Source organism: Microbacterium sp. Leaf151, from assembly GCF_001424225.1.
Classification (GTDB): domain Bacteria; phylum Actinomycetota; class Actinomycetes; order Actinomycetales; family Microbacteriaceae; genus Microbacterium.
On the sequence record NZ_LMOR01000002.1, the window covers coordinates 627917 to 684220 of the forward strand.

The 56304-nt window shown below is 70.4% G+C and carries 54 protein-coding genes and 1 tRNA gene (2 of these 55 only partly in view); 26 read left to right on the forward strand and 29 right to left on the reverse strand.

Features of this window, described 5'->3' with window-relative positions; all coding sequences use genetic code 11:
• Positions 1-435, reverse strand: the 5' portion of a protein-coding gene (locus ASF76_RS07015) for an HAD family hydrolase (RefSeq protein ID WP_055955010.1). The gene continues 264 nt to the left of window position 1, outside the view; the window shows 435 of its 699 coding nt (coding positions 1-435); it begins with the start codon at positions 433-435; its stop codon lies beyond the left edge, outside the window.
• A gap of 224 nt (positions 436-659) precedes the next feature.
• Here ASF76_RS07015 and ASF76_RS07020 point away from each other — a divergent pair, with 224 nt between their 5' ends.
• Positions 660-1532 (forward strand): PAC2 family protein, encoded by an 873-nt coding sequence (locus ASF76_RS07020; RefSeq protein WP_055955013.1) that lies wholly within the window; start codon positions 660-662, stop codon positions 1530-1532.
• A gap of 100 nt (positions 1533-1632) precedes the next feature.
• On the opposite strand, the gene ASF76_RS07025 is transcribed toward ASF76_RS07020, so the two are convergent.
• Entirely contained in the window at positions 1633-2481 is an 849-nt protein-coding gene (locus ASF76_RS07025) for an undecaprenyl-diphosphate phosphatase (RefSeq protein ID WP_055955016.1), read from the reverse strand.
• An 8-nt stretch (positions 2482-2489) separates the two neighbouring features.
• Positions 2490-3791, reverse strand: a complete 1302-nt coding sequence (locus ASF76_RS07030; protein WP_055955019.1) for a M20/M25/M40 family metallo-hydrolase — start codon at positions 3789-3791, stop codon at positions 2490-2492.
• A 203-nt stretch (positions 3792-3994) separates the two neighbouring features.
• Here ASF76_RS07030 and ASF76_RS07035 point away from each other — a divergent pair.
• Positions 3995-4080: transfer RNA gene (locus tag ASF76_RS07035), tRNA-Leu, on the forward strand.
• Between the two features lie 183 nt (positions 4081-4263).
• The gene (locus tag ASF76_RS07040) at positions 4264-5310 is read left to right on the forward strand and encodes an isopenicillin N synthase family dioxygenase (protein ID WP_055955023.1); all 1047 of its coding nucleotides are present in this window, start codon (positions 4264-4266) and stop codon (positions 5308-5310) included.
• Between the two features lie 141 nt (positions 5311-5451).
• Here ASF76_RS07040 and ASF76_RS07045 read toward each other — a convergent pair whose 3' ends face one another.
• Both ASF76_RS07045 and ASF76_RS07050 read right to left on the reverse strand, forming a co-directional pair.
• The gene (locus ASF76_RS07045) at positions 5452-6531 is read right to left on the reverse strand and encodes a VIT1/CCC1 transporter family protein (RefSeq protein WP_055955026.1); all 1080 of its coding nucleotides are present in this window, start codon (positions 6529-6531) and stop codon (positions 5452-5454) included.
• 237 nt (positions 6532-6768) lie between these two features.
• Positions 6769-8628, reverse strand: coding sequence for a DEAD/DEAH box helicase (locus ASF76_RS07050; RefSeq protein WP_235561249.1), 1860 nt, complete (start codon positions 8626-8628; stop codon positions 6769-6771).
• A 612-nt stretch (positions 8629-9240) separates the two neighbouring features.
• Between ASF76_RS07050 and ASF76_RS07060 the strand changes: the two genes are divergently transcribed.
• Together ASF76_RS07060 and ASF76_RS07065 are read left to right on the forward strand one after the other, a co-directional pair.
• Positions 9241-10101, forward strand: a complete 861-nt coding sequence (locus ASF76_RS07060) for an SGNH/GDSL hydrolase family protein (RefSeq protein ID WP_055955034.1) — start codon at positions 9241-9243, stop codon at positions 10099-10101.
• Positions 10098-10859: a hypothetical protein gene (locus tag ASF76_RS07065; RefSeq protein ID WP_055955037.1), complete on the forward strand. Its 762-nt coding sequence runs from the start codon at positions 10098-10100 to the stop codon at positions 10857-10859. The genes ASF76_RS07060 and ASF76_RS07065 overlap by 4 nt, the downstream gene beginning before the upstream one ends.
• 112 nt (positions 10860-10971) lie before the next feature.
• On the opposite strand, the gene ASF76_RS07070 is transcribed toward ASF76_RS07065, so the two are convergent.
• On the reverse strand, positions 10972-11778 hold the full coding sequence (locus tag ASF76_RS07070) for a TrmH family RNA methyltransferase (RefSeq protein WP_055955041.1): 807 nt from the start codon (positions 11776-11778) through the stop codon (positions 10972-10974).
• 111 nt (positions 11779-11889) lie between these two features.
• Between ASF76_RS07070 and ASF76_RS07075 the strand changes: the two genes are divergently transcribed.
• On the forward strand, positions 11890-12738 hold the full coding sequence (locus tag ASF76_RS07075; RefSeq protein ID WP_055955044.1) for a Sir2 family NAD-dependent protein deacetylase: 849 nt from the start codon (positions 11890-11892) through the stop codon (positions 12736-12738).
• Positions 12739-12841: 103 nt separating this feature from the next.
• Complete coding sequence (locus tag ASF76_RS07080) at positions 12842-13429, forward strand: histidine phosphatase family protein (RefSeq protein WP_055955047.1); 588 nt, start codon at positions 12842-12844, stop codon at positions 13427-13429.
• 92 nt (positions 13430-13521) lie between these two features.
• Here ASF76_RS07080 and ASF76_RS07085 read toward each other — a convergent pair whose 3' ends face one another.
• From ASF76_RS07085 to ASF76_RS07105, 5 genes are read right to left on the reverse strand one after another with little or no spacing between them, the layout of a single operon-like run.
• Positions 13522-14352, reverse strand: a complete 831-nt coding sequence (locus ASF76_RS07085; RefSeq protein ID WP_055955049.1) for an HpcH/HpaI aldolase/citrate lyase family protein — start codon at positions 14350-14352, stop codon at positions 13522-13524.
• Positions 14349-14816, reverse strand: coding sequence for a MaoC family dehydratase (locus ASF76_RS07090; RefSeq protein ID WP_055955052.1), 468 nt, complete (start codon positions 14814-14816; stop codon positions 14349-14351). Before ASF76_RS07090 ends, ASF76_RS07085 begins: the two co-directional genes overlap by 4 nt.
• Positions 14813-15988, reverse strand: coding sequence for an acyl-CoA dehydrogenase family protein (locus tag ASF76_RS07095; RefSeq protein ID WP_082484901.1), 1176 nt, complete (start codon positions 15986-15988; stop codon positions 14813-14815). The genes ASF76_RS07090 and ASF76_RS07095 overlap by 4 nt, the downstream gene beginning before the upstream one ends.
• Positions 15985-18060, reverse strand: coding sequence for an acetyl/propionyl/methylcrotonyl-CoA carboxylase subunit alpha (locus ASF76_RS07100; RefSeq protein WP_082484902.1), 2076 nt, complete (start codon positions 18058-18060; stop codon positions 15985-15987). Before ASF76_RS07100 ends, ASF76_RS07095 begins: the two co-directional genes overlap by 4 nt.
• Before the next feature lie 5 nt (positions 18061-18065).
• Entirely contained in the window at positions 18066-19694 is a 1629-nt protein-coding gene (locus ASF76_RS07105) for a carboxyl transferase domain-containing protein (protein ID WP_082484903.1), read from the reverse strand.
• Positions 19695-19851: 157 nt separating this feature from the next.
• On the opposite strand from ASF76_RS07105, the gene ASF76_RS17435 reads away from it, so the two are divergent.
• Positions 19852-20652 (forward strand): TetR/AcrR family transcriptional regulator, encoded by an 801-nt coding sequence (locus ASF76_RS17435; protein WP_055955443.1) that lies wholly within the window; start codon positions 19852-19854, stop codon positions 20650-20652.
• Positions 20653-20919: 267 nt separating this feature from the next.
• Here ASF76_RS17435 and ASF76_RS07115 read toward each other — a convergent pair whose 3' ends face one another.
• The 3 genes from ASF76_RS07115 to pdhA are packed head-to-tail and all read right to left on the reverse strand — an operon-like array spanning position 20920 to position 24547.
• Positions 20920-22377, reverse strand: coding sequence for a dihydrolipoamide acetyltransferase family protein (locus ASF76_RS07115; RefSeq protein ID WP_055955054.1), 1458 nt, complete (start codon positions 22375-22377; stop codon positions 20920-20922).
• The gene (locus tag ASF76_RS07120; RefSeq protein WP_055955057.1) at positions 22374-23402 is read right to left on the reverse strand and encodes an alpha-ketoacid dehydrogenase subunit beta; all 1029 of its coding nucleotides are present in this window, start codon (positions 23400-23402) and stop codon (positions 22374-22376) included. Before ASF76_RS07120 ends, ASF76_RS07115 begins: the two co-directional genes overlap by 4 nt.
• A complete protein-coding gene (pdhA, locus tag ASF76_RS07125; RefSeq protein ID WP_055955059.1) occupies positions 23399-24547 on the reverse strand; it encodes a pyruvate dehydrogenase (acetyl-transferring) E1 component subunit alpha in 1149 nt (382 codons plus the stop codon). The genes ASF76_RS07120 and pdhA overlap by 4 nt, the downstream gene beginning before the upstream one ends.
• Positions 24548-24723: 176 nt before the next feature.
• Here pdhA and ASF76_RS07130 point away from each other — a divergent pair, with 176 nt between their 5' ends.
• Complete coding sequence (locus ASF76_RS07130; protein ID WP_055955062.1) at positions 24724-25197, forward strand: Lrp/AsnC family transcriptional regulator; 474 nt, start codon at positions 24724-24726, stop codon at positions 25195-25197.
• Between the two features lie 14 nt (positions 25198-25211).
• On the opposite strand, the gene ASF76_RS07135 is transcribed toward ASF76_RS07130, so the two are convergent.
• Positions 25212-26204, reverse strand: a complete 993-nt coding sequence (locus tag ASF76_RS07135) for an EamA family transporter (protein WP_055955065.1) — start codon at positions 26202-26204, stop codon at positions 25212-25214.
• A 72-nt stretch (positions 26205-26276) separates the two neighbouring features.
• Here ASF76_RS07135 and ASF76_RS07140 point away from each other — a divergent pair, with 72 nt between their 5' ends.
• A complete protein-coding gene (locus ASF76_RS07140) occupies positions 26277-26837 on the forward strand; it encodes a CGNR zinc finger domain-containing protein (RefSeq protein ID WP_055955069.1) in 561 nt (186 codons plus the stop codon).
• 123 nt (positions 26838-26960) lie between these two features.
• Here the strand turns inward: ASF76_RS07140 and ASF76_RS07145 are convergent, their stop codons facing one another.
• Positions 26961-27833, reverse strand: coding sequence for an alpha/beta fold hydrolase (locus ASF76_RS07145; protein WP_055955073.1), 873 nt, complete (start codon positions 27831-27833; stop codon positions 26961-26963).
• Positions 27834-28079: 246 nt separating this feature from the next.
• Here ASF76_RS07145 and ASF76_RS07150 point away from each other — a divergent pair, with 246 nt between their 5' ends.
• The 3 genes from ASF76_RS07150 to ASF76_RS07160 all read left to right on the forward strand — a co-directional run bounded on the left by ASF76_RS07150 (position 28080) and on the right by ASF76_RS07160 (position 33060).
• On the forward strand, positions 28080-28814 hold the full coding sequence (locus ASF76_RS07150) for an exonuclease domain-containing protein (protein WP_055955445.1): 735 nt from the start codon (positions 28080-28082) through the stop codon (positions 28812-28814).
• 175 nt (positions 28815-28989) lie between these two features.
• Positions 28990-31368: a M1 family aminopeptidase gene (locus ASF76_RS07155; protein ID WP_055955076.1), complete on the forward strand. Its 2379-nt coding sequence runs from the start codon at positions 28990-28992 to the stop codon at positions 31366-31368.
• Positions 31369-31500: 132 nt separating this feature from the next.
• Entirely contained in the window at positions 31501-33060 is a 1560-nt protein-coding gene (locus ASF76_RS07160) for an HNH endonuclease signature motif containing protein (RefSeq protein WP_055955079.1), read from the forward strand.
• Positions 33061-33237: 177 nt separating this feature from the next.
• Here ASF76_RS07160 and ASF76_RS07165 read toward each other — a convergent pair whose 3' ends face one another.
• The 4 genes from ASF76_RS07165 to glgA form a co-directional block, all read right to left on the reverse strand.
• A complete protein-coding gene (locus tag ASF76_RS07165; RefSeq protein WP_235561250.1) occupies positions 33238-33627 on the reverse strand; it encodes an MmcQ/YjbR family DNA-binding protein in 390 nt (129 codons plus the stop codon).
• Between the two features lie 246 nt (positions 33628-33873).
• Positions 33874-34125 (reverse strand): type B 50S ribosomal protein L31, encoded by a 252-nt coding sequence (locus tag ASF76_RS07170; protein WP_055955082.1) that lies wholly within the window; start codon positions 34123-34125, stop codon positions 33874-33876.
• Between the two features lie 205 nt (positions 34126-34330).
• On the reverse strand, positions 34331-35113 hold the full coding sequence (locus ASF76_RS07175; protein ID WP_055955085.1) for an ABC transporter ATP-binding protein: 783 nt from the start codon (positions 35111-35113) through the stop codon (positions 34331-34333).
• A 110-nt stretch (positions 35114-35223) separates the two neighbouring features.
• Positions 35224-36414, reverse strand: coding sequence for a glycogen synthase (gene glgA / locus ASF76_RS07180; protein WP_055955091.1), 1191 nt, complete (start codon positions 36412-36414; stop codon positions 35224-35226).
• A gap of 76 nt (positions 36415-36490) precedes the next feature.
• Here glgA and glgC point away from each other — a divergent pair, with 76 nt between their 5' ends.
• A complete protein-coding gene (glgC, locus tag ASF76_RS07185) occupies positions 36491-37735 on the forward strand; it encodes a glucose-1-phosphate adenylyltransferase (protein ID WP_055955094.1) in 1245 nt (414 codons plus the stop codon).
• Positions 37736-37992: 257 nt separating this feature from the next.
• Here the strand turns inward: glgC and ASF76_RS07190 are convergent, their stop codons facing one another.
• Positions 37993-38466, reverse strand: coding sequence for an S-ribosylhomocysteine lyase (locus ASF76_RS07190; protein ID WP_055955097.1), 474 nt, complete (start codon positions 38464-38466; stop codon positions 37993-37995).
• Between the two features lie 192 nt (positions 38467-38658).
• Between ASF76_RS07190 and serB the strand changes: the two genes are divergently transcribed.
• Together serB and ASF76_RS07200 are read left to right on the forward strand one after the other, a co-directional pair.
• Positions 38659-39300 carry a phosphoserine phosphatase SerB gene (serB, locus tag ASF76_RS07195; RefSeq protein WP_055955099.1) on the forward strand — a complete coding sequence of 214 codons (642 nt, stop codon included), beginning with the start codon at positions 38659-38661 and terminating at the stop codon, positions 39298-39300.
• A 154-nt stretch (positions 39301-39454) separates the two neighbouring features.
• Entirely contained in the window at positions 39455-40132 is a 678-nt protein-coding gene (locus ASF76_RS07200; protein WP_055955102.1) for an alpha/beta fold hydrolase, read from the forward strand.
• A 97-nt stretch (positions 40133-40229) separates the two neighbouring features.
• On the opposite strand, the gene fabG is transcribed toward ASF76_RS07200, so the two are convergent.
• Positions 40230-40940 carry a 3-oxoacyl-ACP reductase FabG gene (gene fabG, locus ASF76_RS07205; protein ID WP_055955105.1) on the reverse strand — a complete coding sequence of 237 codons (711 nt, stop codon included), beginning with the start codon at positions 40938-40940 and terminating at the stop codon, positions 40230-40232.
• A gap of 155 nt (positions 40941-41095) precedes the next feature.
• Here fabG and ASF76_RS07210 point away from each other — a divergent pair, with 155 nt between their 5' ends.
• The 4 genes from ASF76_RS07210 (at position 41096) to ASF76_RS07225 (ending at position 43671) form a co-directional block, all read left to right on the forward strand.
• Positions 41096-41716 (forward strand): DUF4190 domain-containing protein, encoded by a 621-nt coding sequence (locus ASF76_RS07210; protein ID WP_055955108.1) that lies wholly within the window; start codon positions 41096-41098, stop codon positions 41714-41716.
• Positions 41717-41852: 136 nt separating this feature from the next.
• The gene (locus ASF76_RS07215) at positions 41853-42224 is read left to right on the forward strand and encodes a DUF3099 domain-containing protein (protein ID WP_156459161.1); all 372 of its coding nucleotides are present in this window, start codon (positions 41853-41855) and stop codon (positions 42222-42224) included.
• A 212-nt stretch (positions 42225-42436) separates the two neighbouring features.
• Positions 42437-42625: a hypothetical protein gene (locus ASF76_RS07220; protein WP_055955451.1), complete on the forward strand. Its 189-nt coding sequence runs from the start codon at positions 42437-42439 to the stop codon at positions 42623-42625.
• A 200-nt stretch (positions 42626-42825) separates the two neighbouring features.
• Positions 42826-43671, forward strand: a complete 846-nt coding sequence (locus ASF76_RS07225) for an SURF1 family cytochrome oxidase biogenesis protein (protein ID WP_055955454.1) — start codon at positions 42826-42828, stop codon at positions 43669-43671.
• 168 nt (positions 43672-43839) lie between these two features.
• Here ASF76_RS07225 and ASF76_RS07230 read toward each other — a convergent pair whose 3' ends face one another.
• A complete protein-coding gene (locus tag ASF76_RS07230) occupies positions 43840-45438 on the reverse strand; it encodes an ABC-F family ATP-binding cassette domain-containing protein (RefSeq protein WP_055955111.1) in 1599 nt (532 codons plus the stop codon).
• Positions 45439-45706: 268 nt separating this feature from the next.
• On the opposite strand from ASF76_RS07230, the gene ASF76_RS07235 reads away from it, so the two are divergent.
• The 6 genes from ASF76_RS07235 to ASF76_RS07260 all read left to right on the forward strand — a co-directional run bounded on the left by ASF76_RS07235 (position 45707) and on the right by ASF76_RS07260 (position 50972).
• Positions 45707-46729 carry an iron-siderophore ABC transporter substrate-binding protein gene (locus ASF76_RS07235; RefSeq protein WP_055955114.1) on the forward strand — a complete coding sequence of 341 codons (1023 nt, stop codon included), beginning with the start codon at positions 45707-45709 and terminating at the stop codon, positions 46727-46729.
• Positions 46730-46757: 28 nt separating this feature from the next.
• Complete coding sequence (locus ASF76_RS07240; protein WP_055955116.1) at positions 46758-47804, forward strand: FecCD family ABC transporter permease; 1047 nt, start codon at positions 46758-46760, stop codon at positions 47802-47804.
• Positions 47801-48877, forward strand: a complete 1077-nt coding sequence (locus tag ASF76_RS07245) for a FecCD family ABC transporter permease (protein WP_082484905.1) — start codon at positions 47801-47803, stop codon at positions 48875-48877. The genes ASF76_RS07240 and ASF76_RS07245 overlap by 4 nt, the downstream gene beginning before the upstream one ends.
• 37 nt (positions 48878-48914) lie before the next feature.
• Positions 48915-49769, forward strand: coding sequence for an ABC transporter ATP-binding protein (locus ASF76_RS07250; protein ID WP_055955120.1), 855 nt, complete (start codon positions 48915-48917; stop codon positions 49767-49769).
• Positions 49753-50661, forward strand: a complete 909-nt coding sequence (locus ASF76_RS07255) for a siderophore-interacting protein (RefSeq protein WP_055955122.1) — start codon at positions 49753-49755, stop codon at positions 50659-50661. The genes ASF76_RS07250 and ASF76_RS07255 overlap by 17 nt, the downstream gene beginning before the upstream one ends.
• A gap of 101 nt (positions 50662-50762) precedes the next feature.
• On the forward strand, positions 50763-50972 hold the full coding sequence (locus ASF76_RS07260) for a TOBE domain-containing protein (protein ID WP_055955125.1): 210 nt from the start codon (positions 50763-50765) through the stop codon (positions 50970-50972).
• Positions 50973-51047: 75 nt separating this feature from the next.
• On the opposite strand, the gene ASF76_RS07265 is transcribed toward ASF76_RS07260, so the two are convergent.
• From ASF76_RS07265 to sufB, 6 genes are all read right to left on the reverse strand, one after another.
• Positions 51048-52211 carry a MalY/PatB family protein gene (locus ASF76_RS07265; protein WP_055955128.1) on the reverse strand — a complete coding sequence of 388 codons (1164 nt, stop codon included), beginning with the start codon at positions 52209-52211 and terminating at the stop codon, positions 51048-51050.
• A 131-nt stretch (positions 52212-52342) separates the two neighbouring features.
• The gene (locus ASF76_RS07270) at positions 52343-52672 is read right to left on the reverse strand and encodes a metal-sulfur cluster assembly factor (protein ID WP_055837689.1); all 330 of its coding nucleotides are present in this window, start codon (positions 52670-52672) and stop codon (positions 52343-52345) included.
• 9 nt (positions 52673-52681) lie between these two features.
• A complete protein-coding gene (gene sufC / locus ASF76_RS07275; RefSeq protein WP_055955132.1) occupies positions 52682-53452 on the reverse strand; it encodes a Fe-S cluster assembly ATPase SufC in 771 nt (256 codons plus the stop codon).
• A gap of 37 nt (positions 53453-53489) precedes the next feature.
• Positions 53490-53819, reverse strand: a complete 330-nt coding sequence (locus ASF76_RS07280) for a non-heme iron oxygenase ferredoxin subunit (protein WP_055955137.1) — start codon at positions 53817-53819, stop codon at positions 53490-53492.
• Entirely contained in the window at positions 53816-55009 is a 1194-nt protein-coding gene (sufD, locus tag ASF76_RS07285; protein WP_055955140.1) for a Fe-S cluster assembly protein SufD, read from the reverse strand. The genes ASF76_RS07280 and sufD overlap by 4 nt, the downstream gene beginning before the upstream one ends.
• Positions 55010-56304 carry the 3' portion of a Fe-S cluster assembly protein SufB gene (gene sufB, locus ASF76_RS07290; protein WP_055955461.1) on the reverse strand. The gene runs 124 nt beyond the window's last position, so 1295 of the gene's 1419 nt are visible here — the last part of the coding sequence; its start codon lies beyond the right edge, outside the window — the gene reads right to left on this strand; its stop codon occupies positions 55010-55012.

Sequence of the window (56304 nt, forward strand, 5' to 3'; positions counted from 1 at the left end):
GGGTTTGGGACGCTCGACGTCGTCTCCGGCGACGACGACGTCGAAGGCGGGGAAATCGATCAGGTCGACGACCGAGAGGGCCATGCGCCGCATCGACATCGTCACGAGCGCCGTCTTGATGCCGCTGGCCTTGAGGTCGGCGAGCAGTTCGCGGGCCCCCGGGCGGAAGGGCACACCGGTGACGGCGAGCTGGCGCAGCACCTCATCGGTCAGGTAGGCGATGATCTCGTCGGTCCCCCACGGCACGCCGGCGTTCTGGAGCAGGCGGGCGGAATCCTCGAGGGCCAGGCCCACCATCCCCAGCGCCTGCTCGTGCGACCACGTGCCGCCGAAGCGCTCGACCAGCGGGGTCTCGGCGGCCATCCAGTACGGCTCGGTGTCGACGAGCGTGCCGTCCATGTCCCACAGGACCGCCGCGAGGGCCGGAGAAGTCATCGTTCCATCGTATCCAGGGCGCGCACCGTCGCCGTCCCCGCGGGTCCGCGCGGCGTCCCGCCCGTGCACAGCGGCGGATGCCGGCCTCGGCGCGCCGTTCACGCACCGGCATCCTCGGTGTGTCGCCGGAACGATCCGCCGTTGCGCACGGCGGCGGCGTCCGACCGCGCCGTCGTGCGTGCGCCTATCCTGGAACCCAGCCCCGACGGGGCAGAGGAGGTTGCGTGGACGCACTGGGTCGCCGGATCATCGTCGCCGCGTTCGACGGGTGGAACGACGCCGGGGAGGCCGCCTCGGCGGCAGCGTCGATGCTGCGGGCCGACGTCGAGTACGACGTCGTGCACTCCGTCGACCCCGAGTTGTACTTCGACTACCAGTACACCCGTCCGCAGATCGGACTGGATGCCGAGGGCCGACGCACCCTCACGTGGCCGGAGGCGAAGCTGCTGCGCCCGACACAGCGCTCCGACGACGCCGAGATCTGGCTGCTCGTCGGTGTCGAACCCGCGCGCGCCTGGCAGGCTTTCGCCGCCGAGTTCATCGACGTCGCCCTGCGCGAGGACATCACGGGCTTCGTCGCCCTGGGCTCGATGATGTCGGACGTCCCCCACACCCGACCCATCTCGGTCTTCGCCGGCAGCGACAACGAAGGCGTCCGCCAGTCGCTCGGGCTCGAGCGGAGCCTCTACGAGGGGCCCGTCGGCATCCTGAGCGCCATCGGCCACGCGTCGGAGCAGGTCGGCATCCCGACGGCGAGCCTGTGGGCGAGCGTGCCGCACTACGTCGCGGGCCACACCCCATCACCCAAGGCCACGCTCGCACTGCTCGAGCGCCTCGAATCGATCACGGGCATCACCGTGCCGCGCGGAGACCTCGAAGCCGAATCGCGGCAGTGGGAGGCGTCGATCGACGCGGCGGCCGCCGACGACGACGAGATGAGCGACTACATCCGTCAGCTCGAGCAGACGCGCGACACGTGGGACTCCCCCGAGGCGTCCGGCGACGCCATCGCGCAGGAGTTCGAGCGGTACCTCCGCCGCGGCGGCGGTGGCGACGGTCCCGCCAAGCCCGGCCGCGACGATCCGCCCCGACGCTGACACGCGGCTCCGAACCGGCCGTCGAGCCCGTTCGCGAAGCCGCCGATACACGACGAAGGCGCCGCCCCGATCGGAGCGGCGCCTTCGTGGCATCCGGAACTCAGCTCGCGATGATCGCCGACTCGGCCGGCACCACCCCGAGCGCGAGGAGCACGATGATCACGATGCCGAGGATCACGCGGTAGATCACGAACGGCAGGAAGCTGCCGCGCTTGAGGTACTGCATGAGGAATGCGATCACGAGGTAGCCGACGACGAAGGCGATGACCGTGGCGATCGCCGTCTCACCCAGGTTGTAGGGCCCGGTGCCCTCGTCGAAACTCCGGTACAGCTCGAAGAAGCCGCTGGCGAAGACCGCCGGAACCGCGAGCAGGAACGAGTATTCGGCCACGGCGGTGCGCTTGTAGCCGAGGGCGCGTCCGAGTGTCGTCGTCGCACCGGAGCGCGAGACGCCGGGCACGAGCGCGAGCGCCTGCGCGAAGCCGTAGGCGATGCCGTGCGGGTAGGTGAGGTCGTCGAGTTCGCGACGGCGCTTGCCGTAGTGGTCGGCGAGACCGAGCAGGATGCCGAAGACGATGAGCACGGCGGCGGTGATCCAGAGGCTGCGGAAGTTGTCACGGATGAGGCTCTGCAGCAGCACGCCCAGCAGGCCGATGGGGATGGTGCCGATGATCACGAGCCACCCCATGCGGGCGTCGGGGTCGTTGCGCGGAACCTTTCCGGTGAGCGAGCCGAACCAGCGCGAGATGACACGGGCGATCTTCTTGCGGAAGTAGATCAGCACCGCCAGCTCGGTGCCGATCTGCGTGATCGCGGTGAAGGTCGCGCCGGGATCGGTCTGCGACGGGAGGAACTCCCCCACGATGCGCAGGTGCGCGCTCGAGGAGATGGGGAGGAATTCGGTGAGGCCCTGAACGAGCCCGAGGATGATGACCTCGAAGATATGCATGCGGTCCTTCAGTACGTCCGGAGGAGGTCGGCGAGAACACGTCGACCGAACTCGAGCGCGTCGACGGGGACGCGCTCGTCGACACCGTGGAACATTCCGGTGAAGTCGAGATCGGCGGGAAGTCGCAACGGCGCGAATCCGTAACCGGAGATTCCGAGGGTGGAGAGGGCTTTGTTGTCGGTGCCGCCGCCCATGAGGTACGGCACGACGGGGACACCCGGGTCGTGGCGGTCGAGCTGCGCGATCATCGCGTCGACCAGGTCGCCGGCGAAGGGCACCTCGAGACCGATGTCCTGATGGACGATCTCGATCTCGACGCCGTCGCCGACGATGCGGCGGATGTCCGCCAGCGCGGCGGCCTCGGTTCCCGGCAGCACGCGTACGTCGACCAACGCCTCGGCGCGGTCGGGGATGACGTTGTGCTTGTAGCCGGCGGTCAGTCCGGTCGGGTTCGTCGTGGTGCGCAAGGTGGAGCGGATGAAGCTGGATGCCGCGCCGGTGCGCAACGCGAGCGCGTCGGGATCGCCCGCGTCATCGCCCGTGATTTCGGCGAGTCCCGCCAGGAGCGCGGCGGTCGTGTCGGTCAGGCGGATGGGCCATTCGGTCTTCCCGAGGGCGGTCACCGCCTCGGCGAGACGGGTGACGGCATTGTCGGGGTGCAGACCGCTGCCGTGGCCGGCGCGTCCCCGGGCGATGAGCTTGATCCAGATCAGGGCTTTCTCGCCCACCTGCAGCAGGTACGCACGGCGGTCGCCGACGGCGATGGAGTAGCCACCGACCTCGCTGATGGCCTCGGTGGCGCCGGAGAACCATTCGGGCCGGTCCGAGACGACGCGCGCCGATCCCTCGACGCCGCCGTTCTCCTCGTCGGCGAAGAACGTGACGATCACATCGCGTTCGGGTTGCTCCCCCGCGCGCAGCAGGTCGGCGACGGAGGTGAGGATCATGGCATCCATGTCCTTCATGTCGACGGCGCCCCGACCCCACAGGATGCCGTCGCGGATCTCGCCGGCGAACGGGTCGACGCTCCAGTCTTCGGCGACGGCGGGCACGACGTCGAGGTGCCCGTGCAGGATCAGTGCGGGCTTGTCGGGGTTGCGACCCGGAACGCGGGCGCACACGTTGGTGCGGCGCTCGACCGGCTCGTAGTAGTCGGTGTCGAGGCCCAGCCCCTCGAGGTAGGCGCCGACGTACTCGGCGGCTTCGCGCTCGCCGTTGGCGCGACCGCCACCGAAGTTCGAGGTGTCGAACCGGATGAGGTCGGACGCGACGCGTGCGACTTCGGGGACGACGGTTTCGCGCTCGGACATGCGCACTACCGTACCGGGGCGCGGCGACCTCTCCCGTCGCGCGTCGCCCCGGGGAGGACGGGTGGTGCGCAGCTCGTCGGTACCGCACGCCGTCGTCGGCCGCGTGCGGCCGGTGGGACGCGCCCGGGGCGGGGTACCGGTTCGAGTCGTGGTCTGCGGCGTGGTAATGTCGTTCCTCGTTGCGCAAGCGACAAACACCCAATGCGCGGGTGGCGGAATAGGTAGACGCGCTAGCTTGAGGTGCTAGTGCCCTTTAACGGGCGTGGGGGTTCAAGTCCCCCCTCGCGCACAGAATGACGAAGGCCCCCGGGTTCATCCCGGGGGCCTTCGTCATTGTCTGCGGGAGTGGGAGGATTTCGAACCCGTGCGGGGTTGGGCCCACGCCGGATCCGCTCGTCCGTGCACGACCGCGCCCGCTCATCCGTGACGCCGCGGAAACACCGACGTGACACGACGCGCTTAGCGTCGAGACATGGCTTCCTTCCGTGTGCCCACGATCGATATCTCGGCCTGGGTGGGACCCGGATCGCCCGACGCGCGCGCCGCCGTGGTCGCCGCCGTCGACCACGCGTGCCGCACCGTCGGGTTCATGCAGGTCGTGGGTCATGGCATCCACCCCGCCGTGATCCACGACCTGACGGGCGCTCTCGACCGGTTCTTCACCCTCCCCCTCGACGCCAAGAAGCGGTACGTGCGGCCGGGCGCCGAGAACCGCGGGTACAGCCCCCCGAAGAGCGAGTCGCTGAGCTACAGCCTGGGCGTCGATCCGGTCACTCGGATGAACGACTTCTTCGAGGCGTTCAACGTGGGGACGTCGTGGCGGGAGTATCCGGGAACGACCGCGACGGCATCGGACTACGCCGAGAACACGTGGCCCGACGACGTGGCGGACTTCGAGCCGGCGGTGAGCGCGTACTACGACGAGGCGCGGCGGGTGGCGCAGACGTTGACCCGCGTGTTCGCCGCGGCGTTGCGTGTGTCCGACGACTTCTTCGACGGCATCACCGGGCACTCGATCGACGTGTTGCGGATGAACAACTACGCGCTGCCTCCGGGATCGATCGAGCTGGATGCCGAGCTGACGGGCATGGGCGAGCACACCGACTTCGGACTGGTGACCGTGCTGTGGGCCGATCGCGTCGCTGGCCTGCAGGTGCTCGGGCAGGACGGCTCGTGGAACGACGTCTCGCCGGCGGAGGGGGCGCTGCTGGTCAACCTCGGCGACGTCGCGGCGCGGCTGACGAATGACAAGTGGTTGTCGACGCTGCACCGGGTGAAGCCCCCGGTGGTCGACGGCACGATCGAGCGGCGGCGGTCGGCGGCGTTCTTCCACGACGGCGACGCCGACGCGGTGATCGCACCGCTGCCGCATTTCACCTCGGACGAGGCGCCGGCCCTGTACGACCCGGTGACCGTGCGGGAGCACATCACGGCCAAGCTCGCCGGATCCCGCGCGGGTCGCAAGAACGTCGGCGCCGTGCGCGAGGCGGCGCGGGTGGCGGCGGCCAGCCGCGTCTGAGGAGCGCGCCCGGCGGGGCGGCGGCGCGGCGGGCCGGCCTGCGTCCGCGCATAAACACGATCCGTGCGCAGAAACGCGGTGGCGCCGTGTTTACGCGCACGGATCGTGTTTATCGATGAGAGGGCGGAGACGGGCGGCGGGTCAGGCGGCCGACACGCCGAACAGCAGACCGAGCACGTACGTCACGGCGGCGGCACCGAAGCCGATCGCGAGTTGACGCAGGCCCCGCTTGAGCGGGGACGCTCCCGAGAGCAGACCCACCATCGCGCCGGTGGCCATCAGGGCGATGCCCACGAGCACCAACGCGAGCACGACCGCACCGAGGCCGGACATACCGAAGATCCACGGCAGCACCGGGATGATGGCCCCGGAGGCGAAGAACAGGAAGCTCGAGATCGACGCCCCCCACGCGCTGCCGACGACGTCGTGCGAGGACTGCCCCGGAGCCGCCGCGACCGGAGCGGTTCCCGCCTGCGCGGCAGTGACGGTCTCGCGGGCTTTCGCGAGGGCGGCATCCGGATCCATCCCGCGCGTGCGGTAGACGAGGGCGAGCTCGTTGGCATCCAGATCGAGGTGAGGGAGAGCGGAGTCGGCGAAGTCGCTCTCTTCGGTGGCCTCGAGGAGCTCGCGCTGGGAGCGGACCGACACGAACTCCCCTGCGCCCATCGACAGGGCTCCCGCGAGCAGGCCCGCGATGCCGCTGAAGAGCACGAAGCTGGGAGCGACGCCGGTGGCGCCCACACCCATCACGAGGGCGAGGTTGGAGACCAGGCCGTCGTTGGCGCCGAAGACGGCGGCACGGAAGGTCCCCGAGAGGCGGCGGCGTCCGCGGGCGGCGAGTCCGCGGACCACCTCGTGGTGCACCCGTTCGTCGGCCGCCATCGCCGGGGTCGCGTAGGGCTCGTCGGCGTACGGCGAGCGTGCCTCGGCGTTCTGCGCGAGGGCCAGCACGAAGATGGAGCCGAAGCGGCGGGCCATCCAGGCGAGCATGCGGGTGCTGAGGCCCGCGGACGGCAATCGGTGCGGCTGCTCTCCGAGCAGGTCGATCCAGTGCTGCTCGTGGCGACCCTCGGCCTCGGCGAGCGCCAGCAGGATCTCGCGCTCCTCGCCGCTGCGCCGGGATGCGAGTTCGCGGTAGACGCGCGCCTCGGCGCGCTCGTCGACGAGATAGTGCGCCCAGCGGCGGCGGTCACGGGCGGTGGGGGTGGCGACGGTCGTCACGGGGCTCCTTCGGGTCGTCCCCCACCGTAATGAGGCGGTTCCGCTCCCCCGGGCGCGTCGGCCGATACTGACAGCATTTCGGGCCTCCGAAGCCCGGGAAGACGCGGACGACGACGAGTGGATGCCAGCATTTCGGCGCCGCGAAAGCACGCGGGGCGTCGGCTTCGGTGACGCGGCTGTCCCGTGAGCCACGCGGCGCGTCCCGAGTCACGTGGCCCTCGGGTACCGCGGTGCGCCTCAGGAGTGCACGCGCCGCCGCAGCACGTCGATGCGCGCCTGCAGTTGTGCGACGGTGGCGTGCGAAACGGCGGGACCGCCGCAGATACGCCGGAGCTCGGCGTGCACGAGGCCGTGCGGCTCGCCGCTCTGCCGGGCGTACAGGCCGACCATCGTGTTGAGGAGCTGTCGCTGCTCCTTCAGGGTGCGGTGCAGCGGTGCGGGAAGCCCTCCCTCGTCGACCGGGGGCGGCTCGACGCCGCTCTCCTTCTCGGTCGCCTCGCGAGTGGAGCGGTGGCGCGATTGCCGGGTCGCCCGTGACATGAGCACCTCGTGCACCTGATCGGGCTCGAGGAGGCCCGGGATGCCGAGGAACTCCTCCTCCTCGATGGTTCCCGGGACCGCGAGCTGTCCGAACTCCTGCCCGTCGAAGAGCACCCGGTCGAAGTGGGCGAGCGAGCCGAGCGCCTGATACTCGAACTCCTGCTCGAGCGCGTCGGATGCCTTGTCTTCGCGCTCGGCGGCATCCATCATGTCTTCTTCGGCGTTCCACTGATCTTCCGCGTCGCTGTCGCGGTCGAGGGCGTGGTCGCGCTGCGCCTCCATCTCACCGGCGAGGGCGAGCAGCTGGGGCACGTTGGGCAGGAAGACGCTCGCGGTCTCTCCTCGACGACGGGCACGCACGAAACGGCCGATGGCCTGGGCGAAGAACAGGGGGGTCGAGGCGCTCGTGGCGTACACGCCGACCGCGAGACGCGGCACGTCGACGCCCTCCGACACCATGCGCACGGCGACCATCCACCGGCTCGTGCCCTTCGAGAACGTCTCGATGCGACCCGAGGCCTCGGCTTCGTCAGAGAGGACGACGGTGACTTTCTCGCCGCTGATGTCCTCGAGGATGGCGGCGTAGGCGCGCGCGGCGGTCTGATCGGTCGCGATGACGAGTCCCCCGGCATCCGGGACCGTCTCGCGCACCTCGGTCAGGCGTCGATCGGCGGAGCGGAGGACGGCGGGGATCCAGTCGCCGTTCGGGTCGAGCGCGGTGCGCCACGCCTGCGAGGTGATGTCTTTGGTGTTGTCCTGCCCGAGCTGGGCCTCCATCTCCTCACCCGCCTTGGTGCGCCAGCGCATCTGACCGGCGTACACGAGGAAGAAGACCGGGCGGACGACACCGTCGTCGAGGGCGCGCCGGTAGCCGTAGGCGTAGTCGGTGCGCGAGAGGCGGATGCCCTTGGCGTTCGGGTGGTACTCCACGAACGGGATGGGCGCGGTGTCGCTGCGGAACGGCGTCCCCGAGAGCAGCAGGCGCCGCGTGGCGCGGTTGTAGGCCTCGCGGAGGGCGTCGCCCCAGCTGAGCGCGTCGCCGCCGTGGTGCACCTCGTCGAGGACGACCAGGGTTCTGGCATCCATGGTCAGACGCTGGTGCACCTCGGCTTTGACCGCCACCTGCGCGTAGGTCACCGCGACCCCGTGGTACTGCCGGGACGGCGTCGCGTGGCGATTGGAGAAGAACGGATCGAGTCGGATGCCGACCCTCGCGGCCGCCTCGGCCCACTGGGTCTTGAGGTGCTCGGTGGGGGCCACGACGACGATGCGGTCGATGACTCGGCGGCGCATGAGCTCGGAGGCGAGGCGCAGGGCGAACGTCGTCTTGCCGGCGCCGGGGGTGGCCGCGGCGAGGAAGTCGCGGGGACCTTTGCCCTCGCCGTCGGGTCCGTCGAGCCCGAAATACAGGTCGAGCGCCTCGGCCTGCCACGCGCGGAGGCGCTGGGCGGTTCCCCACGGCGCTCGCTGCGGGAACGAGGGCGAGAGGTGCTCGGCGGCGAAGGAGCCGAAGTGGGGCTCGGCGCCGTCGGCGGGCAGGGGTTCCTCCCCCGGCACCGCATGGTCGGCGACGGGGGCGGTGGCGTGGGCCGGGTCGGGGCTCGCGACGAGGCCGGGGTTCGCTACCGGGTCGGGGCTCGCTACCGGGGCGGGGCTCGCGACGGCGCCGGGGCTCGCGTTATGGCCGGGGCTCGCTACAAGGCCAGGGCTCGCTACAAGGCCAGGGCTCGCTACAAGGCCAGGGTTCGCTACAAGGCCAGGGCTCGCGACCAGACCTGGGCTCGCTACCGGGGCGGGGCTCGCATTATGGCCAGGGCCCGCTACCGGGCCGGGGCTCGCTACCGGGCCGGGGCTCGCGATGTTCGGTCTCTCCGCCGGGGCGGAGACCTCGGTGGGCGGAGGGTTCGGGGTGCGGGCTTCTGCCTCCAGCATCGAACCTCCTTCCCACGCGAGCGCGAACATCCACGATAGGCGGTTCTGCGCTTCTCGGCGTCGTCCTGTGAGCGGTTCCCTGCTCCCGTCGGCGATAAACACGATTCGTGCGCAGAAACGCGACGACGACGTGTTTACGGGCACGAACCGTGTTTATGCGTGGGGGTCCCCGGCACCTGGAACCGGACACTCGGGCGATGTCGGAGGCCGGGGTTAGCCTGGGAGCGGAGGTTTCGAATGACACTCGATCCGCACTCGCCCCGCACCTCGCCCTCGCTCGACAACCCCGGTCCGCACCCGTGGCGGCGCTACGTCGCGTTGGGCGACTCGTTCACCGAGGGCATCGGCGATCCCGTGCCCGACGGCGGTCATCGCGGCTGGGCCGACCGTGTCGCCGAGGTGCTCGCCGCACAGGTCGACGACTTCGCCTACGCGAACCTCGCCGTGCGCGGCAAGCTCATCGCGCAGATCGTCGCCGACCAGATCGAGCCCGCGCTGGCGCTCAAGCCCGACCTGATCACCTTCTCCGCCGGGGGGAACGACGTCATCCGTCCCGGCACCGATCCCGACGCGGTCTCGCAGCAGTTCGAGGACGCCGTCGTGCGCCTCCGCCGCGACGATGCGACCGTCGTGGTGTTCACGGCCATCGACACCGAATTCACGCCCGTGTTCCGCGGCATCCGGGGCAAGGTGGCGATCTACAACGAGAACATCCGCGCGATCGCCGACGCCCACGACTGCGTCGTCGCCGATCAGTGGGGGCTGAAAGAGGTGCAGGACATGCGCTTCTTCGACGATGACCGACTGCACTACAACGCGCTCGGCCACCACGAGGTGGCTCGCATGGTATTGCGCGCGTTGAACGTTCCCAACGACCTCCAGCCGCACCAGCCGGAAGCCCTCACGGCCACCACATGGCGCGCCGCGAGAGAGAAAGACCTGGTGTGGGCGCGTTCGTACCTCATGCCCTGGGTGCTGCGACGCCTGCGACACCAGTCGTCGGGCGACCACGTGCACGCCAAACGACCCGAGCCGCTGCCCATGACGACGCTCGCCCCGGGAAGGGATGCCACAGCGTCGCCCGAGACGCCGGTGTGACGGCCGTGTCGACCGACGCTCCCGCCCCGCTGCCCGACGCCGTACGGGCGCTTCTCCAGGTCGCTGACGCCGACACCCTGCTACGCGACGCCGAGTCTCTCGCCGCGGCGCTGACCGATGCCGGGTGGACGCCCGAGGTCGAGAGCGGTCGCTTCGGTACGGATGACGGGGACTTGCTCTCGTCGGCGTGGGCGCCCAACGTCTCGGTGTTCTTCGAGGGCGACGAAACCGAGATCCGCATGCGGGCGCAGGCGGTGGCGTCTTTCCTGTCCTCCCGGCCCGAACGCTGGTCCTTCCGCACCGACGGAGACGACTGGTCGGGGTGGACGCTCCACGACACCCGCTGGACGATGGGTGACTGGATGGCCACGTACCCCTTGGAATGGCGCGGCGGCGACGTGGTCATCTCTCTGTACGTACGGCCCGATCACCAGCCGGGAAAGGTGCTCGCGCCGGCGAATCTGCACCTCGCGATCGAGCGCGAGGACACGCCGGAAGACGGACTTCCCCGCGACGATGACCGTGCCCGCCGCGTTCTGCGCGCCGGATCGGTCATCGACCGGTGGTACCTGGCCGGAGAGCAGGAGCTCCCCGATGATGTGATCACCGCGCTCGAGAACGACCCCGACTCCCGGGTACGCGCCGCCGCGGAGTCGGAGCGCTGGTATCGCGAGCGAACGGTGACCGGGCCGCCGCCCTCTCCCGACGGCGAGGGGCCGGGCCGGCCGGGACCTCCCGCTCATTTCTCTGCAAGGTAGCGGCGCCGCCTCAGCGGCTGCCTCGCGTGAATCAGCGCCGGGCCGGCCAGGACCTCCCGCTCATTTCTCTGCGAGGTAGCGGCGCCGCCGTTCAGCGGCCGCCTCGCGTGGATCAGCGCCGCCCGCGCCCCAGCTCCCACAGCGCGACCGCGCTCGCCGCGGCGACATTGAGGGAGTCCACGCCCCCGGCCATCGGAATCGTCACGATCGAGTCGGCAGCGGCGAGCGCGCTTCGGCTGAGCCCGTCGCCCTCGGCGCCCAGCAGCAGGGCGACGCGCTCGTGCCCGGCGGCCGAGAACGCGTCGAGGGTGACGGCGTCGTCGGAAAGCGCGAGGGCTGCGAGATGCAGGCCCGCGTCGACCAGTTGGGGCTTCGCCTCCGACCATTCGGGGAGTCGCGTCCACGGCACCTGGAACACCGTGCCCATGCTCACGCGAACGCTGCGTCGGTACAGCGGGTCGGCGCAGCGCGGCGTGACGAGCACGGCATCCGCTCCGAGGGCGGCCGCCGACCGGAACGCGGCACCGATGTTGGTGTGGTCGACGATGTCTTCGAGCACCACGACCAGTCGCGCTCCGGCGACGACCTCGGCGACGGATGCGAGGGCCGGACGGTGCATGGATGCCAGGAGCCCCCGGTGCACGGCGTACCCGGTGACCTGCTCGGCGACCTCGGCCCGGACGACGTACACCTCGGCATCCTCGCCCACGAGGGCGACGGCGTCGGTGAGGAACTTCTCCTGCACGAGGACCGAGCGGGGTCGATGACCGGCGCGGAGCGCGCGGTCGAGCACCTTGGACGACTCGGCGATGTAGAGGCCACCCGCCGGCTCCGTCACGCGGCGCAGCGACACGTCGGTGAGGTCGCGATAGTCGGCGAGACGCGGGTCGTCGGCGGAGTCGAGGGAGATGACGGGCATCGTCCCATCGTGCCAGCCGAGCACAGGATGCCGGACGCGGGAGGTGTGCGACGCCCACCGTGCGAGCCGGTGTCGGCGCCCCACCTTAGACTCGGTGCGACGGAGGTGTGCATGACCGACACGACGAAGGATGCCGGGTTCTCGGCATCCATCGATCGGGCTGTCGAGGTGCTCGCCGGCCGGCGCATCGCGGTGCTGACCGGCGCGGGTGTGTCGACGGATTCGGGGATCCCCGACTACCGCGGCAAGGGCGCGCCGACGCGCACGCCGATGACCGCGCAGCAGTTCCTCGCCAGCGCCGACGCCCGCCGCCGTTACTGGGTGGGCAGCCACCTCGGGTGGAAGGTGTTCGCCGCGGCCGAGCCGAACGACGGGCATCGCGCTCTTGCCGACCTCGAGGCCGCGGGGGTGGCGAACGGTGTCGTGACGCAGAACGTCGACGGCCTGCACGTGCGCGCGGGCAGCGGGCGGGTCGTCGAGCTGCACGGCACCATGCGCCGCGTGGGCTGCCTGCAGTGCGGGCAGGTGTTCGACCGTCGCGACCTCGCCGAGCGCGTCGAGGCCGATAACCCGTGGATCAGCCTTCCCGAGAACGTCGAGCTGGGTCCCGACGGCGACGTGACGCCGGCATCGGCCGACGGCTTCGTCGTTCCGGTGTGCTCGGTGTGCGGCGGCACGCTGAAGCCCGACGTGGTGTTCTTCGGCGAGTACATCCCGGTCGAGAAGTTCCGTGAGGCCGAGCAGCTCGTGCACACCAGCGACGCGCTCGTGGTGGCGGGGTCGTCGCTCGTGGTGAACTCCGGCATCCGGCTTGTGGAGCGCGCTCGACGCAAGCGCCTGCCGGTCGTGATCGTCAACAGGGGTGAGACCCGTGCCGACCAGCGGGCAACGGTGAAGGTCGACGGCGGAACGACCGACGCCCTCCGCGCGCTCGCAGAACGACTGCCCGGGCTGCTCTGACAGCCCGCATCTCCTCCGCGCCCCACGTCTCCGACGCGAGCTCACGGGAGGGTCCGCTCGCGGGGCCGGACCGACTGATCCCCCGCTCCGTTAGGCTCGACCGGTGACGATCCTGACCCTTGTGCGACACGGTGAGACCGACTGGAACTCCGGGGGGCGCATCCAGGGCTCGACCGACATCCCCCTGAACGACACCGGCCGCGGCCAGGCACGCGAACTCGCCGAGCGTCTCGCGACCGAGTACGCCGGCCGTGAGGTGGTCATCGTCTCGAGTGATCTCTCGCGCGCGGCCGAGACCGCCGACGTGATCGCCGCGGCCCTGGGCACGACCGTGAGCAGGCGGATGCCGGGACTGCAGGAACGTTCCTACGGCGACGCCGAGGGACTCGACGTCGCCACCTTCTCCGAGACCTACGGTCCGTGGCATGCCGCCGACGTGCCGAACGCCGAGACGTGGCCGGTGGTGCGGGAACGCGCGCTCGTCGCCCTCGCCGAGGTCGTCGCCGAGACACCCGAGGGTGTCGATGTCATCGCGGTCGCGCACGGCGCGCTGATCCGCGAGGTCATCATGTTCGCCACCGACGGGGCGTTCCCCCGCGAGGGCGAGCGCCTGCCCAACTGCTCGGCCACCACGTTCCGCCTCGACGGCGACGCCTGGGAGATGCTGGCCTACGCCGGCGTCGCGAGCTGACAAGGCCTCCGGGGGGCGTCGGCCTCGCCCGGTCCTGGGTCCGCCGCAGCGACCGCGACGCGTGCCCGACCACCTCCGCGTGCGCGTGCCCGCTACTCTCGCGCACGCTGCAGCAGCAACCGGGCGTGACGCAGCATCGGCTCGTCGATCATCCGCCCTTCGTAGCGGAAGGCGGCGAACTCGCCCCCCGCGGCCTCGAGCACGCCTCGCGCCCACGCGACCTCCGCGGGCGGCGGCACATACGCGTCGCGGATCGTCGCGACCTGCCCCGGGTGGATGCACGCGGTGGCCACGAACCCTGAGGCCGCGGCATCCCGAGCCTCCGATGCGAGTCCCTCGAGATCGGCGATGTCGACGTGCACCGCGTCGATCGCGCGCTTGCCGGACGCTCCCGCCGCCAGTAGCACGCGGGCCCGGGCCACGCGGGCGACGTCACGGTAGGTGCCGTCGGGGAACCGGCTCGAGGTGCCGCCGAGGCTGGCGACGAGGTCTTCGGCTCCCCACATGAGCGCCACGACCTGCGGCAGCGCCGCGAGCTGCTCCGCGGCGGCGACCCCGCGCGCGGTCTCGCACAGGGCGATCACGTCGTAGTCGGCGAGCGGAGCGAGGGATGCCGGGTCTTCGGCCTTCGCGACCATGACCGTCTGCACGCGGGTCTGCCCGAGGGCGGCGACATCACGCGGGAAGTGGGGCGTCTCGGGCCCGTTCACTCGCACGATCACGCGATCGGGGTCGGGGTCTGCTCTGACCATCGCCTCGCGGGCAACGGTCTTGGCGTGCGGAGCGACGGCGTCTTCGAGGTCGACGATGGCGGCATCCGCTCGTTCCAGCGCCTTCGGCAGCCGTTCCGGGCGGTCCCCGGGAACGAACAACAGGGCCGGCCCGAGACCGAACGGGGTTCGCGTGTCGGACGCCTCGCTCACTCCGCGCCGTCCTTCGCCCACACCAGCACGGTGCGCGTGGCGGTGACGACCACCTCGTCGTTCTGCGAGCAGCCCGTGTGGGCGAGCACGACGACCCCCTGCCCCGGGCGGGATGCCGAGGGCCGCACCGACACCACCTCGGTCTCGGCCGTGAGTGTGTCGCCGACGAACAGCGGCGCGGGGAAACTCACATCGGTGAGGCCCAGTTGCGCGACGAGCGTTCCCTGCGTCAGCTGCGCCACGGAGAGGCCGATGAGCGTGGACAGCGTCCACATCGAGTTCACGAGCGGACGGCCGAACGGCTGGGTCGCCGAGAACGCGGCATCCAGATGCAGGGCCTGCGTGTTCATCGTGAGGGTGGTGAACAGCACGTTGTCGGCGTCGGTGACGGTGCGCCCCGGTCGGTGCGCGTACTTCTCACCGACGACGAACTCCTCGAGGAAAAGGCCGCGCTGCTCGATCATGCGGCAACGGTACCGGTGAGTCCCAGCGCACGCGAGATCACCATGAGCTGCACCTCGGTCGTCCCCTCGCCGATCTCGAGGATCTTCGAGTCGCGGTAGTGACGCGCGACGGGGTACTCGTTGATGAACCCGTTTCCGCCGAACACCTGCGTCGCATCACGTGCGTTGGCCATCGCGGCGTCGCTCGCGGTCATCTTCGCCACCGCGGCATCCACCGAGAACGGCTTGCCAGCGTCGCACAGGCGCGCGGCGTGCACCCAGGCGAGACGCGCGGTGTGCACGCGGGCATGCATGCGCGCGAGCAGGAACTGCATGCTCTGACGCGTCGACAGCCGCTCGCCGAACACGACGCGGCTGCGGGCGTAGTCGACGGCCGCTTCGAGGCAGCCCTCGGCCGCGCCCGTGGCGAGGGCGGCGATGGCCACGCGACCCTCGTCGAGCGTGCGGAGGAAGTTCTTGAGGCCGTGACCCTGTTCGCCCAGCAGGTTCGACGCGGGGACGCGCACACCGTCGAAGGTGAGCGGGTGGGTGTCGCTGGCGTTCCAGCCGACTTTGTCGTAGGCGGGGCCGACGGTGAATCCGGGCGTGCCGTTGGGCACGATGATCGTCGAGATCTCGGGGCGGGCGCCGGTGCGGCCGGTGACGGCCGTGACGGTCACGAAGCGCGTGATGGCGGTGCCGGAGTTGGTGATGAATTGCTTCGACCCGTCGATCAGCCATTCGTCGCCGTCGAGCCGCGCCGTGGTGCGCGTGGCCCCGGCGTCGCTGCCGGCCTCCGCTTCGGTGAGCCCGAACCCGGCGAGCGCGCGACCGGCCACGAGGTCGGGGAGGTATTCGGCCTTCTGCGCCTCGGTGCCGTACCGGTAGATCGGCATGGCGCCGAGGCCCACTCCTGCTTCGAGGGTGATGGCGAGCGACTGGTCGACGCGGGCGATACCCTCGATCGCGACGCAGAGGCTGGCGTATTCGCCGCCCTGCCCGCCGACCTCCTCGGGAAAGGGCAGGCCGAACAGGCCGAGCTCACCCATCTGCGCGACGATGTCCAGCGGTAGCTCGTGCGCGCGGTCGGCCTCGTAGGAGCGGGGCGCGATCACCTCGTCGGCGAACTCGCGCACCATCGCGCTGAGTTCTCGCTCGTCGTCGGTGAAGGACTGCTGGGTGTCGATGCTCACGGGAGGGTCTCCTTGTGGGAAGGGATGAGGGCGGATGCCGGGATGTCGGCGGGATCGTGCGGTCCGGGTCGCGCGCGAGCTCCGGTGGCTGCAACAGCGCCGGTGGCTGAGCCTGTCGGAGTCCCCGGCGCCGGGGCACCGGGGGCCCCAGGCCCATCGACGGGCGTAGGAACCTCGGCTCCCGGCGTCACCGTCGCCACCACCGCATCGCGGGCGACCTGGGCGCCCGCCGTCGTGCGCAGCAGCACCGTGCCGGCGTGCGGTGCGATGACGGTGTGCTCCATCTTCATGGCCTCGATCGTGACGAGCCGGGCACCGGCCTCGACGACGTCCCCGTCGGCGATGTGCACCGCGACGACGGTTCCGGGGAGAGGAGCGACGAGCTCGGGGTCGACGGCTCCGGGCGCTCGGCCCGCGGCGGCTCGGCGACGCGCAGCGGCGTCCCGGCGCGAGACCACCCGCAGCCGATGCGCTCCGCCCGCTGCGTGCACCCAGTACTCGACCGGACCGCCCGTCACGCGAGCGTCGACCTCGGCCGGCGCGACCGCGTGGATTCGTCCGGCATCGTCTTCCAGCGCCACCGAGCGAGGGCATACCGCTCCCCCGGCTCGCCAGGCGCCGATGCGATCCCAGACCGAGCCGTCGCCCACACTCCCGGCATCCGGACCCGACACCACCCGCGCGGCCACCGCCGCGAGCGCACCCTCCGTCGGCTGCGGCACGTCGGGCGTTCCCCGCCGGTCGAGGAGCCCGGTGTCGAGGTCACCCGCGCGCACGGCGGGGTCGGCGAGCAGGGCCCGCAGGTCGGCGATGTTGGTGTCGACGCCGAGCACGACGGTCTCGGCGAGCGCGGCATCGAGCCGGGCCAGCGCGGTCGGCCGGTCGGGGCCGTGCGCGATGATCTTCGCGATCATCGGGTCGTAGTGGGCGCTGACGACGCTGCCGGTCTCGACCGCGCTGTCGATGCGGGCGGATCCCGGATGCCACAGTGTGACGGTCCCGGTCGCGGGGAGGTATCCGCGGGACGGTGTCTCGGCATACACCCGCGCTTCGACTGCGTGACCGTGGAGACGGACCTCCGGCAGGTCGAGCGCGTACCCGGCGGCGACCCGCAGTTGCTGCTCCACGAGGTCGATGCCGGTCACGAGCTCGGTGACGGGGTGCTCGACCTGCAGGCGCGTGTTCATCTCGATGAAGAAGGGCTCGTCGAGCCGGTCGCCGGCGACGAGGAACTCCACGGTCCCCGCTCCGAGGTAGCCGACGCTGCGGGCGGCGGCGACGGCGGCCGCACCGAGGCGCGCGCGGGTGTCGGCATCCACCACCGACGAGGGGGCCTCTTCGATCACCTTCTGGTGCCGCCGTTGCAGCGTGCACTCGCGTTCGCCGAGCGAGAGGGTCGTACCGTGCGCGTCGGCGAGCACCTGCACCTCGATGTGGCGCGGGCGTTCCAGCAGCCGTTCGAGCAGCAGGGTGTCGTCGCCGAACGCGGCCGTGGCCACGCGGCGGGCGGTGGCGAGCGCGTCGGCGAGGTCGTCGGGGCCGGTGGCCACCGTCATCCCCTTGCCGCCGCCGCCGGCGGAGGGCTTCACGAGCAGGGGGAAGCCCGCTCTCCCGGCCTCGGCGGTGATCTGGGCATCGGAAAGACCGTTCGCCGAGAACCCCGGCACGACCGGCACGTCGTGGGCGGCGACGTGTGCTTTCGCGCGGATCTTGTCGCCCATGACCTCGAGCGCTTCGACGCCCGGCCCCACGAACACCACGCGGGCTTCGGCGCACGCGCGCGCGAAACGGGCGTTCTCGCTGAGGAACCCGTATCCCGGGTGCACGGCATCGGCACCGGACGACGCCGCGGCGGCGACGACGGCGTCGACGTCGAGGTATGACGGCACGCGCACGGCGTGGTCGGCCTCGCGCACGTGGGGAGCCTCGGCATCCACGTCGGTGTACACCGCGACCGAGCGGATGCCGAGCCGGCGCAGGGTGCGGAACACCCGGCGCGCGATCTCGCCGCGGTTGGCGACGAGGACGCAGTCGAAGGGACGGGGAGCGCGTGAGCCGTGCACATCTGTCATCGGGATCACATCCGGAAGAGGCCGAAGCCCCGGTCGGCCAGGGGCACCCGGCTGACGACTTCGAGTGCGAGCCCGAGCATCGTGCGAGTGTCGACGGGGTCGATCACGCCGTCGTCCCAGAGCCGCGCGGTGGCGTAGTAGGGGTCGCCCTGCTCGTCGTACCGGGCGCGGATGGGCTGCTGGAACGCCCGGTCGTCGGCATCCGTCCATTCCTGTCCGCGCGCGGCACGCTGATCGCGCTGCACGGTGGACAGCACGGATGCCGCCTGCGCGCCGCCCATGACCGAGATGCGGCTCGCGGGCCAGGTCCACAGGAACCGGGGGTCGTAGGCCCGCCCGCACATCGCGTAGTTGCCGGCGCCGTAGGAGCCTCCGACGAGGACGGTGAGCTTGGGGACGCGGGTGGTGGCGACCGCGGTGACCATCTTGGCGCCGTCTTTCGCGATGCCGCCGGCCTCGGCGTCCCGTCCGACCATGAATCCGGTGATGTTCTGCAGGAACAGCAGGGGGATGCCGCGCTGGTCGGCGAGCTCGATGAAGTGCGCGGCCTTGAGCGCCGATTCGCTGAAGAGCACGCCGTCGTTGGCGATGACGCCCACGGGGTGACCGTGCAGGCGTGCGAAGGTCGTGATGACGGACTCGCCGTACAGCGCCTTGAACTCGTGCAGGGAGCCTGCGTCGACGAGGGTGTCGATGACGGCCCGCATGTCGACGGGCTGGGTGACGTCGACCGGAACGATGTCGTAGAGGTCCTCCGGCGGTCGTACCGGGGCGTGGGCGGTGCGCACCTCCCACACCGGTGCGGGGGTCGGGGGCAGGGTGGCGACGATGTCGCGCACGATCTCGAGCGCGTGCTCGTCGTCGTCGGCGAGGTGGTCGACGACGCCCGATCGGCGGGCGTGCAGGTCGCCGCCGCCGAGCTGTTCGGCCGTGACGTCTTCGCCGATCGCGGCCTTCACCAGCGGCGGGCCGCCCAGGAACACCGTCCCCTGGTTCCGGACGATGACGCTCTCATCGCTCATCGCGGGGACGTAGGCACCGCCGGCCGTGCACGAGCCCATGACCGCGGCGATCTGCGGCACGCCCGCGGCCGACAGTTGCGCCTGGTTGCGGAAGATGCGGCCGAAGTGGTCGCGGTCGGGGAACACCTCGTCCTGGAGGGGCAGGAACGCCCCACCCGAGTCGACGAGGTAGATGCAGGGCAGGCGGTTCTCGAGCGCGATCTCCTGCGCGCGCAGGTGCTTCTTCACCGTGAGGGGGAAATACGCCCCGCCCTTCACCGTCGCGTCGTTGGCGACGACCATCACGTGTCGCCCGTGCACGAGTCCGATGCCGGCGACGACGCCCGCGGCGGGGGCACCGCCGTCGTACAGGCCGTGGGCGGCCAGCGGAGCGACCTCGAGGAAGGGGCTGCCCTCGTCGACCAGACGGTCGATGCGGTCGCGGGCCAGGAGCTTACCGCGGGCCGTGTGGCGTTCGCGCGCAACGTCCGAGCCGCCGCGGGCGGTGCGGGCGAGGGTCTCGCGGAGGGCCTGGGCGAGGCTCCGTTGCGTCGGCCGCGTGTCGTCGGCGCGCCGGGAGACGTCGGGGGTGTCGGCGGCCGGAGGTGTTGCGATGACCGGTGCTGTGCTCATGGCGGCTCCGTCTCGGGCCCGCATCGTCGACGAGCCCGTCCAATTCAGTTAATGTTGGCTAACTGAGATCACAGGCTAACCCGACAGGATGCCGATGACAAGAGCACGCGACGAGCCCCCGGCCGCGACCATCCGACGCACCGGCGCAGACACCGAGATGTCACGTCCGGCCGCGACGCACGCCGTCTTACCCGCTCCGGCGAGCGCCCCCGGCACTTCCCGCGATCGTGCGAAGGCCGAGCGCCGCACCGCCCTTCTCGCGGCCGCCGCGCGCCTGTTCGCCGAGCGCGGCTTCGACGGCGTCACGCTCGAAGACATCGGTGCCGCCGTGGGGGTGAGCGGCCCCGCGGTGTACCGCCACGTCGCCGGAAAGCAGGCCCTCCTCGGCGCGATCCTCGTCGACGTCAGTGAACGCCTGCTCGCCGGCGGCCGCGCGGCCACCGACGCCGCCCAGGGCACCGGCACGACGGCAGACACTGCCCCCTCCATCCGGGGCGCAGGCGCCGCCGCGGCCACCGGCGCCGACACTCCCACCGCGACCGTAACGGCGGATGCCGGCGTCGACACGCCGTCCCGGCGGCCCGCGGACCGGCGTGTCGACGAATCCCTCCGCGGGCGTACGCACCCGGCATCCGTTCCCCTCCACGCCCTCGTCGAGTTCCACGTCGCGTTCGCGCTCGCCGAGGCCCCCGTCATCCGGGTTCAGGACCGCGACCTCGACCGTCTCTCCCCCGACGACCGCCGCACCGTGCGCCACCTGCAGAACGCCTACGTCGACGTATGGACCGAGGCCCTCGCGCGCGAGTTCCCGGATGCCGAGTCCCCGGCCGAGCGACGAGTGCGGGCGCTCGCGTGCTTCGGGCTCATCAACTCCACACCTCACAGCGTCCGCGGTGTCCCCGATGCCCGAGTTCGCCCCACGCTGACACGCATGGCCCTCGCCGCCTTGTCGGCCTGACCCCCGCACCGGCCCGGCCCCGCCCGCCACGCGAAGCCACCCCGCGTGCGTCCGAACCCGAGACCCGGCCCCACCCTGCGCGCACGCCCGAGGAACCGGCCCCCCATGCCCGCCCGAGAACCCGGGCGCACCCCACCCGCCCGAGAACCCGGGCGCACCCCCACGTGCGTCCGGGTACCCGGAGCATCCGGCATTCCGCGGTCTTCAAGGTGCCGAGGGCGACACTCCCCCGACACTCGGTCACTCTCGCGCGCGGCGCGAGGTCGTTCAGCGCAACAGCATGGCCCTCCCGGGTTCGCGCAGCACCCCGGCCACGTCGGTGAGGAAGCGCGCCGCCTCGGCGCCGTCCACCAACCGGTGGTCGAACGAGAGGCTGAGGGTGAGGACGTCGCGGAGGGCGATCTCGCCGTGGTGCTCCCACGGCGTGCGGCGCACGGCGCCGATGGCGAGGATCCCGGCCTCGCCCGGGTTAAGGATGGGGGTCCCGGCATCCACTCCGAAGACCCCGACGTTGGTGATCGAGAACGTCCCTCCGGTCATCGCGGCGGGTGCGGTGCGGCCGGCGCGGGCGGTGGCGGCGAGCTCGGCGATCGCGTCGGCGAGGTCGACGAGCGGGAGTCGGTCGGCATCCGGGATCACGGGCACGACGAGACCGCGGTCGGTCGCGGCGGCGATGCCCAAGCTCACGTAGTGGTGCTCGACGATCTCGCCGGCGGTCTCGTCCCAGCGGGCGTTGAGAGCGGGCGTGCGACCGAGCGCGAGGCACACCGCCTTCGCAACGATCGCGAGCACGCCGATCCGGTGTCCGTCGAGGGCCCGATCGTGCTTCAAGGATGCCAGCAGCTCGGTCGTCGCGGTCACGTCCAGCGTGAGGAACGTCGTCGCGTGCGGCGCGGTGAAGGCGCTTCGCACCATCGCGGCCGCCGTGTGCTTGCGCACCCCGCGGATGGGGGTGCGGGTGACGCGGTGATCGGCCGGGGGGACCGTCGACACGGGTTCGTTCGCGAGGTGCGCGTCGGGCGACGGCATGGTCGTCACGGGGGCAGGTGCCGCGGGCTGCCGCGACGCGTACTCCTCGACGCGCGCGCGCGTCACCGCTTCACCGGGGTGAACCGCGGCGACGAGCACGAGATCGATTCCGTGATCTTTCGCGTACTTGCGCACCGGCGGCGTGGAGCGCGGACGTTCGCGCGGCAGCTCGATCGGGCCGGTGCGCAGCACATCGTGGGGAGCCGCCTCGCGCACCGCGTGATCACTGTCGATGGTCGAGGTCGTCGAACCACGCGCTCGCCGACGCGGGCGGTTTCCCGACGACGGCGCCGCCCCGTACCCGACGAGGTTCGGAGTCGCGCGGGCGGCGATGTCGTCGGCGGCGGTGTCCCCCGGCTCCTCGGCGACAGCTTCGACCGCGCTCCCCTGGGCGGCAGCGGCGCTGCGCTGCGCCGAATCGAGGCGAGAGGCGGGCGCCGGGCTCCCGACATCCGCCCCCTCCACCGCGAACGACACGAGAGGTGAGCCGACCGCGACCACGTCACCGGCCGCCGCGTGCAGTCCCTGAACGGTGCCGGCGTACGGCGAGGGGATCTCGACGATGGCCTTGGCCGTCTCGACCTCGGCGATGGTCTGGTTGAGGGTGACCTCGTCGCCCTCCGAGACGAGCCAGTGCACGATCTCGGCCTCGGGCAGCCCTTCGCCGAGGTCGGGGAGCAGGAACTCGGCGATCATCGGACCCCTCCCTCCGTCGTTGCGACGGTCGGTGCCGCGGCGCCTCGCTCGAGCACCCGGTCCACCGCGTGCAGGATCCGATCCAGATCCGGCACGTGGTGCTTCTCGAGTTTCGACGGCGGATACGGGATGTCGTGCCCGGTCACCCGAGCGGGCGGTGCCTCCAAATACTCGAAGCACTGCTCGGTGATGCTCGCGACCAGCTCCGCCCCCATTCCCGCCTCGCGCGCGGCTTCGTGGGTGACGACGACCCGTCCGGTCTTGCGGACGGATGCCGCGACGGTGTTCATGTCGAGGGGCGAGAGCGATCGCAGGTCGATGACCTCGAGCGAGAGTCCTTCGTCTTCCGCGGCGACCGCGGCATCCAGGGCCGTTCGCACCTGGGCGCCGTAGGTGACGACGGTGGCGTCGCTCCCCTCGCGGGCGACGCGCGCGAGGTGCATCGGCGGGGCGTCGGCGAGGTCGGTGTCCACATCGACCTCGCCCTTCGCGTGGTAGAGCCGCTTGGGCTCGAAGAAGATGACGGGGTCATCGGATGCCACGGCTTGGCGCAGCATGACGTGCGCGTCCTGCGGATTCGAGGGGGCGACGACGCGCAGTCCGGCCGTGTGCACGAAATACGCCTCGGGCGACTCGGAGTGGTGCTCGGCAGCGCCCACGCCTCCCGCCCACGGGATGCGGATGACGAGCGGCATCCGGATGCGACCGCTGCTGCGGTAATGCAGCTTCGCCACCTGGCACACGATCTGGTCGAACGCGGGGTAGACGAAGCCGTCGAATTGGATCTCGACGACGGGCCGGTAGCCGCGGAGGGCGAGCCCCACGGCCGTGCCGACGATGCCCGCTTCGGCGAGCGGGGTGTCGATGACGCGCTGAGCGCCGAAACGCCGCTGCAGGCCGTCGGTGACGCGGAAGACACCGCCGAGTTTGCCGATGTCTTCGCCCATCACGAGCACGCGATCGTCGTCCTCCATCGCGCGGGCGAGCCCGGCGCCGATCGCTCCACCCAGCGTCAGAGAGGTCATCGCGTGCCGTCCTGATCGAACCCGGCGAGGTAGGCGACGTACTCCGCCTTCTGCCTCTCCAGCGGACCGTGCGGCTCCGCGTACACGTGGTCGAACAGGGTCTCCGGCGCGCGCGTGGTGGCGCCGATGCAGGCCGCGCGCACCTCGATGGCGAGAGCGTCGGCGGCGCGGGCGACCTCGGCGAGTCCGGAGTCGTCGAGCACGCCTTGGGCGCAGAGGTACGCCTCGAGCCGCGCGATGGGGTCGCGGCGACTCCAGGCCTCGACCTCGGCGGCGTCGCGGTAACGGGTGGGGTCGTCGCTGGTGGTGTGCGGTCCCATGCGGTAGGTCACCGCCTCGATGAAGGAGGGTCCCTCACCGCGGCGGGCGCGGTCGAGCGCCCAGCGCATCGCGGCGACGCAGGCGAGGGCATCGTTACCGTCGACGCGCATGCTCGGGATGCCGAAACCCGGCGCCCGGCCCGCGAGGGGGAAGGTCGACTGCACGGTGACGGGCTCCGAGATCGCCCACTGGTTGTTGGTGCACACGAAGACGACGGGGGCTCGGAAGGATGACGCGAAGACCATCGCCTCGTTCACGTCACCCTGGCTGGTGGCTCCGTCCCCGAAGTACGCGACGGCGACATCGGTCGAACCGTCGCGCTGCGCGCCCATCGCCCAGCCGGTCGCATGCAGGGACTGCGCTCCGATGATGATCTGGGGCGGGGCGGCGTTGAACACGGTGTGGTCATAGGCGGAGTGCTCTTCGCCGCGCCAGGCGAGCACGTAGTCGGCGGGCTGCGCGCCGCGGCCGAGCAGGACGCCGTGTTCGCGGTAGCTGGGGAAGACGAAGTCGCCGGGGGCGAGCGCGTGGGCCGTTCCGACCTGCGTGGCCTCCTGGCCGCGGCACGGCGCCCAGAGTGCGAGCTGCCCCTGACGCTGCAGGGCGACGCCCTCGGCATCCAGGCGGCGGGTGAGGACCATGTCGCGGTGGAGGGCGCGCAGCTCGTGCGGGGAGAGGTCGGCGATCCAGGGGTCGAGCTCGGGGTCGGCGACACGTGTGCCGTCGGGCTCGAGAACGCGGGCGACGTCGTCCACGTCGCTGATGTGCTCGGGGACTCCGCGGTCGGCGGCTCCGTGATCCGGCGTGGTATGGGTGTACGTCATCGTCTTCCCTCCAGGTGCGACCGGGGCTCCTCGTGAGAGCCGCGGCGGTCCGGGTGCCGGCAGCGGTGCCGACAGGCGCGACGGTACGCGCGGAATGCAGCCCGCTCAAGACCTCGTCGTCATATTGAGCACAGTGCCCATTGCGCTCGGCCTCGGCACTGCTAATGTTTCGCAGCATGAGCAAGCTCGACGCGGTCGACCTCGACCTCCTCCGCGCCCTGTCCGCTGATCCGCGCGCCACCGTCGTCGCGCTCGCCGAGAAGCTCGGACTCTCGCGCAACACCGTCCAGGCGCGCATGAGCCGCCTCGAGCGCGGGGGCGTGTTCCTGTCTTTCGAGCGCACGTTGTCGGCCGAGGCGCTCGGGTTCCCCATCGAGGCGTTCCTGCAGGTGACGGTGCGCCAGGCCGAGCTGCCGACGATCCGCGAACACCTCGCGAAGGTGCCCGAGGTGCTGCAGGCGCACGGCCTGAGCGGCCAGGTCGACCTGCTCGTCCGGGTCGCCTGCCGCGACACGCAGCACCTGTTCGACACCGACGCGCGGATCCTCGCGATCGAGGGCGTCGAACGCACCGAGACGTCGCTCGTGATGGGCGAGGTGATCGGCTACCGCGTCGGTCCGCTGATGGAGCTCGCCCGCGACGACGTCTAGCGAGCACCCGTCTTTTACGGGGCCGGTACCACCGCGATGCTCGCGGTCTCGGTCTTCTGCTCCGCCGGGCTCCCGGCATCCATCTTCACCAGCACGACTCCGACGAGGACCAGCGCCCCGCCCACGAACTGGATCGGCGCGGGAGCCTCCCCGAGCAGCAGCCAGGCGAAGCCCAGGGCGAAGAGCACCTCGCTGAGGCCCACGAACGACGCCAGCCGCGAGCCGATGAGCGGCACCGCGATCACCCCGAGCGCATAGCCGAGAGTGGTCGCCACCGCACCCACCCACAGCAGGGGCAGGATGCCGGGAACCTCGAACCCCGCGAGCGACACCGTGATCGAGGGGGCGGCGAAGGGCAGGATGCCGCTGCCCACGAGCAGCGCCATGACCAGTGTCCCGGTGAGCAGACCGCCGGCGGCGAGGGCGAGCGGCGGCAGGTCATCGCCGGCGCGTCCGGCGATGACGAAGTAGGCGGCCGCGCACACCGCGGCGCAGAGGGCGAAGACGGTGCCCAGCAGGTCGAAGCGTGCACCGCTGATGTCGACGACGAGCACCAGCCCGGCCATGGCGACGACCGAGCCGATCAGCACGGCTCTCGAGGGGGCGCGGCGCGTGCGCACCCACACGGCGAGCACGAGCAGCACCGGCGCGATGTACTGGATCAGCAGGGCCACGGCCACCGGCATCCGCTGCATGGCCGCGAAGTAGAACAGTTGGCATCCGGCTACGGCGGTCAGGCCGAACGCGAGGATCAGCAGGCCGTGGCGGCGCAGGAACCCCGGCTGCCGACGGATGGCCAGGACCAGCGCGGGCGAGAGCAGCAGGGCGGCGACGCCCATGCGCACGAGCAGGACGGTGCCGAGCGACCAGCCGCCGTCGAGCAGCGGCTTGACGAACGGCCCGCTGGACGAGAACGCCAGCGCCGAGGAGACGGCGATGAGCAGTCCGGTGACGGCTCCGGAGCCGTGGCGGGTGGCGCGAGGGAGGGTGAGGGACGACGTGGTCATGCGAAGCCTGCTGTCAGGAGTGAAGAGCGTTTACACTCGTGACAGTACGGCCCCCACCTGTCAGGAGTCAACATGGTCTTCATTCGTGACACCGAACTGGTGCTGCGCGCCGCCGTCGAACTGGTGAACACGCTGCCGCAGACCGATGCGAGCGGGGTCGACACGCTGGCCGAGGTCGCCGATCTCGAGGCGTTCACCGAACGGCACGGCTACACCGGCTCCCGCACCCGCGACGCGCGCGAGCTCGCCGCCGTGCGCGGCATCCGCCCTCGTCTGCTGGAGCTGTGGAGCGCCGATCGCGACGGCGCCGTACCGCTGGTCAACGCCATGCTCGCCGACGGGCGAGCGCTCCCCCAGCTCGTGCGGCACGACGGTATCGACTGGCACATCCACGCGAGCGATCCCGCCGATCCGCTGGCGACACGCATCCTGGTCGAGTCAGCGCTGGCGTTCGTCGACGTCATCCGCGCGGACGAGTACGCCCGGGTGCGCGTCTGCGACGCCGATGACTGCCACGGCGTCTACGTCGACTTCTCGAAGAACGGCTCGAAGCGATACTGCGACGGCGGCAACTGCGGCAACCGCATGAACGTCAACGCGTACCGCAAGCGCAAGGCGGAAGCGCCGGCCTGACGCTCGGACTGGCCCGGATGCACCGACGCACGGGACGCCCGAGCGCTCCGGTGCACCCCCCTCAGCGCACGAACCCTCTATTGGCGGATCCTGCGACCTTTGGGGGCCCCGGTGCACCCCATCTCAGCCCACGAACCCCCGGATCGCGGATGCCGCGGCCTCCGGCGTCTCGTAGTGGATCAGATGCCCCACCCCGGGGATCTCGACCAGCTCGGCGTCGGCGAAGAGGGTGGCGAGGTGACGCTCCGCCTCGATGGGGGTGATGTCGTCTTTCTCGGCGGCGATGAGCAGCGTCGGCTGCGTGATGCGTGGCGCGAACTCCCGCACGTCGTGCGACACGCTCGTCACGAACGCCTCATGCAGCACGTCGCGGTCGGCGAAGCGGGAGAAGTACTCGTCGTGCTGTTCGTGCACGAAGCGGCGCAGGTCGGGGTCGCGGGTCTTGGCCATCGCGTTACTCATCACCCGGACGATGAGAGCGTTCCGCAGCAGCGCTTCGCCGAGCGGTCGCGGCAGCTTCGCTCCGGCCAGGTAGTAGAACACCGCGAGTCGGGTCAGGATGCCGCGCGGCCCCTCGAGAGCCGGCGCGCCGATGGGGTTGACCAGGATCAGCTTCGGCGTCGACAACCCGCCGGCCACGGCCGCCGCCGACACGATCGATCCGAAGGAGTGGCCGAGCACGACGGCACCCGGACACACCGCCTCCACGAACGAGCGCAGCCACTCGGCGTACGTGTGGAGGTCGTGCGCACGGCCCGCGAGGGGCAACGTCTCGCCGAAGCCCGGCAGGTCGGGCGAGATGACCCGGATGCCACGGAGATGCGCGACGACCGGGTCGAGTCCGTGATGCTCGCCGCGGAATCCGTGAACCGCGACGATCGTCGTCTCGACATCGTCGTCGCCGTACACCCAGTAGGCGGTGGTCCCCCCGAGCACCGGGATCTCGCGACGCTCGACGGGGATCGCGGCGAGGAGGTCGGCGTACGGGTTCGGCATGGGGTCGAGTCTAGAAGGGGCGTCCGACATGGGCCTGTGCGCGCGCCCGGGTGCCCTTCGGCAGCCCCTCACCGCGCCGCCGAGCCCCCGGCCGCCCGCGCCTCGGCGCGCCGGACGCAGCGTTCCCGCGCTCCGACCGCACCGTGAGGCATCGACCCCTCCTCCCCCGTGCTCCGCCCTCCCGGCATCCGTCCACGGTCTGCGCGCCTGGACGGCGATGTCGGACCCTCGTTCTACGGTGACCCCATGACCACGTGGCAGGCCGAGCCGCTCCCCCTCTTCCAGACGCCCGAGTGGGCGCGCCTCATCGGCGTGTTCGATCTCGAGACCACCGGGATCGACGTCCGGAACGACCGGATCGTCACCGCGCACGTCGGCGTCCTCGATGCCGACGGCAACGTCGTCGATGCGCGCGACTGGCTGGCCGACCCCGGCGTCGTGATCCCCGACGGCGCTGCCGCGATCCACGGCATCACGACCGAGCGGGCACGGGCCGAGGGTGCCTCCGCGCCGCGCGTGGTCGCCGAGGTCGTCGACGCCCTCGAGGCCCTGTTCGCCGCGGGCATCCCGGTCGTGGCCTACAACGCGCCGTTCGACTTCTCGCTGCTGAAGAACGAGGCCCTGCGTCACGGCGTCGCCCCGATCGCCGCGCCCTCGCCGGTCATCGACCCTCTCGTCGTCGACAAGACGTTCGACCGCTACCGGCGGGGCAAGCGCACGCTGTCCGTCGTCGCCGAGCACTACGCCGTTCCCCTCGAATCGGCTCACGAGGCCTGCGCCGACGCCGTCGCGGCGGGCCGTCTCGCCCTGGCGCTGGCCGAGAGATTCGGCCCCTGGCTGCCCGCCACCCTCGACGAACTCCACACCCGCCAGATCGCCTGGGCCCGCGCGCAGGCTGCGAGCCTCACCGAGTACTTCGTCGAGATCGGCCGGCTGGATGCCACGGCTCCCGCGATCGACGGGGCGTGGCCGATCCGCTGACGTCGACCCGTCGATGCCCCGAGCGTCGGCATCCCTCCTCTCTGCATCCTCTGTGACAGATCCCGTCCTCGTCCGACACCCTCACGAAACGTGAGGCGCCTACGGTGGCGACAACCGCCTCGGCGCCGACCTCCCGAGCGACGCTGCCGGATCTCCTGAACGGACGACAGAACACATGCGCCACGAACCGACAGCGACGCTCCCGCGCGGCCTCGCACTCCGCCGCTCTCTCCTCGCCGTCGGCGCGGCCCTGCTCGCGGCGGGACTCGTCTCCTCCGCCGTGACACCCGCGCAGGCCGACGACGCCGTCGACGGCGCGCGCACGGCGGGAGACACGATGTTCCCGAACGTCGGCAACGGCGGCTACGACGCCCTCGACTACGACATCGACCTCGCGTGGACCCCGGATGCCGTGCAGACCGGCCAGGTCATGGCGGGCAGCCTCGTCGCGACCTCGACGATGACGGCCCGCGCCGCAGCTCCCCTGCGGAGCCTCTCGCTCGACTTCGAGGGGCTCGTGGTCGACGCCGTCACCGTGAACGGAGCCCCCGCCGCGTGGCAGCGCGACGTCGACGCGGGAGCCATCCGACACAAGCTCATCGTCACGCCGGCCAGTCCCATCAACGGGCAGTTCTCGGTGTCGGTCGCCTACCACGGCGTCCCCGTGGCGCACGTCGACGCGGACGGGTCGTACGAGGGGTGGAACGCCACCACCGACGGTGCGACGATGCTCGGTCAACCCATCGGCAACATGACCGGTTTCCCTCACAACAACACCCCGGCAGACAAGGCGACGTACTCGATCTCCCTCGACGTGCCCACGACCCTCGCCGACGTGACAGGGGCGGGAGCGGCCCCGGCGGCCGCGGTCAGCAACGGCGAGCTCCTCTCCCGGACCCCGTCGAGCGACGGCACCCGCACGACCTGGCAGTGGCAGCAGACGAAGCAGATGGCATCCGAACTGGTCATCATCTCGATCGGACGCTACGACGTCATCGAGTCGACGGTCGCCCTCCGCGACGGACGGACCATCCCTGCCTGGTCTTTCGCGGACTCCGCCCTCCCCGCCGCGAACAAGGCGACCGTGACCGCGGCGGTCGACCAACTCGGACCGGTCATCCGCAACCTCGAGACGATCTACGGCCCCTATCCCGGTCAGAGCGCCGGTGTCGTGGTCGACAGCGTCCCCCGCGGCATCAACTACGCCCTCGAGACGCAGGATCGGTCGTTCTTCCCCTCCTCGATCGATTTCAGCACCCTCGTCCACGAGCTCGCGCACCAGTGGTACGGCAACAACGTCTCCCCCACGACGTGGACCGACATCTGGATCGCGGAGGGCATGGCCACATGGGCCGAGACGTTCTCCGACGGCAGCGACGGGTTCGGCCAGGGCACAGCGACGCGCGAGGTGTGGTTCGACTCGTGGAACGGCACACCGGCGTCGGACGAACGCTGGGGTATCGCCCCCGGGGCGCAGACCGACTCGGCCAGCCTCTACGACTTCCAGACGTACACCCGCTCGGCGCAGTTCTGGGCGGCCCTCCGGGTCGCGATCGGCGATGACGCGTTCTTCTCGGTCGTGAAGCAGTGGCAGACGGACTTCGCGGGCACGAGCAGGACCGGCGCCGACCTGCTGGCCCTCTCCGAGAACGTCTCGGGTCGCGACCTGAAGGCGTTCTACCAGGACTGGATCCTGGATGCCGACAAGCCGGCGTGGCCCGACCAGTTCGAGCTGTCCCTGACCACCGTCGCGACGGCGCCTCTCGAGCGCGGAGCCTCGCTGAGCTACACCCTCAGCGCCGAGAACACCGGACTCGTTCCGCTCGCTTCCTCGACCGCGTCGCTCGATCTCTCGGGCGTCCTGAATCGCGCCTCGATCGATGCCGCGACGCTGCCCGCCGGAACGAGCCTGACCGGCGACGAGCTGGTGTGGACCATCCCCGCGACCGACCCGGGTCTGACCGCCACGGCGTCGTTCGAGGTCGAGGTCGACGACGACGCCTCGGGCGGCACGCTGACCGCGCAAGCCACCGCGAGCCTCGGAGGCACGTGCGCCTCGTGCGCGAGCAGCCTCGCCGTACAGCAGTACGCGGTGGATGCGGAGGCTCCCGTGATCACCGGCGACACCGCGGTAGGCTCCACGCTCTCGGCGACGACCCCCGGGTGGACCGCGGGCACGGAGTTCGCGTACTCGTGGGCGATCGATGGGACCGCGGTTCCGGATGCCACGGCCTCGACCTTCGTGATCGCGCCCGCCGCCGAGGGGCGCACGGTGACGGCCACCGTGACCGGATCGCGTGCGGGGTACCTCGACCAGACGCGCACGAGCGCCCCCGTCGGGCCGGTCGTCGCGGCGGCTCCCCTCCCGGGCGCTCCCTCGCCGACTGCGTCGACGGCGGCGCCCGTTCCCGTCGGCGGGCAGCTCGGCATGACCGGAACGGAGGCGCCGATCGCGGCGATCCTGTGGGCGACCGGGGCGCTGGTTGCGGGTGCCGCTCTGTCGGTGGTGACGCTGCGACGCCGCCGGGTCGCGCGCGGACCCGACACGTTCTGATTCGCAGGTGACGAAACGCCCTCGCCTCCTCGATTGCCGGGGCGGGGGCGTTTCGTCGCGGGGAGGGTGCGTGCGTGACGAGACGCCCCGCCTCCCGGACCCGATGTCGGAGGTCCCCGATACCGTTCAGCCATGACCCGAACCGCACGTCCCGCAGACCGGCCGACGCCGGTGTTCCGGGCGTGCGATGGAGCGCCCTGGCCGACGCATGACGAGCTCGATCCGGATGCCGAGTGGGCAGCACTTCGCGAGAGCGGCGACGTCGAGTGGTGGACCGGTATCCAGCCTCAACCCGCAGATGTGGGCGAGTTGTTCGAGATCGAGAGCCTGCTCGATCGGAGTGACGGCACCGGGCACTCGGCATCCGACCTCGACGCGCGACTCGGCCATCTCGAGTCCGTCGTCAGCGAGCGCCAGCGGGCCACGGCCGAGGAATACCGGCTGATCCTCTCGATCCTCGACGACGCCGCGGTCGATCCCGCACCCTGGGTCGGACCCGACCCCACTCTCGACCCCGCCTGGCACGACGCCCGCGGCCGCACGCCCCGAGCCGTCCAGCGCGACCGCGTCGACCTGGCGGAACGGGCCGCCGTTGCGGAGATCGCCGTGCGGCTGCATCTGTCGGAGCAGACCGTGCGTACGCGCGCCGCGCACGCACGCACACTCGTCGGCGGCTGCCCGCAGCTCTGGTCAGCGTTCAGCCACGGTCGCATCTCCGAGAAGCATGCCGTCGACGCAGCGCGCCTGGCGGCGACCCTCCCCGCGGGCGATACGGGTGCCTTCCTCCGCTTCGACGACGGAGCGTGCACCCAGGCGCTCATCCTTCCGCCCGCGAAGTTCGCCGTCGCCGCGCGGGCGGTGCGCGAGCGTGTTCACGCCGAGTCACTCGAGTCGCGGCACCGTCGCGTCGCCGGCGACCGTGGAGTGTGGCTGACGCCGGAACTCGACGGTATGGCCACGATTCACGCGCTCCTGCCTGCCGATCGCGCGAAAGCGGTCATGTCCCGGCTCGATCAGGCGGCGCGTCACCTCCGCGCGTGCGCCGACGAGGATCGCACGCTGATGCAGCTGCGGGCGGACGCCTTCGCCGACCTCGTCACGATGACGAGCGACGACGGGCCGGTTTCGGCCGGGGGTCGCAGCACAGCCAACGAGGCAACGGCCGCTGAAGCGCCGACCCCGAATACAACCTCGACTCTGCGAACCTTCCGCGGCGCTCCCCCGGCGGCCGTCGTCGTCACGATCCCGGCGCTGACGCTCCTCGGCCACGACGTCGGGCCGGCGACCCTCGAGGGATACGGACCGATCGACCTCGACACCGCCAAGCGACTCGCGGGCAAGGCGACGTCATGGATCCGGCTCCTCACGCACCCCGTCACCGGCGCCCCGCTCGTGCTCGACCGCAAGACCTATCGCGTACCGGTCGCCCTTCGTCGCTGGCTCGGCGTCACCTCGCCCACCTGCGTCTTTCCCGGTTGCGGCCGCGCCGCACGAGACTGCGACATCGATCACCGGACCGCGTGGGCCGACGGCGGCACCACCGACGACGACAACCTCGACCCGAAGTGCCGACATCACCATCGACTCCGTCACGAAACGCGATGGACCCCCGCTCGCGATCCCGGCTCGGGCGCCCTGAGCTGGACCTCGCCGCTCGGCGTCCGGTACGACACCGATCCGCCCCCGTTCTGACGCCGCTCGCACGCGTCTCGCTTCGTCGCACGCCTCTTGTTTGACGTCTCACGCGCCGGACTGTTGCCCCGTATGTGGCGCGCCGGGAGGCTCCGGCCGCGGCTCAGTCGAGTCCGCGGTTCCGCACGACTCCCCCGTCTCTGCCTCCCTTTCGCGCTGTTCCTCCCCCGCTTCCGTTCACCCTTCGTCGAGTGACCGCACCAAACGGGCCGGAGCCGTCGCGCGATACGAGGCGTCGATCAACTCAGCCGCTTCGTCGGGGTCGACCGCGTCGAGCTCGACGCCGATCCATCCCTTCGGGCCGAGGTAGGCGGGGATGAAGCACCGCGGGTCCTCGCGGTACGCGGGAGCGTCGTTCGGGTCAGGCTTGACCAGCACGGCATGATCGTGAGCCACCCACGACCCGTCTATGCGCTCGCTTCCGCCGAAGTAGCAGAACGAACGTCGGACGAAGAAGTTCGGCCGACCGTGACTGATCCGTTCGGAAGCCTCGGGGTACGCAAGACACACGGCACGGACCCAGGTCAGGGCCTCATCGTCATCGTCGAACATGCGGGGATGCGCCACCCGCTCATGCTGCCACCGACAGCGACATCGAACCAGACCCGTCAGCGAGCCGAGCCGTCAACGCACGCAGCGGGTCGGGTTGCGCGGCACTCGCAGAGAAACGTCACAGCGGTCCTTCGATGCTCCGTCGGTTCCTGATAGACGCTCCTGCTGCGAGACCGCCCCACCCCGACAACTCCTCGCGGGGAAACGAAGAAACCCCCCGTCCCGAAGGACGAGGGGCTCTCGTAGCGAATCCGCTGAAATTCAACGACCGCCGAAGTTCTTGAAGCGCTGGTTGAACTTCTCGACACGACCGGCCGAGTCCATGATGCGCTGCTTGCCCGTGTAGAAGGGGTGCGAGGCCGACGAGATTTCCACGTCGATGACGGGGTACTCCACGCCGTCGAGCTCGATCGTCTTGTCGCTGGAGACGGTCGAACGGGTGAGGAACGTGTCGCCCGAGCCGAGGTCGCGGAACACGACGGCCTTGTACGTGGGGTGGGTGTCAGTCTTCATGGGAGGTCCTTTGAGAAGTGGTGTCCTGGATTCTGCCAGGACGTCAAAGTCTGCGGCGCCGGAGGCACCAACAGGAGAGTCTACCAGGCCGGGGTCCGAGCGACGGCCAGCCGGGCATCGAACCACGATGCCGACACCCCGACGTGTGGCACTCGGGCCCGCCGCACATCAGCCGAGACCAGACCCCTGAACCGGACTCCCCGCCTCACACCGCCCGCGCGGCGTAACGCCCACCCTCGTGGGTGAGCGCGATCTCCAGGCCGAAAGTCGCCGTCAGGTTCTCTGCGGTCAGGGCCTCACCGAGGGGACCGGATGCCACGACCTCGCCGTCACGCAGCAGCAGCACGTGCGTGAACCCGACGGGGATCTCCTCGACGTGGTGGGTGACCATGACCATCGCGGGCGTCGTCGGCGCCTGGGCGTACCCGGACAGCAGACCTAGAAGCTCCTCGCGGGCGCCGAGATCGAGGCTCGCCGTGGGCTCGTCGAGCAACAGCAGCTCGGGGTCGGTCATGACGGCGCGAGCGATCTGCACGCGCTTCTGCTCGCCATCGCTCAGCGTGCCGAACGTGCGGTCGGCGAGGTGGTCGAGCTTCCACTCGGCGAGCACCCGCAGCGCGCGTCGCTCGTCGATGTCGTCGTAAGCCTCACGCCAACGCCCGACGACCGAGAAGGCCGCGGTCAGGACGACGTCGAGAACCGTCTCCTCCGGCGGCACGCGACGGGCCATCGCCGACGAGGCGAACCCGATCCGCGGACGCAGTTCGAACACGTCGGTTCGTCCGAGCCGCTCGCCGAGGATCGTCACCGCACCGGACGTGGGGTGCAGCAGGGTGTCGGCGAGCTGCAGGACGGTGGTCTTACCGGCGCCGTTCGGTCCGAGGACGACCCAGCGTTCGTCGTCCGCGACCGTCCAGTCGAGGTGGGACACGATGTCCCGACCGTTGCGGCGGACGACGACATCGGAGAACTCCAGCACCTGCGGCATGCGGCTAGCCTAGCCGCGCGCGACCCCCGCCCCGGGCGAGACGCGGCGGCTGGGGACAGCCGATCGCGCCCGATCCGCCCTCGGCGCGCGGAGCTCCGAGCGCCACCCGGCTACCTCCCCGCGACCTCCGCGTACAGCGCCGCGGTGGTCTCGGCGATCGCCGCCCAGCTGAAGTCGTCGATGGCCCGCTGACGACCCGCCTGCCCGTAGGCGCGAGCCGTGTCGGCATCCGTCACGACCTCGGTGAGCACGCGGGCCAGGTCGGAGACGAAGCGCTCGGGATCCACGGGCGTTCCCGTACCGTCCTGCACCTGCTCGATGGGCACGAGTCGGCCGGTGACGCCGTCGACGACGACCTCGGGGATGCCACCGGTCGCGGTCCCCACGACCGCCGCACCGCACGCCATCGCCTCGAGGTTCACGATGCCCAGCGGCTCGTACACCGACGGGCACACGAACGTCGTCGCGGAGGTCAGGATCGCGCACAGCTCGCTGCGCGGCAGCAACCGGTCGATCCAGACGACGCCGTCACGCGTCGCCTGCAGCCCGCGCACCAGCTCCTGCACCTCGGCCATGATCTGGGGGGTGTCAGGCGCACCCGCGCACAGGATCAGCTGCACATCCTTCGGCAGGCGCTCGGCGGCGCGCAGCAGGTACGGCAGACCCTTCTGGCGCGTGATGCGCCCGACGAAGACGACCGAGGGACGCGACGGATCGATGCCGACCGACGCGAGGAAGTCGTCATCCGACACCGGATGCCACGACTCGGTGTCGATGCCGTTGTAGATGACGCGCACCTTGGCGGGATCCAGCGACGGGTAGCTGCGCAGGATGTCGTCGCGCATGCCCGAGCTCACCGCGACGACGGCGGCGGCGCCCTCGTAGGCGGTCTTCTCGATGTAGCTCGACACCGCGTACCCACCGCCGAGTTGCTCGGCCTTCCAGGGCCGCAGCGGTTCGAGGCTGTGGGCGGTGACGACGTGCGGGATGCCGTGGAGAAGGGATGCCAGGTGGCCGGCGAAGTTCGCGTACCAGGTGTGCGAGTGCACCACGTCGGCGCCCGCGACGTCGGAGACGATCTCGAGGTCGGTGCCGAGGGTCTGGATCGCGCCGTTCGCTGAGGCCAGCTCGGCCGGCACGCCATAGGCGGTCGTGTCGGCTTCGTCGCGCGGAGCGCCGAAGGCGCGAACCTGCACCTCGGTGCCCTCGGAACGCAACGCCTTCACCAGTTCCGTGGCGTGGACCCCGGCTCCCCCGTAGATCTCCGGCGGGTACTCCTTGGTCACGATGTCGACGCGCATGAGACGAACCGTAGTACAGCGCGCGGCGCGCCGTACACGTATACCTGCATCCCCCCGCGACCCCTAGTGTGGTGCCATGCCTGCAGCGCCGAAGGTCTTCGGAATCATCCTCGCCGGCGGCGAGGGAAAGCGACTCATGCCCCTTACGGCCGATCGCGCGAAACCCGCCGTCCCGTTCGGCGGCCAGTACCGCCTGATCGACTTCGCGATCTCGAACTTGATCAACTCGGGCCTCAGACAGCTGGTCGTGCTGACGCAGTACAAGTCGCACAGCCTCGACCGCCACATCTCGCAGACGTGGCGCATGTCGCCGATGCTGGGCGCCTACGTCGCGTCCGTGCCCGCGCAGCAGCGCCTCGGCAAGCGGTGGTTCTCCGGGTCGGCCGATGCGATCCTCCAGTCGATGAACCTCATCCGCGATGAGAAGCCCGACATCGTCGCCGTCATCGGTGCCGACCACGTCTACCGCATGGACTTCAATCAGATGCTCGATGCGCACATCGCCTCCGATGCGCGCGCCACCATCGCCGGCATCCGTCAGCCCATCGGACTCGCGAATCAGTTCGGCGTCATCGACACCGATCCGACCGACCCGACGAAGATCCGCGAGTTCCTCGAGAAGCCGCAGAACCCGACCGGGCTCGCCGACGCCCCCCACGAAGTGCTCGCCTCGATGGGCAACTACATCTTCGACGCCGACGCACTGGTCGAAGCCGTGACCCACGACGGCGAGCTGCCGACCTCGGCGCACGACATGGGCGGCGACATCGTGCCCTACTTCGTCAATCGCGGCGAGGCGGCCGTCTACGACTTCCAGCGCAACGACGTTCCGGGCTCCACGCCGCGTGACCGCTCCTACTGGCGCGACGTGGGCACGATCGAGTCGTTCTACGACGCCCACATGGATCTGATCTCCACCCTCCCGATCTTCAACCTGTACAACACGGACTGGCCGATCTACTCGCAGACGTTCAACGCCCCGCCGGCGAAATTCGTGCGCGACTCGGTCGGACGCATCGGCAACGCGATCGACTCGATCGTCTCGCTCGGTTCGGTTCTGTCGGGCACGCACCTCGAGCGCAGCGTCGTCGGACCGTGGGCCCTCGCCGGCGGTGGCTCGACGATCACCGACTCGGTGCTCTTCGACAGCGTGCAGGTCGGCGCGGGAGCGCGCATCCACCGTGCGATCCTCGACAAGAACGTCGTGCTCGAGCCCGGCGCGACCATCGGTGTCGACCGCGACCGCGACCTCGCCCGCGGCTTCACGGTCACCGAGACGGGCATCACCGTCGTCGGCAAGGACGTTCACGTCCACGCGTGAGCTGAGCCGGATCCCGGATGCCGAGGATTCCGGATGCCGAAGGGGCGGTGACCGCGGTGGTCACCGCCCCTTCGGCATCCTGATCCGGTGGCGCTCAGGCACCCACACGCGGGAACGCATCACGGCTGCTCAAACACCCACACGCGCGAACGCGTCACGGCTGCTCAGGCACTCACGCGCGCAACGCCTCACGACTGGTCAGACACCCACACGCGCGAACGCGTCACGGCTGATCACCGCCTTCGCGTCGCGCCGGTTCAGACACCCACGCGCGCGAACGCGTCGCGGCTGATGCCCTTCTCGAGCACGGCCTTCGACCACTCGCGGGCACTGTGCAGGCTGTGGTCGCGGTAGTTGCCACAGCTGTACGCGTCGGTGCCGGGTACGTCGTCCCACTGCACGTCTTCGGCGATCGTGCGCAGCGAGTCGGAGATCGCGTCGACAAGGGATGCCACATCGGGCTCGCCCCACATGATCACGTGGAAGCCGGTGCGGCATCCGAACGGCGAGATGTCGATGAGTCCGTCGATGCGGTCGCGTACGAGGCTCGCGAGCAGGTGCTCGATGGTGTGCAGCCCCGCGGTGGGGATCTCGCCCTCGTTCGGCTGCACGAGACGCAGATCGAAGTTCGAGATGACGTCGCCGCGCGGTCCCGACTCGGAGCCGATCAGGCGCACGTACGGTGCCAGCACGGCGGTGTGGTCCAGGGTGAAGCTCTCGACGTCAGCCATGGGGGGTCCCTTCTCGGAGGTCTGGGGTACCGGAAGAGCCTACGCGCGCCCGCCGACATCGACGTCGGTGTGCGACACGGAACGACCCGGAAGTCACTGTGACGCCGTCCGGGCCTGTCCGGCGTCCGGGCCCGTCGGCACGCTGCCCCTCGCGATCGGCGAGCAACTACGCGACCCGCTAGGGTCGAGCGCGTGCCTGCGCCCGCCCGCTTCCTCGTCGTGCTCGACGCCGACTCCACCCTGATCCGCAACGAGGTCATCGAACTCCTCGCCGACGAAGCCGGTCGCGGCGCCGAAGTCGCCGCCGCCACCGAAGCCGCCATGCGCGGAGAGGTCGACTTCGCCACCAGCCTGCGTTCCCGGGTGAAAGCGCTGACCGGCGTCTCCACCGACGCGTTCGCTCGCGCGATCGCCCGTATCGAGCCCACCCCGGGTGTGCGCGAGCTCATCACCGCGGTCCACGAGCGCGGCGGAGTCGTCGGCGTGGTCTCGGGCGGCTTCCACGAGGTACTCGACACCATCGCCCCCGACCTGGGCGTCGACGTCTGGCGTGCGAACCGCCTCGCGGCATCCGAGGGAGCGCTCACGGGCGAGGTCGACGGGGGGATCGTGGATGCCACGGCCAAAGCCGAGACGCTGCAGGCGTGGGCCGCCGAACGCGGCGTTCCGCTCGCGCTGACATTCGCGATCGGCGACGGCGCGAACGACCTCGAGATGATGGCGGTCGCGGGCCTGGGGCTGGCCTTCAACGCGAAGCCCGCCGTGCGCGAGCGCGCCGATCTCGTGATCGACGCCGTCGACCTCGCCGAAGTCATCGCCCTGCTGCCTCGCTGACCCCATCGCGCGACGCCCGTCCCGAAACCTGCCCGCGCGAAAGACGTCCGCCGTCGCGATGTGCCGGAGCCCGCAGAGGCGCCCGCCACCCGCTCCCGCCGGTCCGTCGGCGGCTCCTCTTCCCGATGTCGGAACCCCGTCCTACGCTCCGAGCATGGACATCATCCTCGTACCCGGACTCTGGCTCACCGCGTCGTCGTGGGACGACATCGTCCCGGCGCTCGAGGCGGCAGGGCACAGACCGCACCCGTTGAGCATGCCGGGCCCCGCGGTCGGCGACCTGGTCATCGACGACTGGGTCGACGCCGTCGTCTCGGAGGTCGACCGTCTCGATCCGCCCGTCGTGCTCATCGGGCATTCCGGCGGGGGCAACGTCGTGTGGGGTGCCGCCGACCGGCGCCCCGAGCGCATCGCCCGCGTCATCCTGGTCGACACGATCGTGCCGCACCCCGGGGCCATGATCTCGGAGTTCCCCGTCGACGACGGCGTGGTGCACTTCCCGGGCTGGGACTTCTTCGATCACGACGACGTGGCCGACATCGACGACGAGACGCGTCGCCGCACCGCGGAACAGGTGGTCGACGTTCCCGGGCGGGTGCCGACCTCCCCGATCACCCTCGGTGACGACCGTCGATTCTCCGTGCCCGTCACGATCCTGTCCGGTCAGCTCGACGCCGAATCCCTGCCGCGCGTGCTCGCGGACTGGGGCGCCTATGCCGAAGAGCTCGGTCGCATCGACGACGTAGAGGTCGTGCACCTCGGTTCGGGCCACTGGCCGCAGTTCTCGCAACCTGCGGAGTTCGCGGAGAAGCTGGTGGCGGCGGTTCGGTGACACCTCCGTCGGCGCTGACCCGGTGCGCCCGTCCGCGAGATCTCGCGTCCGCGCGACGGTCCCGTGCCCTCAGGTCACGAGGCCTCGGTGCCGTGCGTCAGTGACCCATCCCGAGACCACCGTCGACGGGGATGACGGCGCCCGAAATGTACGCGGCATCGTCTCCGGCCAGCCACGTGACGACACCGGCGACCTCGTCGGGCGTGGCGAAACGTCCGGCAGGGATGCTCTTCTTGTACTCCGCCTGCGTTTCAGCGGGCAGTTCGGCGGTCATGTCGGTCTCGATGAACCCGGGCGCGACGACATTCGCGGTGATGCCGCGCCCGCCGAGCTCGCGGGTCAGCGAACGGGCGAAGCCGACGAGGGCGCTCTTGGAAGCGGCGTAGTTGATCTGCCCCGCCGACCCGTAGAGGCCGACGACGCTGGAAATGAGGATGACCCGACCCCAGCGCGCCTTCAGCATGCCCTTCGACGCCCGCTTCACCACGCGGAAAGCCCCGCCCAGGTTGGTGCTGACCACGCTGTCGAAGTCGTCTTCGCTCATGCGCAGCAGAAGGGTGTCTTTGGTCACCCCGGCGTTCGCGACGACCACGGCGATCGGACCCAGCTCAGTCTCGACCTGCGAGAAGGCGGCGTCCACAGCGGCCGCGTCGGTCACATCGGCACGGACGGTGAGCGTTCCCTCGGGGCCCTCACCCGACCGGGCGGTCACGGCGACCTTCCACCCCTCGGCGACGAAACGCTCGGCGATGGAACGACCGATGCCCCGGTTTCCTCCGGTGACGACGACGACGCGGTCCTGGGACATGGTGACACTCCTGTGCGTGCGGGGACGTAACCGGCCCAGCCTAGCGAGCGCCGCCCCGCGCCGACGGCGGCCCGCGGATGGCCGAGCAGGGCACGGGTTTGACACAGCCCGAGCGGCGCTGGAACGCTGGAACGCAGCACGACGAAAGGCGACCCGTGAGCGACGACCGCACCAACGACCCCTCCCCGTACGGGCACACACCCGAAGCGACCGGCACGGGGGCGACGGGTCCCGACGCAGCGTCTCGTCCGACGGGCGACGGCGTGCCCCCGGCACCTCCTTACGCCGCTCCCCCGGCACCGGGCAGCGGCACCCCCTCGGCGGGGTACGCCGCCCCGCCTGCCCCGGCTTACGGCGAGCCCGCCTACCCGGCACCCGCGTACGACCCGTCTGCTCCCGCCGCCGCCGCACCGGCCTACGGCCAGCAGGACTACGGCCAGCAGACCTACGGCCAGCAACCGTACGGCCAGCAGCCCTATGGCGGGCCCGCCTACGGCTACGGCACCGCCGCGCGCATCAACCCGCTGGCGATCGTCGCGCTCGTGTCGTCGCTCGTGGGTCTGTTCGCCATTCCGGTCATCGGGCAGATCGTCGGCATCATCACCGGCCACATCTCGCTGAAGCAGATCAAGACGACGGGCGAACGCGGACGCGGCATGGCCCTGTCGGGTGTGCTCATCGGCTACATCAGCCTCGGGCTCGGCATCCTCCTCATCATTCTGGCGGCCGTCATCATCGGCGTCACCGGGGGAAGCGACATGCGCTACGGCGCTTGAGCACCCCTTCGACCTCTGCGGGTAGCGTCCATCGGGCGGCACCCCCAGCAGTGTCGGCAACGCTTGTCATGACGTCGAGACGACGCCCGCGAGAACGCGCCGCCCCCCTCGCCGACGGGCGTACCCTGAGACCACTGTGAAGACAAACCGCGCCCAGTCTGCGACGTCGCTCCCCAAGGCACCTCGGGAGAGCGCCGACGGTCGTTTCGCCAAGTACATGCTGATGATGGGCATCCGCATCGGGTGCTTCCTCGCAATGGCCCTCATCACGCCGTACGGCTGGTACACGTTCGTCTTCGCCGCGGGCGCGATCTTCCTGCCCTACGTGGCCGTGATCGTGGCGAACGTGGGCGAGGACGCCGCCGAGACGACGGCGATCAACCCGGAGCGTGCAATCGAGGCTCCGCGCCCGGCGCCGGCCGCCGCCGCCGTCGATCCCGACGCGCCGCTGGTCATCCGCATCGCCGAGACTCCGGGCATCAACCCCCCGCGCGACGACCGGTCGTGACCGACGCACCGAACACGTCCCCCGAACAGACGGGGTCCCTCGATCAGGCGGCGTCCGACCGACGGACCGCACTCCCCGAACAGACGGGACCTGGCGGTCAGGCGTCGTTCGGCCAACCGACCGCAGTCCCCGATCAGACGGGATCTGCTGGTGAGGCGGCGTCCGAACAACCGACCACACTCGCCGAAGCGGCAGCAGCCGTCGAGCGGACCGTGTGCTCGCGCGCCGGATGCCGTGACCTGGCCATCTGGGCCCTTCGCTGGCGCAACCCCCGCATCCACGCGGCCGACCGCCGCAAGACATGGGTCGCGTGCGACGAACACGTCGTGTACCTCCGGGAATTCCTGAGCGCGCGTGACTTCCCGGTCGAGGTCGCCGCCCTTGCGGCGCGACCCGAGTGAATGCTCGCGCGACAGTTCCTGAGCGCACGGGATTTCCCCGTCGAGGGGACCGTCGGCACGACCGGCGTGAGCGCACGTACAGGCCGAGCGACGTACCCTGGAAGCGTGGCGAGGGAGGATGACGTGAGCGATTTCGCAGCGCGTGTCATCGGAGACCGCACGTGAGCGCCCGCGAGACACCCGCCGCCGCCCGGTGGGCGATGTACGTCGGCGTCGCAATCCTCTTCGCCATCGCGTGCGCATTCCTGTCGAACTGGCAGTTCTCGCGTAACGCCGAGCGCACCGAGCAGCTGCAGCTCGTCGAGAACAACTACGACGCGGCTCCCGTCGCGCTGGGGCAGTTGCTGGCGGCCGGAGCCGAGCTGAACCCGGCAGACGAATGGCGCCCGGTGCGCCTCGAGGGCCGCTACCTCGCCGATGAGCAGCTCCTCGTGCGCAATCGCGCGCACGGCGGCTCCGCTGCCTACGAGCAGCTCGTGCCCTTCCGTCTCGACGACGACCGCGTCGTCCTCGTCGACCGCGGATGGCTACCACCGGGCAACAGCCAGTCGGCGCCCGACGAGATCCCCGCGCCGCCGGCGGGCGAGGTCACCGTTGAGGTGCGCCTGCGCCCCGGCGAGGCGGCCCCCACCTCGGGTCGATCGGCCGAGCCCGGCCAGGTGCCGACGATCAACCTCGGGTTGGTCGCCGAGCAGACGGGGCCGCTCGAACAGGGGGCCTACGGACTGCTGATGTCGGAGACCCCCGCCCCGGCGACGGCCCCGTTCACCATCGACCCGCCGAGCAACGATCCGGGCCCCTACCTCTCGTACGCGATCCAGTGGATCCTGTTCGCGGTGATGGGTTTCGCCTTCATCGGCTACGTCATCGTGAACGAGCGCAGGCTCCGTCGAGAAGACGCCGAAGACGCCTCCGCTCCGGTCGCGGCGGTCGAGACCGTGCCGAGGGAAGCCCGCCGCGTCGACCCGGTCGCCCTGCACCGTCTGCGGAAGCGTCCGCGCGACCGCGACGCCGACGACGAAGACGCCCTGCTCGACGCCCGTTGATCTCACGGACGCCGGCTACCCGGCATCCATCCGCTCCGAACGCGTGCACGCCCGGGTGATCGGGCGAGGGCGAGGCGGCGGCGATCAGACGCGGGAGAGCACACGAGCGTGACCAGGCCCGCGTCACCAGGCCAGCGTCACCAGGCCAGCGTGATCAGCCGAGCGTGATCAGGCGAGCGTGATCAGATCGGCGTAGTCGCGGCCCCAGATGTCTTCGACACCGTCGGGCAAGATCAGAACACGCTCGGGGTTCAGCGCCTCGACGGCACCCTCGTCGTGCGAGACGAGCACGACGGCGCCCTCGTAGTGCGCCAGCGCACCGAGGATCTCCTCGCGCGAGGCGGGGTCGAGGTTGTTCGTCGGCTCATCGAGCAGCAGCATGTTCGCCGACGACACCACCAGCGTCGCGAGCGATAGGCGCGTCTTCTCGCCACCCGAGAGGACCCCTGCGGGCTTGAGCACGTCGTCGCCGACGAACAGGAACGATCCGAGTACCTTGCGGGCCTCGGTCGCGGTGATGTGGGGCGCGGCCGACATCATGTTGTCGAGCACGGACCGCGAGACGTCGAGGTTCTCGTGCTCCTGCGCGTAGTAGCCGATCTTCAGGCCGTGACCGGGCTCGAGCTGGCCGGTGTCGGGCTGGTCGACGCCCGCGAGGATGCGCAGCAGCGTCGTCTTACCGGCGCCGTTCAACCCCAGGATCACCACGCGCGAGCCGCGGTCGATCGCAAGGTCGACGTCGGTGAAGATCTCCAGCGACCCGTACGACTTCGACAGACCGGACGCCATGAGCGGCGTCTTGCCGCACGGGGCGGGCTTGGGGAAGCGGAGCTTGGCGACCCGCTCGTCCTGACGAACCTCGTCGAGCCCCGACAGCATCTTCTCGGCACGCGCGACCATCTGGTGCGCGGCAGCGGCCTTCGAAGCCTTCGCGCCGAAGCGCGCGGCCTGCAGCTGCAGCGCCGTGGCCTTCTTCTCGACGTTGACGCGCTCCTTCTTGCGGCGTTCTTCGTCGGCCACCCGCTGGCGCAGGTAGTTCTTCCAGTTCATGTTGTAGATGTCGATGACCTGGCGGTTGGCATCCAGATAGAAGACGCGGTTCACCGTCTCGCCGACGAGTTCGACATCGTGCGAGATGACGATGAGACCGCCCTTGTAGCCCTTGAGGAACTCGCGCAGCCACACGACGCTGTCGGCGTCGAGGTGGTTGGTCGGCTCGTCGAGGATCATCGTGCGGGCGTCCGAGAACAGGATGCGCGCGAGCTCGATGCGACGACGCTGCCCACCCGACAGCGTCTTCAGCTGCTGATCGAGGATGCGGTCGGGAAGCGAGAGGTTGTGGGCGATGGATGCCGCCTCGGCCTCGGCCGCGTACCCACCAGCCGCTTCGAATCGCTCGGTGAGGTTGGCGTACTTCTTCATCGCCTTCGCCGCGACCGCGGCGTCGTCGTCGGCCATGGCCAGCGACGCCTCGTGCATGCCGAGCGCGAGCGATCCGAGGCCGCGGGCGTCGAGGATGCGCGTACGTGCGAGCATCTCGGGGTCGCCTGAACGCGGGTCCTGAGGCAAGTAGCCGAGCTCTCCCGAGCGGTCGACGCCGCCGTTCGAGGGCAGGAGGTCGCCCGCGAGCACCTTCGTCAGCGTCGTCTTGCCGGCACCGTTGCGCCCGACGAGGCCGATCTTGTCGCCGTCGGAGACGCGGAACGCCACATCGGACATGAGCACGCGGGCACCCACGCGGATCTCGAGGTCATGTACGGCGAGCACGGCGAACGTCCGTTCTTCGGGGTTTGGGGAGCGGCCAGACGATGGCCAGCCACCCAGTATAAGTCGCCTTCCCGAACGTCCCCCGACAGGGTTCTCACCGAGGGACCGCGTACCCCGGATGCCGCGTGCTCGTGCGCATCACCGAGCCCCTCGTCGGATAGCTCGGCGTCGAACCGTTCGACCCCCGTCTGGGCATCCGGGTTTGCGTTCTCACCCGATTGCTGACCTAAGCTAAGCCTGTCCTTACTTAGATCACAGGAGGCTCTCTGTGTCCCGATTCCGCGCTCTGGCGGCCCTCGCCGTCGGTTCCGCCCTCGTCCTCACCGGCTGCGCCGGTACGTCCGCGTCCCCCGAGGGAGAGGCGGCGCAGGGGTCCGACGGCGTGTTCCCCGTCACGGTCGACAGCGCCCTCGGCCAGGCCGTGATCGAGAAGAAGCCCGAGCGCGTCGCCACTGTCGCCTGGTCCAACCAGGAGGTCCCCCTCGCACTCGGCATCGTGCCCGTAGGAATGGCGAAGGCCACCTGGGGCGACGACGACGGCGATGGCATCCTCCCCTGGGTCGAAGACAAGCTGACCGAGCTCGGCGGCGAGACCCCCGTGCTCTTCGACGAGACCGACGGCATCGACTTCGAGGCCGTGGCCGACACGCAGCCCGACGTCATCCTCGCCGCATACTCGGGTCTGACGCAGGAGGACTACGACACCCTGTCGAAGATCGCGCCCGTCGTCGCCTACCCCGACGCCGCCTGGGGCACCACGCTCGACCAGATGATCCAGCTCAACTCCCAGGCACTGGGCCTGAAGAGCGAGGGCGACGCCCTCATCGAACAGATCAAGACCGAGTCGCAGGAGGCCTTCGCCGCGCACCCGGAGCTCGCCGACGTCGCGCCGCTGTTCGCCTTCACCGACCCCACCGATCTCAGCAAGATCACGTACTACACCTCGCACGACCCGCGCGCCGGCTACCTGCACGAGCTCGGCATGCCCGAGCCCGAGCAGGTGACGAAGACCTCCGCCGAGATCGACGCGTTCTACAGCGACATCAGCTCCGAGAACGCCGATGTCTTCGGCGACGTGGGCCTGTGGATCACCTACGGCAACACCGACGGCTCCACCGTCGCCCAGCTGCAGGCCGACCCGCTGCTGTCGCAGATCCCCGCCATCGCGGCCGGCCACATCGCCGTCCTCGAAGACGGAACTCCCCTCGCCGCCTCGGCCAACCCCTCGCCGCTGTCGATCAGCTGGGGCTTCGACAAGTACCTCGACCTGCTGACCACCGCCGTCGGCTGATCCCCCACCTCACCGGACCGCGCCCCTCGTGACCACTCGCTCCCCCGTCGTCGACGCACTCCCGGATGCCGCCTCCTTACGGCGTCCGGCGAGTCGCCGCCTTCTGTGGGTGCTGGTGCTCACGGGGGGCCTGGTCGTGGTGTCGGCGGCATCCGTCGCCTTCGGCACCCGCGATGTCTCCCTCACCGAGATCGCCTCCGCGTTCTCCGGCGGGGGCGGCGTCGGAGAAGCCGCGGTGATCGCCCGCGTGCCCCGCACCGTGCTCGGGTTGCTCGTCGGCGCCGCCCTCGCCATGGCCGGCTTGACGATGCAGGCCGTCACCCGCAATCCGCTCGCCGACCCCGGCATCCTCGGCGTCTCCGCCGGGGCGGCGCTCGCCGTCGTCACCGGCATCGCTTTCTTCGGGCTCTCCAGCTCGACCGGGTACATGGGTTTCGCGATCGTGGGGGCAGCAGTCGCCGCGGTCTTCGTCTACATCGTGGGCTCGCTCGGTCGCGGCGGCGCGACCCCGCTCAAGCTCGCCCTTGCGGGAGCTGCGACCACGGCCGCGTTCGGCTCGTTGTCGAGCGCGATCCTGCTCCCCCGCGTCGACCTGCTCGAGGTGTTCCGGTTCTGGCAGATCGGCGGCATCGGCGGCGCGACCTGGGAGCGCGTGCAGGTCGTGCTTCCGGTCCTCGCGATGGGCGCCCTCGTCTGCGTCCTGTGCTCCCGCGGTATGAACTCCCTCGCGCTCGGTGACGACGTCGCCACGGGTCTCGGGGAGCACGTGGGGCGCACGCGCCTGATCGCCTCCGCCGGCGCGGTCGTGCTCGTGGGCGCCGCCACCGCTGTCGCGGGCCCCATCGCCTTCGTCGGCCTCGTGGTGCCCCACGTCTGCCGCATGCTCATCGGCACCGACCACCGCTGGCTCGTGCCCTTCTCCGCTCTGGGCGGGGCGATCCTTCTCGTCGGCGCCGACGTCGTGGGCCGCCTCGTCGCGCGCCCCACCGAGGTCGAGGTCGGCATCCTCACCGCCCTGATCGGTGCCCCCTTCTTCATCTGGATCGTCCGCCGGCAGAAGGTGCGTGAGCTGTGAGCACGCAGACCCTCTCGCCCCGGGGCGATGCCGCGACGGCATCCGTGCCCGATGTCGCAGCGCTCGTCCGCGGCCGGCGCGGCCGCGCGCGTCGACGGACGCTCGTGGCCGCGACCCTGCTCAGCGCGGTCGTCGTGGTCTACGTCGTGACGCTGATGGTCGGCAACACCTTCTACACCCCCGACCAGGTCATCCGCGTGATCCTCGGTCAGACGGTGCCGGGCGCCTCCTTCACCATCGGCGAACTCCGCCTTCCGCGCGCCAGTCTCGGACTGCTCTCGGGCCTCGCCTTCGGCATGGCCGGCGTGACGTTCCAGACGATGCTGCGTAACCCCCTCGCCTCCCCCGACATCATCGGCATCTCCTCGGGTGCCAGCGCCTTCGCCGTCGTCGCGATCATCGGTTTCTCCCTCTCGGATGCCGCCGTCTCGGCGTTCGCCCTGGTCGGTGCCCTGGCCACGGCCGGAGCCATCTATCTGCTGTCCCGTCGCGGGGCCTTCACCGGCACGCGACTCGTGCTCATCGGCATCGGCGTCGCGGCCATGCTCGACAGCGTCACGACCTGGATGCTCACCCGCGCGGCCAACTGGGATCTGCAGACGGCGATGCAGTGGCTCACCGGCAGCCTCAACAACGCCTCGTGGGAGCGCCTGCTGCCCCTGGCTGCCACCGTCGTGGTCGTTCTGCCGCTCATGGTCGCCAACACCCGCGGGCTCGCTGTCCTGCGCCTGGGTGACGACTCCGCCGCCGGTCTCGGCGTTCGAGTCGAGCGCACGCGTGTGCTGCTCATCGTCGGCGCCGTCGTGATGCTGGCCGTCGCCACCGCGGCGAGCGGCCCCATCGCTTTCGTGGCGTTCATGGCCGGCCCCATCGCCGCCCGTCTCATCGGGCCGGGCGGCTCGCTCCTGGTGCCCGCTGGTCTCGTCGGCGCCCTGCTCGTCATGCTCAGCGACCTGCTCGGACAGTTCGCCTTCGACAACCGCTATCCCGTCGGCGTCATCACGGGCGTGCTCGGCGCGCCTTACCTGATCTACCTCCTCATCAGGACCAACCGTTCCGGAGGCTCACTGTGACCACCCCCGCGCGCTCCCAGCCAGAGGGAGCCCTCTCGTGACCGCGAACCGAACGCTCACCGCTGAGGGGCTCACTCTCGCGTACGGCGACCGCACGATCGTCGACGACCTCGACATCACCTTCCCCGCGGGTCGCATCACCGCGATCGTCGGCGCCAACGGCTGCGGCAAGTCGACTCTCCTCCGCGCGCTCGCGCGTCTGCTTCCGCCCAAGGCCGGGCGCGTCGTGCTCGACGGCAAGGCGCTGCACGAACGCCCCTCCAAGGAGGTCGCGCGCATCCTCGGCCTGCTCCCGCAGAGCCCGATCGCTCCCGAGGGCATCGCCGTGGCCGACCTGGTCGGCCGCGGACGCCACCCCCACCAGCGCGCGCTCGCCCGGTGGAGCGCTCGCGACTACGAGGTCGTGGCCGAGGCCCTCGCCGCGACCGGCATCAGCGACCTCGCCGACCGTTCGATCGACGAGCTGTCCGGCGGGCAGCGTCAGCGCGTGTGGATCGCCATGGCGCTCGCCCAAGAGACCGACATCCTGCTGCTCGACGAGCCGACGACCTTCCTCGACGTCGCGCACCAGGTCGAGGTCCTCGACCTGCTCACCGATCTCAACCGCGACCGCGGCACCACGACGGTGATGGTCCTGCACGACATGAACATGGCCGCCCGTTACGCCGATCACCTCATCGCGCTCCGCGAGGGGCACGTGGTCGCCGCCGGAGACCCCACCACCGTCATGACCTCCGAGCTCATCCGCGAGGTCTTCGGACTCGACGCCCTCGTCGTCCCCGACCCCGTCTCCGGCACCCCGCTCGTCCTCCCCCGCGGCCGCCACCACGTCAGTCCGCGCGTGCCCGCCGCCGACACCGTTCAGGAGCCCCTCGATGTCCTCCCCTCGTGAGACCTCCCGCTTCTTCCGCGTCCGCGTCGCACGCATCACCGACCTCACGCCGAGCTTCCGGCGTTTCACGTTCACGGGCGACGACCTCAATGAGTACGGCGACCCCGGCTTCGATCAGCGCATCAAGGTCGTCTTCCCCACCGAGACCCTGGGGTTGGATGCCATGCCCACGGGCTCGGACTGGTGGACCGACTGGCGCGCCCTTCCTGACGAAGGCCGCCTGCCCTTCCGCACCTACACGACGCGGGCGGTGCGGCGCGGCGATCGCGAGGTCGACATCGACATGGTCGCTCACGAGGTGATCGGACCGGCGTCGGCCTGGATCGAAAGCGCGCGCCCCGGCGACGAGGTGCTCATCTTCGCCCCCACCATCGCCCTCACCGACGTGAGCTTCGGCGTCGACTTCGTCCCACCGGCCCAGACCGGCGAATACCTTCTCGCCGGCGATGAGACCGCCGCCCCCGCCATCGCGGTGATCCTCGAACAACTCCCGCCCGATGCCACGGGCACCGTCGTGCTCGAAGTGCCCACGCCCGAAGACTGCGCCTACCTGCCGCGGCATCCGGGATTCTCGTTCCGCGTCGCGGCCCGAGCGGACGGCGACCGTCACGCGCACCTGGTCACCGCCACGCGCGACGCGGCCTTCGCCCTCACCCCCGAGGGCCACGGCGACGAGGTCGAAGAGATCGACATCGACGAGGGCATGCTCTGGGAGGTCCCGCGCACGGCCAAAGGCGGCGCGGCGCTGAAGAAGGCGCCGCTGTACGCCTGGCTCGCGGGCGAGGCGTCGGCGATCAAGGCGCTCCGCCGTCACCTCGTGACCGAGCGCGGCGTCGACCGGCGCGCCGTGGCCTTCATGGGGTACTGGCGAACGGGCCGCGCCGAGTTCTGACAGGACTCGGGATGCCGCGCTCCCTCGCCCCGGCGGCCGTTAGGGTGGGCGACGAGTCGGACAGCCCAGCGTGGGCGACGTGGCCACAGAGGGGAGCACTCATGCGTATCAGCGCACGCAATCGGTTGAAGGGCACCATCGTCGAGGTCACGAAGGGGGCGACGACCGCACACGTTCGTATCGATGTGGGCGGCTCGATCGTGACCGCGTCGATCACCAACGACGCTGTCGACGAGCTGGGGCTCGCCGTCGGCGTCGAGGCGTACGCCGTGGTGAAGGCATCCGACGTCATGGTCGCCGTCGAGGACTGACCGACTCCCCGCATCACGTCGTCTTCGACCGCCGAGCCTCCGAGACGCTCGGGATGCCGGCGGTCGGCGTCGTGCTCAGCCTCGCGGTACCAGTTGTCCGATGCGCTCGATCGCCCCGCGTAGCACCTCAGGCGCGCATCCCACGTTGATCCGCACGTGCCCGACGCCCTCGTCGCCGAACAGCGGGCCGTGGTGGAGCGCGACCTTCGCTTCTCGGCGGATGAACGGCGCGGGGTTCTCCCCCCACCCGTAGGCCGAGACGTCGACCCAGGCGAGGAACCCGGCGTCGGGGATGCGGTACCGCGCCAGCGGGAGGTGCTCGGCGAGCAGGTCCGCCAGCAGACGGCGGTTGTGATCGAGGGCGGCCAATAGCCCTTCCAGCCACTCGTCGCTGTCGGCCGAGAACGCGGCACGGTTGGCGATGACGCCGAAGAGCCCCGCACGCCACTCCACCTCCCAGGGCAACGCGCGCACGACCGCGGCGGTCTCTTCGGCACCGGTCACGATGACCGCGCACTTCAGCCCTGCGAGGTTGTAGGTCTTGCTGGCACTCGTCACGGTGTACCCGACCGCGGCCGCCTCGGGCGCGGCATCCAGGAACGGGGTGAACACCGCGGGGGCGTGCGTGAGAGGAGCATGGATCTCGTCGCTGACGACCGTCGCCCCGTAGCGATGCGCCAGTCGTGCAAGGGCGGCGAGCGAGGCGCGCGTGTGCACCGTGCCGGTGGGGTTGTGCGGATTGCACAACAGCACCGACCGCGCGCCGGCGGCGAAGGCCCGTTCGATTCCCTCGAGATCGAGTCGCCAGCCCTCGCCGTCGTCGGTCAGGGGAACCCGCTCCACGATCGCGCCCGCCTCTTCGACCGTGTCGTAGAAGGGCGGGTACACCGGCGTGGTGACGATCACGCGGTCGCCGGGCGAGGTGACGGCACGCAGCACCTCGACGACCCCCATCATCACGTCGCCCGTCCAGCGGATGCGCGACGGGTCGGGACGCCAACCCCAGTGACGCTCGGCGAAGTCCGCGAAGTCGAGGTCGATCCCCGGTCGCGGCGGGGTGTACCCGGTGTCGCCGATCTCCACCGCGCGGTGAAGGGCGGCCGTGATGCCGGGAGCCAATGCGAAGTCGGTCTCGGCGACGAACATGGGGATCACGTCGTCACCGTACGAGCGCCACTTCGTGCTCGTTCGCTGACGGAGGAGGGCGAGCGGCAGGGCCTGGAGGGGAGGAACGCTCATGTCGCGAGCCTAATAAGCGCCCCGGATGCCGAGGAATCGGCGCGTCAGACGGCGAAACACGAGCACGGTGCCCCCTTCCCGGAGACACACGAACGCCCGCCCCCGAAGGGACGGGCGTTCATTGGGCAGGGTCAGATCGCGAAACCGAGGGCCCGCATCATGTCGCGGCCGTCGTCGGTGATCCGTTCGGGGCCCCACGGCGGCATCCACACCCAATTGATGCGGAAACGGTCCACCACGTTGTCGAGGGACTGGGCGGTCTGTTCTTCGAGCACGTCGGTCAGCGGGCAGCCGGCCGAGGTGAGGGTCATGTGGATGACGAGGGCGTCGTTCTCGTCATCCCATGCGAGGTCGTAGATGAGCCCCAGGTCGACGACGTTGATCCCCAGTTCGGGGTCCATGACGTCTTTCAGGGCCTCGGTGACCTCGTCGTACTTCTCGGGCGCGAGCGTTGCGGTCATGTAACGATCTTACGCGTCGACCGGCGTACCGGCCTCGAGGAAACGGTCGTAACCCTCTTCTTCGAGACGGTCGGCGAGTTCAGGGCCGCCCTCTTCGACGATCCGGCCCTTGACGACCACGTGCACGAAGTCCGGACGGATGTAACGGAGGATGCGCGTGTAGTGCGTGATGAGCAGCACGCCGAGGTCGGTCTGCTCCTTGGCGCGGTTGACACCCTCCGAGACGATCTTGAGCGCGTCGACGTCGAGGCCGGAGTCGGTCTCGTCGAGCACGGCGATCTTGGGCTTCAACAGCTCGAGCTGGAGGATCTCGTGACGCTTCTTCTCACCACCGGAGAACCCCTCGTTGACGTTGCGCGCAGCGAAAGTCGGGTCCATGCGCAGGTTCGACATGGCGCCCTTGACGTCCTTGGTCCAGCCGCGGATGGCCGGAGCCTCGCCGTCGATGGCCGTCTTGGCGGTGCGGAGGAAGTTCGTGACCGTGACACCCGGGATCTCGACCGGGTACTGCATGGCGAGGAAGAGACCGGCGCGGGCGCGCTCGTCGACGGTCATCTCGAGCACGTCTTCACCGTCGAGCGTGATGGAGCCGCTCGTGACGGTGTACTTGGGGTGACCGGCGATCGTGTACGCCAGAGTCGACTTGCCGGAGCCGTTGGGGCCCATGATGGCGTGGGTCTCACCGGTGCGGAGCGTCAGCGTCACACCGTTGAGGATCGGGGTCGTACCGTTCTCCGTCTCGACCGTCACGTGGAGGTCGCGGATCTCGAGGACAGGCATGGGGTTCCTTACGTAAGTCTGTGGTCGTGGGCGCGGCTCAGGCCGTCGCCTTGGTGACGGAAGGATCGATGAGCACGTCGTCTCCGTCGATCACGACCTCGTACACGGGCACCGGCTCGAAGGCCGGAAGGTTCAGGGGGCGACCGGTCTTCAGCGAGAAGGCCGAGCCGTGCGCCCAGCACTCCAGCGTCTCGCCCTCGACGAACCCGTCCGACAGCGAGATGTCGCCGTGGGTGCAGACGTCTCCGATCGCGTGCACCTCGCCGTTGCCGTCGAGGACGACGGCGATCGCGGTGCCGTCGATCTCGACACGGTGCGCTTCGTCTTGCACGAGGTCGCTCAGCGCGCAGGCGCGCGAGGCGCTCACGCGGCGGCCCCCTCGGCCAGCTCGCGCTCGATCGCCTCCGTCAGCTCGGTCTCGAGCTCGGCGATGCCGATGCGCTGCACGATCTCGCTGAGGAAGCCGAGCACGACCAGTCGTCGCGCCTCGTCTTCGGCGATGCCGCGAGCCTGCAGGTAGAACAGCTGCTCGTCGTCGAAACGACCCGTGGCGCTGGCGTGGCCCGCTCCCTGGATGTCGCCGGTCTCGATCTCGAGGTTGGGGATCGAGTCGGCACGCGCGCCATCGGTGAGCACGAGGTTGCGGTTGGCCTCGTACGAGTCGGTGCCGGTGGCATCCGGTCCGATGAGCACGTCGCCGATCCACACGCTCCGGGCGCTCCTGCCCTGCAACGCGCCCTTGTAGAGCACGTCGCCGACCGTGTGCGGTCCCTTGTGGTGCAGGTAGACCTGCGACTCGAGGTGCTGGCCGGCGTCGGCGAACGACAGACCGTACAGGCGCCCCTCGGACCCCGCGCCCGAGAGCTCGACCGAGGGGTTCACGCGCACGACCCCGCCGCCGAAGCTCACCACGACGTGCGTGAGCTTGGCGTCGCGGTCGACACGGGCCTGGTGGGCCGAGGCGTGGATCGCGTCGTCGTCCCACTTCTGCACCGACACGACCGTGAGGTCGGCGCCGTCGCGCACGAGGATCTCGACGTTCTGCGCGTGCTGGGCGGTGCCCTCGTGCCGCAGGACGACGGTGCCGCGTGAGTTCGGCTGCGCCTCGATCACGACGTGGGCGTGCGCCAGACCACCGGTGCCGGTCAGCCGCACCACCACGGGCTCGTCGAGCTCGACGTTCGCGGGGATCCGCAGCAGCGGCGCCTCGGATTCATGCGTCCAGGCGAGGGCGGCGATCAGATCTTCTGGACGGAAGTGCTCGCCGCGCGGCGCGTCGCCGGCCGCGAGACGAAGCTGCTCGACCTCGGCCGGAGCGTCGACCTCGACGTGCATGACGCCCGTCGGGCCGGCCTCGTCGACGAAGAGCGGCGCGAGCCGGTCGACGGGGCTGAGCTTCCAGTTGACCTCGCGGCCCGTCGGCGTGCCGAAGTCGGCCGGATCGAACGAGGTCGCCCGCTCCGAGCGCGTCTGCACCGGAACGATGGATGCCACGAGGGCGGCCGGGTCGATGTCACCCGCCACGGAATCCGCGGGGGTCGTGGTCGCTGTCGTCATTTAACCGACACTGCCTTCCATGCCCATCTCGATGAGCTTGTTCAGTTCGAGGGCGTACTCCATCGGCAGTTCGCGCGCGATGGGCTCGATGAACCCGCGCACGATCATGGCCATGGCTTCGTCTTCGGGGAGGCCGCGCGACTGCAGGTAGAAGAGCTGCTCTTCGCTGACCTTCGAGACGGTCGCCTCGTGGCCGAGTTGCACGTCGTCGACGCGGATGTCGATCGAGGGGTACGTGTCGCTCCGCGAGATGGTGTCGACCAGCAGCGCGTCGCAGCGCACCGTGTTGGCGGAGTGGTGCGCGTTGGCATCCACCCGCACCTCGCCCCGGTACCCGGCACGACCGCCGCCACGGGCGATCGACTTCGACACGATGGACGACTGCGTGTACGGCGCCATGTGAATCATCTTCGCGCCGGCGTCCTGGTGCTGACCGGGACCCGCGAAGGCCACCGAGAGGGTCTCGCCCTTGGCGTGCTCGCCCATCAGGTAGATGGAGGGGTACTTCATCGTCACCTTGGAGCCGATGTTGCCGTCGACCCACTCCATGGTCGCGCCCTCGTGGGCGACGGCCCGCTTGGTGACGAGGTTGTAGACGTTGTTCGACCAGTTCTGGATCGTCGTGTAGCGAACGCGGGCGTTCTTCTTCACGATGATCTCGACGACGGCCGAGTGCAGCGAGTCGCTCTTGTAGATCGGCGCCGTGCAGCCCTCGATGTAGTGCACGTAGCTGTCTTCGTCGGCGATGATCAGCGTCCGCTCGAACTGACCCATGTTCTCGGTGTTGATGCGGAAGTACGCCTGCAGCGGGATCTCGACGCGCACGCCCTTGGGGACGTAGACGAAGGAGCCACCCGACCAGACGGCGGTGTTGAGGGCCGCGAACTTGTTGTCACCCGCGGGGATGACGGTGCCGAAGTACTCCTCGAAGAACTCCGGGTGCTCGCGCAGCGCAGTGTCGGTGTCCATGAAGATGACACCCTGCTGCTCGAGGTCCTCGCGGATCTGGTGGTAGACCACCTCGGACTCGTACTGGGCGGCGACGCCGGCGACGAGGCGCTGACGCTCGGCCTCGGGGATGCCGAGCTTCTCGTAGGTGTTGCGGATCTCTTCCGGAAGGTCTTCCCAGGACTGGGCCTGCTTCTCGGTCGAGCGCACGAAGTACTTGATGTTGTCGAAGTCGATCTCGCTGAGATCGGCACCCCAGGTGGGCATGGGCTTGCGGCCGAAGAGCTGGTAGCCCTTGAGGCGCGTCTTCAGCATCCACTCCGGCTCGGACTTCAGGGAGGAGATGC

Excerpts from the sequence above, each read along its gene's own strand:
- glgC (WP_055955094.1), top strand. The coding sequence starts at position 36,491 with ATGCCTGCAGCGCCGAAGGTCTTCGGAATCATCCTCGCCGGCGGCGAG.
- pdhA (WP_055955059.1), bottom strand. The coding sequence starts at position 24,547 with ATGACGTACACCCATACCACGCCGGATCACGGAGCCGCCGACCGCGGA.
- ASF76_RS07150 (WP_055955445.1), top strand. The coding sequence starts at position 28,080 with ATGACCACGTGGCAGGCCGAGCCGCTCCCCCTCTTCCAGACGCCCGAG.
- sufD (WP_055955140.1), bottom strand. The coding sequence starts at position 55,009 with ATGACGACAGCGACCACGACCCCCGCGGATTCCGTGGCGGGTGACATC.
- glgA (WP_055955091.1), bottom strand. The coding sequence starts at position 36,414 with ATGCGCGTCGACATCGTGACCAAGGAGTACCCGCCGGAGATCTACGGG.
- ASF76_RS07130 (WP_055955062.1), top strand. The coding sequence starts at position 24,724 with ATGAGCAAGCTCGACGCGGTCGACCTCGACCTCCTCCGCGCCCTGTCC.
- ASF76_RS07160 (WP_055955079.1), top strand. The coding sequence starts at position 31,501 with ATGACCCGAACCGCACGTCCCGCAGACCGGCCGACGCCGGTGTTCCGG.
- ASF76_RS07260 (WP_055955125.1), top strand. The coding sequence starts at position 50,763 with ATGCGTATCAGCGCACGCAATCGGTTGAAGGGCACCATCGTCGAGGTC.
- ASF76_RS07075 (WP_055955044.1), top strand. The coding sequence starts at position 11,890 with ATGACCGACACGACGAAGGATGCCGGGTTCTCGGCATCCATCGATCGG.
- ASF76_RS07040 (WP_055955023.1), top strand. The coding sequence starts at position 4,264 with ATGGCTTCCTTCCGTGTGCCCACGATCGATATCTCGGCCTGGGTGGGA.
- ASF76_RS07225 (WP_055955454.1), top strand. The coding sequence starts at position 42,826 with ATGTACGTCGGCGTCGCAATCCTCTTCGCCATCGCGTGCGCATTCCTG.
- ASF76_RS07155 (WP_055955076.1), top strand. The coding sequence starts at position 28,990 with ATGCGCCACGAACCGACAGCGACGCTCCCGCGCGGCCTCGCACTCCGC.
- ASF76_RS07175 (WP_055955085.1), bottom strand. The coding sequence starts at position 35,113 with ATGCCGCAGGTGCTGGAGTTCTCCGATGTCGTCGTCCGCCGCAACGGT.
- ASF76_RS07190 (WP_055955097.1), bottom strand. The coding sequence starts at position 38,466 with ATGGCTGACGTCGAGAGCTTCACCCTGGACCACACCGCCGTGCTGGCA.
- ASF76_RS07145 (WP_055955073.1), bottom strand. The coding sequence starts at position 27,833 with ATGCCGAACCCGTACGCCGACCTCCTCGCCGCGATCCCCGTCGAGCGT.
- ASF76_RS07120 (WP_055955057.1), bottom strand. The coding sequence starts at position 23,402 with ATGACCTCTCTGACGCTGGGTGGAGCGATCGGCGCCGGGCTCGCCCGC.
- ASF76_RS07100 (WP_082484902.1), bottom strand. The coding sequence starts at position 18,060 with ATGACAGATGTGCACGGCTCACGCGCTCCCCGTCCCTTCGACTGCGTC.
- ASF76_RS07115 (WP_055955054.1), bottom strand. The coding sequence starts at position 22,377 with ATGATCGCCGAGTTCCTGCTCCCCGACCTCGGCGAAGGGCTGCCCGAG.
- ASF76_RS07270 (WP_055837689.1), bottom strand. The coding sequence starts at position 52,672 with ATGACCGCAACGCTCGCGCCCGAGAAGTACGACGAGGTCACCGAGGCC.
- fabG (WP_055955105.1), bottom strand. The coding sequence starts at position 40,940 with ATGTCCCAGGACCGCGTCGTCGTCGTCACCGGAGGAAACCGGGGCATC.
- ASF76_RS07030 (WP_055955019.1), bottom strand. The coding sequence starts at position 3,791 with ATGTCCGAGCGCGAAACCGTCGTCCCCGAAGTCGCACGCGTCGCGTCC.
- ASF76_RS17435 (WP_055955443.1), top strand. The coding sequence starts at position 19,852 with ATGTCACGTCCGGCCGCGACGCACGCCGTCTTACCCGCTCCGGCGAGC.
- ASF76_RS07025 (WP_055955016.1), bottom strand. The coding sequence starts at position 2,481 with ATGCATATCTTCGAGGTCATCATCCTCGGGCTCGTTCAGGGCCTCACC.
- ASF76_RS07090 (WP_055955052.1), bottom strand. The coding sequence starts at position 14,816 with ATGATCGAGCAGCGCGGCCTTTTCCTCGAGGAGTTCGTCGTCGGTGAG.
- ASF76_RS07265 (WP_055955128.1), bottom strand. The coding sequence starts at position 52,211 with ATGAGCGTTCCTCCCCTCCAGGCCCTGCCGCTCGCCCTCCTCCGTCAG.
- ASF76_RS07170 (WP_055955082.1), bottom strand. The coding sequence starts at position 34,125 with ATGAAGACTGACACCCACCCCACGTACAAGGCCGTCGTGTTCCGCGAC.
- ASF76_RS07105 (WP_082484903.1), bottom strand. The coding sequence starts at position 19,694 with ATGAGCACAGCACCGGTCATCGCAACACCTCCGGCCGCCGACACCCCC.
- ASF76_RS07135 (WP_055955065.1), bottom strand. The coding sequence starts at position 26,204 with ATGACCACGTCGTCCCTCACCCTCCCTCGCGCCACCCGCCACGGCTCC.
- ASF76_RS07060 (WP_055955034.1), top strand. The coding sequence starts at position 9,241 with ATGACACTCGATCCGCACTCGCCCCGCACCTCGCCCTCGCTCGACAAC.
- ASF76_RS07070 (WP_055955041.1), bottom strand. The coding sequence starts at position 11,778 with ATGCCCGTCATCTCCCTCGACTCCGCCGACGACCCGCGTCTCGCCGAC.
- ASF76_RS07200 (WP_055955102.1), top strand. The coding sequence starts at position 39,455 with ATGGACATCATCCTCGTACCCGGACTCTGGCTCACCGCGTCGTCGTGG.
- ASF76_RS07140 (WP_055955069.1), top strand. The coding sequence starts at position 26,277 with ATGGTCTTCATTCGTGACACCGAACTGGTGCTGCGCGCCGCCGTCGAA.
- sufC (WP_055955132.1), bottom strand. The coding sequence starts at position 53,452 with ATGCCTGTCCTCGAGATCCGCGACCTCCACGTGACGGTCGAGACGGAG.
- ASF76_RS07255 (WP_055955122.1), top strand. The coding sequence starts at position 49,753 with ATGTCCTCCCCTCGTGAGACCTCCCGCTTCTTCCGCGTCCGCGTCGCA.